The sequence below is a fragment of the Streptomyces sp. NPDC101166 genome, assembly GCF_044768125.1.
Lineage (GTDB): Bacteria > Actinomycetota > Actinomycetes > Streptomycetales > Streptomycetaceae > Streptomyces.
Genome location: NZ_JBIWPF010000021.1, coordinates 1 through 57,314 on the forward strand (window position 1 = coordinate 1; position 57,314 = coordinate 57,314).

Annotated in this window: 46 protein-coding genes; 11 read left to right on the forward strand and 35 right to left on the reverse strand. The window is 71.8% G+C overall.

Annotation, left to right across the window (positions count from 1 at the left end):
- Positions 1-225 precede the first annotated feature (225 nt).
- From ACIRS4_RS29780 to ACIRS4_RS29790, 3 genes are all read left to right on the forward strand, one after another.
- Positions 226-438 carry a MerR family transcriptional regulator gene (locus ACIRS4_RS29780; protein ID WP_404201877.1) on the forward strand — a complete coding sequence of 71 codons (213 nt, stop codon included), beginning with the start codon at positions 226-228 and terminating at the stop codon, positions 436-438.
- Positions 439-833: 395 nt separating this feature from the next.
- Positions 834-1,652 carry a hypothetical protein gene (locus ACIRS4_RS29785; RefSeq protein ID WP_404201879.1) on the forward strand — a complete coding sequence of 273 codons (819 nt, stop codon included), beginning with the start codon at positions 834-836 and terminating at the stop codon, positions 1,650-1,652.
- A gap of 395 nt (positions 1,653-2,047) precedes the next feature.
- Positions 2,048-2,248 carry a type II toxin-antitoxin system VapB family antitoxin gene (locus ACIRS4_RS29790; RefSeq protein WP_404201881.1) on the forward strand — a complete coding sequence of 67 codons (201 nt, stop codon included), beginning with the start codon at positions 2,048-2,050 and terminating at the stop codon, positions 2,246-2,248.
- 121 nt (positions 2,249-2,369) lie between these two features.
- On the opposite strand, the gene ACIRS4_RS29795 is transcribed toward ACIRS4_RS29790, so the two are convergent.
- A complete protein-coding gene (locus ACIRS4_RS29795) occupies positions 2,370-3,368 on the reverse strand; it encodes a helix-turn-helix domain-containing protein (protein WP_404201883.1) in 999 nt (332 codons plus the stop codon).
- Positions 3,369-3,470: 102 nt separating this feature from the next.
- Between ACIRS4_RS29795 and ACIRS4_RS29800 the strand changes: the two genes are divergently transcribed.
- The 3 genes from ACIRS4_RS29800 to ACIRS4_RS29810 all read left to right on the forward strand — a co-directional run bounded on the left by ACIRS4_RS29800 (position 3,471) and on the right by ACIRS4_RS29810 (position 11,908).
- Positions 3,471-4,502, forward strand: coding sequence for a saccharopine dehydrogenase family protein (locus ACIRS4_RS29800; RefSeq protein WP_404201885.1), 1,032 nt, complete (start codon positions 3,471-3,473; stop codon positions 4,500-4,502).
- A 108-nt stretch (positions 4,503-4,610) separates the two neighbouring features.
- Complete coding sequence (locus ACIRS4_RS29805; protein ID WP_404201887.1) at positions 4,611-10,466, forward strand: hypothetical protein; 5,856 nt, start codon at positions 4,611-4,613, stop codon at positions 10,464-10,466.
- Complete coding sequence (locus tag ACIRS4_RS29810) at positions 10,463-11,908, forward strand: hypothetical protein (RefSeq protein WP_404201889.1); 1,446 nt, start codon at positions 10,463-10,465, stop codon at positions 11,906-11,908. The genes ACIRS4_RS29805 and ACIRS4_RS29810 overlap by 4 nt, the downstream gene beginning before the upstream one ends.
- Positions 11,909-12,020: 112 nt before the next feature.
- Here the strand turns inward: ACIRS4_RS29810 and ACIRS4_RS29815 are convergent, their stop codons facing one another.
- The gene (locus ACIRS4_RS29815; RefSeq protein ID WP_404201891.1) at positions 12,021-12,452 is read right to left on the reverse strand and encodes a 4-oxalocrotonate tautomerase family protein; all 432 of its coding nucleotides are present in this window, start codon (positions 12,450-12,452) and stop codon (positions 12,021-12,023) included.
- A 137-nt stretch (positions 12,453-12,589) separates the two neighbouring features.
- Positions 12,590-13,222 (reverse strand): TetR/AcrR family transcriptional regulator, encoded by a 633-nt coding sequence (locus ACIRS4_RS29820; RefSeq protein WP_404201893.1) that lies wholly within the window; start codon positions 13,220-13,222, stop codon positions 12,590-12,592.
- A 91-nt stretch (positions 13,223-13,313) separates the two neighbouring features.
- On the opposite strand from ACIRS4_RS29820, the gene ACIRS4_RS29825 reads away from it, so the two are divergent.
- Both ACIRS4_RS29825 and gcvH read left to right on the forward strand, forming a co-directional pair.
- Positions 13,314-13,727 (forward strand): DUF4345 domain-containing protein, encoded by a 414-nt coding sequence (locus ACIRS4_RS29825; protein WP_404201895.1) that lies wholly within the window; start codon positions 13,314-13,316, stop codon positions 13,725-13,727.
- 458 nt (positions 13,728-14,185) lie between these two features.
- Positions 14,186-14,566, forward strand: a complete 381-nt coding sequence (gcvH, locus tag ACIRS4_RS29830; RefSeq protein ID WP_404201897.1) for a glycine cleavage system protein GcvH — start codon at positions 14,186-14,188, stop codon at positions 14,564-14,566.
- A gap of 74 nt (positions 14,567-14,640) precedes the next feature.
- Here the strand turns inward: gcvH and ACIRS4_RS29835 are convergent, their stop codons facing one another.
- The gene (locus ACIRS4_RS29835) at positions 14,641-15,036 is read right to left on the reverse strand and encodes an SMP-30/gluconolactonase/LRE family protein (protein WP_404201899.1); all 396 of its coding nucleotides are present in this window, start codon (positions 15,034-15,036) and stop codon (positions 14,641-14,643) included.
- Between the two features lie 10 nt (positions 15,037-15,046).
- Positions 15,047-15,187, reverse strand: a complete 141-nt coding sequence (locus ACIRS4_RS29840; RefSeq protein WP_404201901.1) for a hypothetical protein — start codon at positions 15,185-15,187, stop codon at positions 15,047-15,049.
- A 15-nt stretch (positions 15,188-15,202) separates the two neighbouring features.
- Here ACIRS4_RS29840 and ACIRS4_RS29845 point away from each other — a divergent pair, with 15 nt between their 5' ends.
- Entirely contained in the window at positions 15,203-16,006 is an 804-nt protein-coding gene (locus ACIRS4_RS29845) for a cellulase-like family protein (RefSeq protein WP_404201903.1), read from the forward strand.
- Between the two features lie 26 nt (positions 16,007-16,032).
- Here ACIRS4_RS29845 and ACIRS4_RS29850 read toward each other — a convergent pair whose 3' ends face one another.
- Positions 16,033-16,440 carry a MerR family transcriptional regulator gene (locus ACIRS4_RS29850; protein WP_404201905.1) on the reverse strand — a complete coding sequence of 136 codons (408 nt, stop codon included), beginning with the start codon at positions 16,438-16,440 and terminating at the stop codon, positions 16,033-16,035.
- Between the two features lie 49 nt (positions 16,441-16,489).
- On the opposite strand from ACIRS4_RS29850, the gene ACIRS4_RS29855 reads away from it, so the two are divergent.
- Positions 16,490-17,374, forward strand: coding sequence for an NAD(P)-dependent oxidoreductase (locus tag ACIRS4_RS29855; RefSeq protein ID WP_404201907.1), 885 nt, complete (start codon positions 16,490-16,492; stop codon positions 17,372-17,374).
- Positions 17,375-17,411: 37 nt separating this feature from the next.
- Here the strand turns inward: ACIRS4_RS29855 and ACIRS4_RS29860 are convergent, their stop codons facing one another.
- The 26 genes from ACIRS4_RS29860 to ACIRS4_RS29985 form a co-directional block, all read right to left on the reverse strand.
- A complete protein-coding gene (locus ACIRS4_RS29860; protein WP_404201909.1) occupies positions 17,412-18,926 on the reverse strand; it encodes a DUF6519 domain-containing protein in 1,515 nt (504 codons plus the stop codon).
- Positions 18,927-18,984: 58 nt separating this feature from the next.
- Positions 18,985-21,117, reverse strand: coding sequence for a hypothetical protein (locus ACIRS4_RS29865; RefSeq protein WP_404201911.1), 2,133 nt, complete (start codon positions 21,115-21,117; stop codon positions 18,985-18,987).
- A complete protein-coding gene (locus ACIRS4_RS29870; protein ID WP_404201913.1) occupies positions 21,114-24,344 on the reverse strand; it encodes a putative baseplate assembly protein in 3,231 nt (1,076 codons plus the stop codon). The genes ACIRS4_RS29865 and ACIRS4_RS29870 overlap by 4 nt, the downstream gene beginning before the upstream one ends.
- Positions 24,341-27,571 (reverse strand): putative baseplate assembly protein, encoded by a 3,231-nt coding sequence (locus ACIRS4_RS29875; RefSeq protein WP_404201915.1) that lies wholly within the window; start codon positions 27,569-27,571, stop codon positions 24,341-24,343. Before ACIRS4_RS29875 ends, ACIRS4_RS29870 begins: the two co-directional genes overlap by 4 nt.
- A complete protein-coding gene (locus tag ACIRS4_RS29880) occupies positions 27,568-27,939 on the reverse strand; it encodes a GPW/gp25 family protein (RefSeq protein ID WP_404201917.1) in 372 nt (123 codons plus the stop codon). The genes ACIRS4_RS29875 and ACIRS4_RS29880 overlap by 4 nt, the downstream gene beginning before the upstream one ends.
- Positions 27,936-28,280 carry a hypothetical protein gene (locus tag ACIRS4_RS29885; RefSeq protein WP_404201919.1) on the reverse strand — a complete coding sequence of 115 codons (345 nt, stop codon included), beginning with the start codon at positions 28,278-28,280 and terminating at the stop codon, positions 27,936-27,938. Before ACIRS4_RS29885 ends, ACIRS4_RS29880 begins: the two co-directional genes overlap by 4 nt.
- A 10-nt stretch (positions 28,281-28,290) precedes the next feature.
- Positions 28,291-28,827: a phage baseplate assembly protein V gene (locus ACIRS4_RS29890; protein WP_404201921.1), complete on the reverse strand. Its 537-nt coding sequence runs from the start codon at positions 28,825-28,827 to the stop codon at positions 28,291-28,293.
- The gene (locus ACIRS4_RS29895; protein ID WP_404201923.1) at positions 28,824-29,945 is read right to left on the reverse strand and encodes a hypothetical protein; all 1,122 of its coding nucleotides are present in this window, start codon (positions 29,943-29,945) and stop codon (positions 28,824-28,826) included. Before ACIRS4_RS29895 ends, ACIRS4_RS29890 begins: the two co-directional genes overlap by 4 nt.
- Positions 29,942-30,268: a LysM domain-containing protein gene (locus ACIRS4_RS29900; RefSeq protein ID WP_404201925.1), complete on the reverse strand. Its 327-nt coding sequence runs from the start codon at positions 30,266-30,268 to the stop codon at positions 29,942-29,944. Before ACIRS4_RS29900 ends, ACIRS4_RS29895 begins: the two co-directional genes overlap by 4 nt.
- Positions 30,269-30,313: 45 nt before the next feature.
- On the reverse strand, positions 30,314-30,967 hold the full coding sequence (locus tag ACIRS4_RS29905; RefSeq protein WP_404201927.1) for a hypothetical protein: 654 nt from the start codon (positions 30,965-30,967) through the stop codon (positions 30,314-30,316).
- 30 nt (positions 30,968-30,997) lie between these two features.
- The gene (locus tag ACIRS4_RS29910; RefSeq protein WP_404201929.1) at positions 30,998-32,689 is read right to left on the reverse strand and encodes a DUF4157 domain-containing protein; all 1,692 of its coding nucleotides are present in this window, start codon (positions 32,687-32,689) and stop codon (positions 30,998-31,000) included.
- A 164-nt stretch (positions 32,690-32,853) separates the two neighbouring features.
- A complete protein-coding gene (locus ACIRS4_RS29915; protein ID WP_404201931.1) occupies positions 32,854-33,105 on the reverse strand; it encodes a hypothetical protein in 252 nt (83 codons plus the stop codon).
- Positions 33,102-35,216: an ATP-binding protein gene (locus ACIRS4_RS29920; RefSeq protein WP_404201933.1), complete on the reverse strand. Its 2,115-nt coding sequence runs from the start codon at positions 35,214-35,216 to the stop codon at positions 33,102-33,104. Before ACIRS4_RS29920 ends, ACIRS4_RS29915 begins: the two co-directional genes overlap by 4 nt.
- Complete coding sequence (locus ACIRS4_RS29925; protein WP_404201935.1) at positions 35,213-36,409, reverse strand: DUF4255 domain-containing protein; 1,197 nt, start codon at positions 36,407-36,409, stop codon at positions 35,213-35,215. Before ACIRS4_RS29925 ends, ACIRS4_RS29920 begins: the two co-directional genes overlap by 4 nt.
- 1,150 nt (positions 36,410-37,559) lie before the next feature.
- The gene (locus tag ACIRS4_RS29930) at positions 37,560-38,360 is read right to left on the reverse strand and encodes a hypothetical protein (RefSeq protein WP_404201937.1); all 801 of its coding nucleotides are present in this window, start codon (positions 38,358-38,360) and stop codon (positions 37,560-37,562) included.
- A 4-nt stretch (positions 38,361-38,364) separates the two neighbouring features.
- Positions 38,365-38,889 (reverse strand): phage tail protein, encoded by a 525-nt coding sequence (locus tag ACIRS4_RS29935; protein ID WP_404201939.1) that lies wholly within the window; start codon positions 38,887-38,889, stop codon positions 38,365-38,367.
- Positions 38,890-38,905: 16 nt separating this feature from the next.
- Complete coding sequence (locus ACIRS4_RS29940) at positions 38,906-40,558, reverse strand: phage tail sheath family protein (RefSeq protein ID WP_404201941.1); 1,653 nt, start codon at positions 40,556-40,558, stop codon at positions 38,906-38,908.
- A gap of 197 nt (positions 40,559-40,755) precedes the next feature.
- Positions 40,756-41,538 (reverse strand): class I SAM-dependent methyltransferase, encoded by a 783-nt coding sequence (locus ACIRS4_RS29945; RefSeq protein WP_404201943.1) that lies wholly within the window; start codon positions 41,536-41,538, stop codon positions 40,756-40,758.
- Positions 41,539-41,755: 217 nt separating this feature from the next.
- Positions 41,756-42,448 carry a glycoside hydrolase family 11 protein gene (locus ACIRS4_RS29950; protein WP_404201945.1) on the reverse strand — a complete coding sequence of 231 codons (693 nt, stop codon included), beginning with the start codon at positions 42,446-42,448 and terminating at the stop codon, positions 41,756-41,758.
- A 173-nt stretch (positions 42,449-42,621) separates the two neighbouring features.
- A complete protein-coding gene (locus ACIRS4_RS29955; RefSeq protein WP_404201947.1) occupies positions 42,622-43,716 on the reverse strand; it encodes a GNAT family N-acetyltransferase in 1,095 nt (364 codons plus the stop codon).
- 186 nt (positions 43,717-43,902) lie between these two features.
- On the reverse strand, positions 43,903-44,541 hold the full coding sequence (locus ACIRS4_RS29960; RefSeq protein ID WP_404201949.1) for a hypothetical protein: 639 nt from the start codon (positions 44,539-44,541) through the stop codon (positions 43,903-43,905).
- A gap of 165 nt (positions 44,542-44,706) precedes the next feature.
- Positions 44,707-46,482 carry an amylo-alpha-1,6-glucosidase gene (locus ACIRS4_RS29965; protein ID WP_404201951.1) on the reverse strand — a complete coding sequence of 592 codons (1,776 nt, stop codon included), beginning with the start codon at positions 46,480-46,482 and terminating at the stop codon, positions 44,707-44,709.
- 49 nt (positions 46,483-46,531) lie between these two features.
- Positions 46,532-47,356, reverse strand: coding sequence for a carbohydrate ABC transporter permease (locus tag ACIRS4_RS29970; RefSeq protein ID WP_404201953.1), 825 nt, complete (start codon positions 47,354-47,356; stop codon positions 46,532-46,534).
- Positions 47,353-48,336, reverse strand: a complete 984-nt coding sequence (locus tag ACIRS4_RS29975; RefSeq protein ID WP_404201955.1) for a carbohydrate ABC transporter permease — start codon at positions 48,334-48,336, stop codon at positions 47,353-47,355. Before ACIRS4_RS29975 ends, ACIRS4_RS29970 begins: the two co-directional genes overlap by 4 nt.
- Positions 48,337-48,356: 20 nt before the next feature.
- Complete coding sequence (locus ACIRS4_RS29980) at positions 48,357-49,604, reverse strand: extracellular solute-binding protein (RefSeq protein ID WP_404201957.1); 1,248 nt, start codon at positions 49,602-49,604, stop codon at positions 48,357-48,359.
- A 421-nt stretch (positions 49,605-50,025) separates the two neighbouring features.
- On the reverse strand, positions 50,026-51,042 hold the full coding sequence (locus ACIRS4_RS29985) for a LacI family DNA-binding transcriptional regulator (RefSeq protein ID WP_404201959.1): 1,017 nt from the start codon (positions 51,040-51,042) through the stop codon (positions 50,026-50,028).
- A 328-nt stretch (positions 51,043-51,370) separates the two neighbouring features.
- On the opposite strand from ACIRS4_RS29985, the gene ACIRS4_RS29990 reads away from it, so the two are divergent.
- Positions 51,371-55,036 (forward strand): LamG-like jellyroll fold domain-containing protein, encoded by a 3,666-nt coding sequence (locus tag ACIRS4_RS29990; RefSeq protein ID WP_404201961.1) that lies wholly within the window; start codon positions 51,371-51,373, stop codon positions 55,034-55,036.
- Between the two features lie 27 nt (positions 55,037-55,063).
- Here ACIRS4_RS29990 and ACIRS4_RS29995 read toward each other — a convergent pair whose 3' ends face one another.
- The 3 genes from ACIRS4_RS29995 to ACIRS4_RS30005 form a co-directional block, all read right to left on the reverse strand.
- The gene (locus ACIRS4_RS29995; RefSeq protein WP_404201963.1) at positions 55,064-55,810 is read right to left on the reverse strand and encodes a DUF4344 domain-containing metallopeptidase; all 747 of its coding nucleotides are present in this window, start codon (positions 55,808-55,810) and stop codon (positions 55,064-55,066) included.
- 124 nt (positions 55,811-55,934) lie between these two features.
- On the reverse strand, positions 55,935-56,843 hold the full coding sequence (locus ACIRS4_RS30000; protein WP_404201965.1) for a trypsin-like serine peptidase: 909 nt from the start codon (positions 56,841-56,843) through the stop codon (positions 55,935-55,937).
- 94 nt (positions 56,844-56,937) lie between these two features.
- Positions 56,938-57,186, reverse strand: coding sequence for a hypothetical protein (locus tag ACIRS4_RS30005; RefSeq protein WP_404201967.1), 249 nt, complete (start codon positions 57,184-57,186; stop codon positions 56,938-56,940).
- Positions 57,187-57,314 lie beyond the last annotated feature (128 nt).

A 57,314-nucleotide genomic window follows, 5' to 3' on the forward strand; every position in this document is an offset into this window, starting at 1 on the left:
TCCAGTAGTCGCTCACCGACGCATTCAACCGCCATCGCAGCCCGTCTGCCAGCCACTATGCACGCCGCCAGTCGCCAATTGAGATGACTTCTAAGGAGGCGAACGGGTGAGGCTTCGGCGCACACCCCCGGCTCATTTCGGGGGGCCGGGCGTCATGCGTGAACCGTCCAATGGTCTCCAGCTCCCCGGGAAGTTCGTGAAACGCCCCGGACGTTGCTTCCAGGTATGAAGATCAGCGAAGCGTCCAGGGCCAGCGGCGTGAGTGCGGGGTCATTGCGGTACTACGAGGATGAGGGCTTGATCGTCCCGGGTCGCTTCAGCAATGGGTATCGCGACTACTGCAGGTCGACCCTCGACCGAGTCCTCGTCATCCGCTCGCTGCTGGAGTCCGGACTGCCAGTGCGCTTGATCAAGCCGCCTCCGGCGACACCAGCCTGAGCACACACGACTTGGTTTTCACCCGTCCCGTGCAGGTCAAGGGCCTGCACATCGGCGCGCTGGCAACTGCGGCCCCGTCTATCTAGGGCGAGCTGCTCGCCGAGATCGACGCGCTCATCGCCGCCGGCGTGTACTTGCCCGGCACATCCCAGGTCCACCCCCTGGCGGAGGGACCGTCCCTGCTGCAGGAGCTCGAAGCGGGCCGGACCCGTGGCAAGCACGCTCTCGATCCTTGGCGCTAGGAACCGGCTGTGACTCACCGAAACGCCACGTTGTCGTTCACCAGACCAGGATGAAAAAAGATGGTCGAGCGAAACAGCAAGTATCGGTCCTGAATAAGCGATGTGCTGCGAAACCCTCTTCAGCCACGAGCGAGTGGGGCACACTCGACCGCTGTGACGACACCCGACATCGAGGGTCTGGATCAGCTTGAGCGTGCCGTTCTGGACGAGGACGTCTCGTTGGCCACCGCCCTTCGCCGGTTTCTGCTCATAGCTGGCTATGCCCACCAGGAAGAACTCCGCGCCTGGGCGCTGAAGCAGTTGGATGGGTATGAGGTCGACGAGCAAGTGCCCGGGTTTCGAAAGGTCGCAGCAACGCTCGTGATAACTCTGGAGCCCAGTACCCCTGGCCGACCGCAACCAGAAGACACCCGGCAGATCAGCCCGAATCAGCTTCCTCAGTCGGTACGTGATCGCGACGTCGGGCAGCATGCCCCGATCCGATACGGGGTCAGGGAGATGGAAGCTCTGATCGCCATGGGGTGGAACCTGGAGCTCCGCCCGCCGGGTTCAGACGAGTACCTGGCGGAGGTGACGGATGAGCTGGGCCACGGCTCCGCCGTGCTGTCCCTGTATTGGAGAGTGCGGCTGACGGCGCTTCAGCAAGTCCTCGATCACATCAGGACACGCTTGACGCAGTTCGTCGCGGAGGTGAGAGCGACCATGCCGCCCGGCCAGCGAAACCCCAGCCTTGATCAGATCGGTTCAGCTGCGCAGCAGGCGTTCAACATCACGGGGGGCTACGGAACCACCATCACCATTGTCGCGCCGAGCGCGAAAGCCGCTGGTGGCAGCACAGCGACCGCCTCCGCCAACGAGCCCGTGCCGACACTCCCGCAACCCTGGTGGCATCGCAGTTCGGTGATTTGGAGCGCCATCGCGGCGACGGCGACCATTGCCGGTGTCATCGCTACCGTGGCCGTGGCGAAATGACATGTTGCGCGGGCGCGGACTTTGCGGTGGGAGGCATTGTTTCTCCCTGTGGTGCAGCCGACGGCGTCCTACGCCGGACAGTTCCGTTGTCGATGATGCGGTCGGCGGCCGACTTGACCACCCCGAACTGCGGGGCCTGTTGGCGTTAGGTCACATTTGTTCCGGCGGCAGAGTCCAGGGTCGGCCCTTGCGGACCAGGTCCGCACAGCGGTGGCCAGTTGGCGAACCGGCGCGGTCTCAGCCCGATGAACGGGGCTGTTCAGGACGGCTCCGTCTCCGTGAGCGAACCAGTCCCAGCGAGATCATTCCGCTCTGAACCGTCCCCTGAGATCGAATCTCGAGCGCACGCTGCGGAGCTGCGGCTAGAGTGCCGTGCGACGCAATGAGGGGGCACGATGGCCAAGGTCAATATCAGTCTCGACGCCGAACTCGTCGTGGAAGTGATGGTCCTGGCTGGGATCGGCTCGCCCCAGGACGCTGTCGAGGCGATCGTGCGTGACTACATCGCCCGCGGCCACCGCACGGAGGCCCGCACCGAGCTCAAGGACCAGAATCTGCGCGACCTCGACGTCAAGCCGCAGGAGCCGCAAGGCTGAGCCCTCATGCTCAGGGCGCGAGCCAAGTCATCGAGAATGCGGGCTACCGGCTTGACGCTGGATCAAGTGGATCGCTTACAGGCACTGTTGACCTCCAGGCGACCCCATACGACGAACTCGCTCACTCACCCTGTGTACGACCGATTGCTGCCTGACCGGTCGCCGATCCCGGGAAAGGGCGGGCCCGGGAGCGGAAGGTGCGGCGGTAGGCGTCCGGGGGCACGCCGAGGGTGCGGTTGAAGTTTCGGCGCAGCGTCGTGGCGGTGCCCATGCCGGTGGCCGCTGCGATGGCGTCGATGCTCTCGTCGGTTTTCTCCAGCAGTTCCTGGGCGTGACGGATGCGTTGGGTCAGCAGCCATTGCAAGGGCGTGGTGCCGGTCGCCGCTTGGAAGTGGCGGCCCAGGTGGCGTGAGCTCATCCGTGCGTGGCGGGCCAGGTCCTCCACGGTCAGCGGCTGGTCGAGCCGTTCGACGATCCAGGGGAGCAGGGCGGCGAGCGGGTGGTCGTCCTGGGTGGGCACCGGGGCGGTGACGAACTGAGCCTGGCCGCCGGCTCGGTGCGGTGGTACGACGAGGCGGCGGGCGACGACGTTGGCGATCGACGAGCCGTGGTCGAGGCGGACGAGATGCAGGCACAGGTCGAGCGCTGCGGCCTTGCCCGCGGAGGTGAGCACGCTGCCGTTGTCCACGTAGAGGACGCCCGGGTCGACCTCCACGTCGGGGTAGCGGGCGGCCAGGACGTCGGTGTGCGCCCAATGGGTCGTGGCTCGCCTGCCGTTCAGCAGACCCGCGGCGGCCAGCACGAACGCGCCCGTGCACAGGGAGACCACGCGGGCGCCCGCATCGTGGGCGGCGCGTACCACCTCGACCAGTTCGACGGGCGGGGCCACGTCGACGTCGGCCCAGCCCGGGACGATCACGGTGTCGGCGTCTGGGAGCCGGTCGAGGCCGTGGTCGGGCTCCAGCCGGAACCGGCCGAACCGCACCGTGCCCGGCCCGCAGACCGAGACGTCGTACCACGGGACGGTGACTGCGTCCGGGGCGGAGCCGAAGACCTCGTGGGCCACGGACAGTTCGAAGTGCAGCATCCCGTCGGTGACGGCCAGCGCGACAGTTCTCATGTCCGTAATTGTATGGGGGATGTCGTTCCAGACACTCACTGTTGCAGCTTCACTCCCGCCAGGATGGTCGCAGTCGATCGGTTCGAGCACAGGGGAGAAGTCATGGCGGCGGGGCAGACGGTGACGGTGTACGGCGCGTATGGGCACACCGGCCGGTTCGTGGTGGCACACCTGCGGGAGCGCGGGTTGGTCCCGGTTCTGTCCGGGCGCGACGCCGGCAAGTTGAAGGCGCTGGCGGACGAGTACCCCGGAGTCGAGGTGCGCCCCGCTTCGGTCGACGACCCGGCGGCCCTCGACCGCGCACTGGCAGGTGCGGCAGCCGTCATCAACTGCGCGGGTCCCTTCGCCACGACGGCCGCCCCGGTGATCGAGGCGGCCCTGCGTGCCGGGATCCCGTACGTCGACGTGGCGGCCGAGATCGAGGCCAACGCCGACACGTTCGCGCAGTTCGCGGATCGTGCCCGCGACGCGGGGACGGCGATCGTCCCCGCGATGGCCTTCTACGGCGGCCTCGGCGACCTGCTGGCCACCGCAGCGATGGGCGACTGGACCGAGGCGGACGAGGCCCACATCGCGTACGGGCTGAACGGCTGGGCCCCCACGGACGGGACGCGCGCCGCGGGCAAGGTCTCCGTGGAGCGGCGAAACGGGCGCCGTGTCCGTTTCACGAAGGGGCAGTTGGAGTACCACAACGACGACCTGCCCACCCTGCAGTGGCCTTTCCCGGACCCGCTGGGGACCAGGGCTGTCATCGGCGAGTTCACCATGGCCGACGTCGTCACCGTCCCCAGCCATCTGCCCATCCCCGAAGTACGTACCTATATGACGACCGAAGCGGCCAGGGGCGTGTCGGCCCCGGACACGCCGACGCCCACGGCGGTCGACGAGCACGGGCGGTCCGCGCAGACCTTCCTCGTCGACGTCGTCGTACGCCGTGGCGACACCGAACGGCGCGCCGTGGCCGACGGCCAGGACATCTACGCAGTCACCGCGCCACTCGCGGTCGAAGCGGTCCACCGCATCCTCACGGGCCGGACCAGGACCGTCGGCGTCGCCTCCGCCGGCAGGATGTTCGACGCGGCTGACTTCCTCGACGCGCTGTCCCCGCACATCTCCCTGGAACTGCGTCCTTAGTACCGCAACGGCGCTCGTTCCACTCCCCCACGGAGATCCGGTTCCGAGAGGCCGCCGAATTCGGACGAAATCGCGTGCGGATGCGTGCCGCTCTGGGAAGATCCGTCCATGCACACCAAGGGGGAGGGGCTCCGCACCTGGGTGATGGGGCTGGACGATCGCGCTGTCCGTGAACTGCTGATGATCCCCGGCATCTTGGCTCACATTCCCGGGATCGCCACCACCGTGAAAAACGGGCTGACGCCGCGTCTGAGGCGACGCGAGGTCATGGCGGCCCGTACCTGGCTGAGCCGGGCGGGCGCGGGCAGCCTCACGGCGATGGCGCACTACGCGTCGGGGTGGGCGATGTATCGCCTGGAGCGGTGTTACGGACATCCGGCGGAGGAGTTGTCGCGACCCGCCGCGGAGGATCTGCGGCAGATGCTCCGCGACCTCAGTCCCGTTCTGGCACAGATCACCCTCTACGGCATCTCCGGCAGTTCCGTCGCCGACGGTACGTCGGTCGGAGACCACTGGGACGACCTGTGGGGGGCCGCCACTGCCGCCGGTTCGCCTTGCGTGTGCGCGCGTGGCGACGGCAGGTGCCGTCTGGTCGGCCAGGGCGAGGACACATCGGGCGCGGACGAGGGAGGCGTCGAGGCAGATGCCGTACACGGAGAAGAGCACAAGCCGTTGACCATGGAAATCAGCGAGGATCAACTGCTTGTGTCTCGGCAGGAGTTGAGCGAGCGGTCTGCGGAACTGTGCCCGTTGCTGGAGGAGGTGCTCGCCCAAGTTCGAGCCGGACGGGCCGTTTCGGAACTGCCTGCCGTGCGGTTGGAGGAGTGGAGGCAGGCCCGCTCGGGCATCGTGGACGCACTCGCCGTCGACGGCCGGGAGTGGACAGAGGAGGACGGCTTCGCCGAACTCGACACGATCGTGCAGGAGCTGCGGGACGCCTCGGAGGAGCGCGCCGAGGAACTGCGCAGGCTGGACGAGGACCGCGAAGGGCTCCGCGTCGTGCTGGACAGGACCGCGTCCGACGCCCCGCACCGCATCCCGCTGCAGCAGTCCCTGGCCGCGCTGGAGGCCCGCATCGGTGAACTCCTGGCGGCAGGGGCACGCACCCCCGCACCGCCGGGCGGCGCTCCGCCCGACGCCGTGCCCGTCCCGGACCGGACCATCGGTTCGGGCGCGGGTCCTGTCCCGACGGTGGAATCCGGGCCTGAGTCGGCCGTCGAGGCCGAACCAGCCGATGCACCGGCCGAGCCCTCCGACTCGAATCCGCAGATCGAACGAGAAACGGTCCCGGACGCGGTGTCGGATGCGATGTCGGCCGCCGCGCCGTCCCTTGAGGCCGAGCCTGCCACCGCGCCGACGCCTGACTCGCCCGCGGTTTCGGCTGCGCAGCCCGTCGCCGCTCAGGAACTCGCCCCGGCACCCGAGACGGACAACCTTCACCAGGCGGCCCCTGCGACCGAAACCGCGCCGCACACGAAGGAGTCACAGGCCCCGCCACCGGAACCGACCGGTGAAGCAGCCCCGCCACCGGAACCGACCGGTGAAGCAGCCCCCAGCGCCCCTACTGCCCTCACGGACACGGCAGCCCCGAACACGGGTCCGGCGGACCCCCGGAAGTCCCACTTCACACCCTGGACCCCCTCGACGACGTCCAACGACGGCGAAGCCGTGGTGGCCCGCCTCATCGGTCAGGGCCGTTTCCAGGAGGCCTACTGGGCGACGGTCGGCTCGACGGAGCCCGTGCACCGCGCGGACTGTCTCGCCTTCGCCGAGGCCGCCTTCACGTGCGACGACGAGGAAGAAGCCGCGGCCGTGATGACCGGCTTCGCCCCTGAGATCCAGCCGCTCCAGGCCGACAGGCCCGCCCTGGTGCTCGCCACGGTCGCCTCGCTGCGGGCCGGCCTGCTGGCAGGCTGGCCCAACGACCTGCTGATCCAGGCGGATCTCTCCACCGCTGTGCCCGGCAACTGGGGAAAGCTCCTTGAGAGGGCCGTCGAGGCGTTGCGCCGCTACCACCGGCTCGACCTCAACGCGACTCGCCTGACCACCGACAGCGCGGGGCTCACCTCGGACCTGATCGCCGCCGAAGCCGCCACCCTGCATGACGCCCTGCGGCGCCAGCGCATCGGCTACACCCGCGCGACCCAGGTCAGAACCCGGCTCATCGACTCGGACCAGCCCTTGGGGAAGGCCCTGGAGGGGGTCAGTGCCTGGGCGGCCGGCACGGTCGGTGCGGCCGCCCTCGACCAGGTCTGGGAGCTGTTCCGCAAGCGCGGCTCGGCGGAACGCATGATCGAGGAGGCGGACGCCCAGATCCGCACTCCGAAGCAGGCGAAGGAACCGATCGAGGCCGCCGCCAAACGGGCTCTCCTGCGCAGCATCGAGCAGGTGTCCGACCTGCTGTCCCGTGCCCGGGCGCTGGCCGCCCCCGTCGTCGACGAACGAGCGGACAGCGCCACCGGCCTGCGCCACGCCCTGGAGCAAGTGCGCCATGAGACGCCCCCGCCGGGCGTCGAAGGGGCCGCGGTGCTGCGGCTGCGCACGTGGCTCCTCGAAGGCGACCGTTCCCGCGGGGCCGCCGCCCCGGCGCGCGACCCCGACGCCGTACGGGTGACGGACCCGCCCCGGACCGAGGCCCTGCTCGCAGCGCCGGGACTGCCGCGCTCGGCCGAAGGGGCGCCCCTGCCCGAGGAGGACGGGTTCGCGGAGGCGGTGCTCGCGCTGCTGGAGCCGGTCGACGCGCGCGCGGTGCTCCGGCGGTACCTCGACCTGGGCGACCTGCATCTCGCCGACGCCCTGGTCTCCGCACTGGAACAGGACCTCGTCCCCGCCCTTCCCGACGGTCTCGACGCCGTGCCCCGCGACTGGAGGCAGATGCGCGACCCCGAGTGGACGCGCTGGAGCACAGTTCATCGCAAGGCCCACACCGCGGCGAGCACCCTCCTCGCCGAACTGCGCACCCAACAGCTCGACATGCAGACGGAACGTGAATTCGTCGGCCGTCTCGAAGAGTTGCGGCGGCCCGTTCCCGAGGGCGCGTTCGGCCGGGCCTGCGCCGGCATCGCCGTCCTCGAGGCCGAGATCCGGGCGAAGGTACAGGAGTACGTGAAGCGCCTCCGTGAGGGCTTGACGGCGTTGAACCCCTCGGAGGAGGAACTGCGCCGCCTCGCCTCGCTGCTCGACGCGGGAGACACGGTCACCGCCGAGGAGTGTCTTGCCCTGCTGCGCGAGGGCAAGCCCCTCCCCGACTGGAGCGGTACGGACTCGGGAGCGGAACTGAAGCGGTTCACCGCCGGCATCGAGCTGCCCTCGGTGCGCAAGTCCTCCGGCGCCCAGGGTTACTCCGCCCGTCCGTGGGCCGAGTCGTACCTGGACGGCAAACCCCTCACCGAGGGGGCGCGGAGCGGGCTGGACTCGTGGGACGCACTGTGCCGCCCCGCCACCCGGGGCTCGGAATGGCAACGGCACATCCCGTCGGTCCTGCGCGTGCTGGGACTGGAATGCCCGCAGACGCCGGTCCGGAACCAGCAGCACGAGGTGCGTGGCGTCATGCGTCTCACCGCCCGGGCGCGGGCGAGCGAGTCGGCTCCCGGTTACGTCGCCGCTCTGGGGTCGGCCGCGTCGGCGTACACGATCCTCGTGGTCTCCGACGAGCAGCGCGGCCGCAGTCCGCTGGAACTGCTGGACAGCAGTGATTCCGGCGCCTGCCTGATCCTCTATCTGTATCCGCTCGGATTGAACGCGCGCCGGGAGATGGCGACACGGGCACGTACCGCTTCGTCCCAGCAGGCGCTGGTGGTGGACCCCGCCGTGTTCGGCTGGGTGGCGGCACGCTCCCCCCGGTCTTTCCGGGCCACTCAGCGGGTGACACTGCCCTGGACGGCGTACAACCCGTACACGCCCTTCGTTGCCGGGCTCGTGCCGCCGGAGGTCTTCTACGGCCGGCAGGAGGAGATCGCCGCCGTCACCGACCCGCTCGGCGCGCTGTTCCTCTACGGCGGCCGCCAGTTGGGTAAGTCCGCTCTGCTGCGCAAGGTGCAGGCGTCCTTTCCCGGCTCCCCGGGCCGCAAGGCCATCTACGTCGACCTCAAGGCGCGCGGAGTGGGCGAGGCCGAACCGGCCGAACGCATCTGGGCGGTGCTCGAGGACGAACTGAAGCGCGTGGGAGTGCTGAAGGATTCGGCGGATTCGGCCGGCGCCCCGGATGCCATGCTCGCCCAGGTGGAGAGGTGGCTGGACGAAAGCCACGACCGGCGGGTGCTGGTGCTCGCCGACGAAGCCGACGCCTTCCTCACCGCGGACTCGAAGGCCGTACGCGGTCGGGGCGGGGAGGCCACCTTCGCCAACGTGCTGCGGCTCAAGGGGTTGATGGACCGCACCGACCGCCGCTTCAAAATCGTATTCGCCGGTCTGCACCAGGTCCAGCGCTTCAGCCACCTGTCCAACGTCCCCCTTACGCACGGCGGTCCGGACGTGCTGATCAGCACGTTGAAGCCTGCGGAGGCGCAGCGCCTGGTCGTCGAGCCGATGGCGGCCTTCGGGTATCGCTTCGAGCGGCCCGAACTGGTCTGGCGGGTGCTCGCCGCCACGAACTACCAGGCGTGTCTGGTCCAGATGTTCTGCGAACGGCTCGTCGCGACCCTCCGCGCGAAGGCGCTCGCCTCGGCGAACTGGCCGATCATCGTCACGGACGAGGACGTCCGGTCCGTGACCGGGTCCGCCCAGGTCCACCGGCACATCGCCGAGCGACTGCGCATCACCATCAACCTGGAGGACCGCTACCGGGTCCTCGCGCTGGTGATCGCGTTGCGCAGCCAGGAGGACCGCTACCGGTACGGATACGACGCCGACGAGCTCCTGCGGGCGGCCAGGGAGCGCTGGCGGGAGGGGTTCCACTCACTCACCGCGAGCGATGTGCGGATCTACCTGGACGAGATGGTCGGCCTGGGGCTGCTCATCCAGCTGGCCGACGCCCGGCGTTACGCCGTCCGCAGCCCGAACGTCGTCAGCATGCTCGGAACTCGTGAAGACCTCGAACTCGAGTTGCGTCAGACCGAGTTCGACCTTCCCTACGACTACAACCCGCGTTTCTCACGGCGATTCGTCGGGGCGGACAGGGAAGGCATCGCACGCTACAGTCCGCTGACGGAGCATCAGCTGCACATGGTGACGGCCCCCGGTGTGGCGGCGGTGTGTCTGACCGAGGCCCATGGGCCGGCGCTCGTGAAGCACGCGGTGAGGTCGTACTCCACCGCGAGGGGACTGGACTTCCGGGAGGCGGCTGTCGCCGATCCGTCGCAAGCTCTGGCGGAGGACGCGGACGACCGGCCGTTCCTCATGCTGGCCGACGTCCGGGGGCTCGGGACGGACGCGGTCGCCGCCTGGGCGAAGACCTTGCACGCCCACACCTGTGCGCCGGAGGGGGGCGCGCCGCATCGGACGGCCGTCCTGCTGGTGGACCCGGTCTCTCTGGGCCGGAAGGACGAACTCATCACTTGCGTGGTGCGTCCCGAACGTTGGACGGCGGACAGTCTCCGCGCCTGGCCCGAGTGCCCGTTCGACACCCCTGACAAGCGGCGGCAGGTCATCGAGCTCACCGGTGGCTGGCCCCACCTCCTGGAGCGGACCGTGCACCGCATCACCCGGGAGGGGTCCACGCTCGAAGCCGCTCTGGAGGCCGCGCGCGGCGTTGTCGGCCAGTGCGACTTCGCCCGTGTGCATGTGGAGCGGGTCGGGCTGGACGCCGGTCTCACCGAGGTGCTGACTGAGTGGAGCCAGTACGTGGAACCGGGCGAGGGATGCACGTACACGGACATCGCGTCCGTCACCGGGATGCGGCTCGACGACGTCAGAACGCTCGTCGGTCGGCTGCTGGACCACGGCGTCCTGGACGACGGGCCGGAGGGTTGCTCGCTCGACCGGATCACCTTCCGGGCACTGCAGGTCCTGTCGGAACGGTCGTGAATCCCGTGTCGCACGCGTCCTTCGGCATCCCGGTGAGCACACTGCCGGGAGTGCGGTTGTGGACGCGGCGGTTGCTGGACGACCTGCGGTCGGGAAGGAGCTGTCTCTGCATCTTCCCGCAGGCCGGGGCGACCGGTGTTCCCGCCGTTGCCGAGGCCCTGCTGGACGAACTGCTCCACGAACTGGCGAACTTCGTCCTCGTTCCCGCACCTGGTGACGTCGTGGCGCGCGGAGACCTCGCCCGTCCCGCGCCGCCTCCACCGCCGCCCGTGCCGTCGCCGCAGTGGGACGGTATGGACCCGGTGCTGGACTACGACGACGGGTTGGCCACGTTCTCGGCCATGCGGACGGTGAGCACGGCGGTTGCGCCGCCTCGCGCGGCTTCGGCGCCTGAAGTCCAGCCGGACGAGCCCGGCGTCGACTCCCTGGCCGACCGGATCGTCAAGGAACTCGGCGATGCGGGCTCCGGCGAGAGCCGGGAGCGCACCGGGATCGAGGGGCTCCTCGACCGCCTCACCACAGCGGGCGGCTCAGCTGCGACCCGGGTGATCGTGGTGCGCGGCTGGGAGGAAGCGGCTCCGACCGCTGCGACCGACCTGCTGAGAAGGCTGTCCGCCACGGTCAAGGCGGCCGGCCTGCCCCCGGGGCGCCGCCCGCGGCTGCTGCTGCTGTCCGGCTCGACGGGGCTGCCCGTGGAACTGCCGGAGCAGATCGCACGCGAGGACACCGGGGTGCACTGGTGGTGGGGCGCCCTTGGCCGACTGGACACCGCGACCGTGGTCGCCATGTCCAGGCCCTGCCCGTCCGGTCCGGCCGCCCGCCATCAGCTTCTCGAGGCGGTGGCGCAGGCCACGATCGTGGAAGTGTGCGGGCCCTTCCTCGATCTGGCGGCGCGACTGGCCGTCGAGTGGGACGGACTCCCGGACAGCCTTCCCGCCCAGTTGCATCGGCTCACGGCGGGGCCAGTGGCTGACCGCTCCCCCGTGCCCGGCCCCCGGCGGACGGAGCCGACCGCGGCCACGCCGTATCCGAACGCGTCCCTGCGCACCGAATGGAACCTGGGCACGTGCGACAGATGGGAGGGTCGGCTGCGCCGCCGTCCGGGCGGCGCGGCCGAACAAGAGCACAACGTGCGCACCCGAATCTGGCTGGCTCAGAATCACGCCCTGCTGCCCCTGCTCGACGAGGCCCGTGAGCAGTTCACCGACGTGATCCGAGCTCGATCCCGCGTCCCCGCGACGGAATTGGCCGCTCTGTACGGCCGCCGCACCGAGATGGAGCTCGGTGCGATGTGGCGCGCGCACTTGCAGGGGCACGTACGACTCACCCGCGCCGAGGCCGACCGGCTCCGCACCCTGTGGATGTCCCGCAACAAACTCGCCCACCGCACGGCACTCGACAATGCGGCTCTGGAGGCGCTGATCCATGTGCTGTGCTCATGAGGCGGTGACGGGCGGAGGCCGAGGGGAGAGCCGCCGCAGACTCTCCGGTCACCAGCGGGAGAACACCTCGCCGGTGTACGTCGTGGGCCCACCGGGCGGCGGCCTCGGCACATCACGCCTCGCCGCGTTGTCCCTTGGCGATGGCCACGAGGTCGGAGTAGCGCACGAGTGATCCGCTCGCGCCCCAGGTGCCGTCGGGCTGCTCGTGCACCAGGACCCACACCCGCGACGCGTCGGCCTGGGTGAGTCCGGCGGCGGACAGCACGGTCTCCGTGGAGTGCTTGACCAGGTCGGCCTTCCCCTGCTCCGACAGCGCGCCCAGGGGAACCGTGACGTCGATGAGGAAGCGGGGGGCGTCGTCCTCGGCGGTGGTCTGCGCCCCTTCGGGCAGTTCGACGAGGTAGCTCCACAGCTGGGCGCGGAAGAACGGCGTGTCGGGCGCTCCTTCCGAACGCAGCAGGACGTCGGCCAGGTCGCGCTGGACGGTCTTGCGCCCCTCCTCCGTGAGGGAGCCGGACGGAACGGTGAGCCGGATCATCGACATGACGAAGTCTCCTTTGTCGACTGCGACGGGCGTTGCGGTCGGACAGGTTTCCTGGTGACCACATCCGGTGCGCCGTCGCGCAGGCAGAATCGTAGCCCTTTCAACTTTCCTGCCCGGCGGGAGCTACCCCGGTGGCACTAGGCGCCGGCGCCAAGCCCCCGCGGCGGCCAGTCGGGGGCGGGGTCCTCGGCGAGCAGAGGCCGCAGTGCGCCGAGAACCGCGCCCACGCAGACGTCGCGCAACTCGGTGCGGGTGCAGGTCTCCTGAGTGAGCCAGTCGACACAGAGGACCTGGACGAAGACCAGCCAGCTCTTCAGAACGCCGGAGACGGCCTCGCGGGCGCTCTCGTCCGCGAGGGGGAGCACGGCCAGCAGTCGAGCCCGGAGCGCGTCCAGCTCATTGGCCATGATCGTCTGGATCAGCGGGTCGCCCGCGAGGACCCGGTTCGCGGCGAGGACGGCGTTGCGGTTCGCCACGAAGTAGTCGAGGTGGACGTCCATGCCCTGGATGAGCTGCTCCACCAGGGAATCGGTGGGGTCGAGCCGCGTCTCGGCCAGCAGTCGGTCCGCCGCCTGCTGGTAGACGGCCGCGAAGAGAGCGTCCTTGCTGGGGAAGTGACGGTAGAGCAGGGCCCGGGAGACGCCGGCCTCACTGGCCACCTCCTCCATCAGCACGTCGGCGTAGGGATGTGCGGCGAAGAGCCGTGCGCCGACAGCGAGGAGCTGGGCGCGGCGGTCGGCGGGGGCGAGTCGTCGTCGGTGGGGAGGCACACGGAAAGCCTAGTTGACACCCGTCTACCGGAGCGGCCATGTTAGTAGACGCATGTCAACTAAGCTCCGACAGGGATGACTTGGAGGGAACATGGCCAGGGTTCTGCGCCTGCTCACGCAAGTGATGGGCTGGTCCTGCGTGATGATCGGTTTGTTCCATGTCGCGCTCGGCAACGCGGCGATTCCTGGAGCCGGTTCCGCCGGCTCGACGGTCGACAGCTGGGGCCGGTTCATGGGGGCAAGCTTCGTCGGTTACGGGCTGGCCTGGCTCTGGGCGGCGCGGCAGCGTCCGATCCCGGCCCGGGCGGTGCGGTGGCTGGCCGGAGTCTTCCTGCTGGGCGGTGTGGGCCGGCTGCTCTCACTCGCCGTCCACGGCCGGCCGCAGTGGTTCCAGATCGCGCTGGCGTTGATCGAACTCGCCCTGCCCCCGGTCTTCTTCTGGCTGGCCGATGCGGAGGAGCGGATCCTTCGCTGCGACGTGGAGGCCGCGGCCGCCGCTCGGTGAGCGTGCCCGACTCCGGCCGAGCGCCGCCGGATGGCACCGCCGCCGCAGCTTCAGCGCTGACCAGGCAGACCTGACGCCTGCCGGCAGAGAGCAGCAGGGGCGGCGAGCTCGATCTCATGGTCGGCCGGCCTCGCCGTCGGTTGACGCACCCCGTGGCGCCGCGCCGCTCCAGACCGGGATCAGACGGAGATCTCATCCGCCTGGTATCTGCACGCCACCTCGCCGAGTGCCTTGAGGCCGCTTCGAGTCGAGGGTTCGGGTTGCGGTTCCGGGGGCGTTCCCATGGCGCTCATGACTCGGACTATGCCGGCACCGCTTCTCCAGGAGGCTCACCCGGACGGTGGAACCTGGCGCTCGAAATACACGCCTTTGCGGAGCGGTGACGCGAGGCTGTCCCTGTCGGTCGTCGACAGGGCGGCCGCGTCGCACCTCGCACCCCCACGGCTGATGGAGCTGACATGTCCCACGTGCCCACCGATCTCAAGTACACCGAAGAACACGAGTGGATCCACACCGACGGCGGGACCGTCACCGTCGGCATCACCGATCACGCCCAGAAGACCCTCGGCGACATCGTCTTCTTCGATCTGCCCTCCGTCGGCAAGGTGGTCGAGGCGGGGGACTCCGTCGGCACGGTGGAGTCGGTCAAGGCGGCGTCCGACCTGTTCAGCCCGGTCGGCGGGGAGATCGTCGCGGTCAACGAGGATGCCGTGGACAGTCCCGAGGAGGTCAACAGCGACCCGTACGGGATGTGGCTCTACAAGATCAAGGCTGCCCGGGGCTCCTTCGAGAACCTGCTCGACGCCAAGGCGTACCAGAGGCTCGTCGACGGGGAATGACCCCCGCCCGAAGGCCGCGAACGTGCCGCGACATCCGCCGGCCTTCGGCGTCCGCATCCGGCGGCCGGCGCCCCTCAGCGCCGGCCGCCCCAGGCGCAGCCCGCCGTCCCCCTGACCGGTGCGGGAAATCCGAGCACCGCGCCGGAGGCCGCCGTAGGGGTCTTCACCCCGTGGCGGGCGGTGGTGACGATGACGCGGTCGCCGTCGGGGGGCAGGCGCACCGATGTCGGGTGCGGGGCGGGGACGGTCTGGGTGTGGAGCCTGTGGCCGTCGGGGTGGTACCGGCGGACCTCGCCGGCGCCCCACACCGCCACCCACAGGCAGCCCTCCGCGTCGACGGTCTTCCCGTCCGGGCCGCCTTCGCCGTCGCGCAGGCGGGCGATGGTCTCCGGGCCGCGCGAGAGATCGCCCGAGACGGGGTCGACGCGGCAGCGCAGGATCGTGCCGGCCGCCGTGTCGGCGAGGTACACGGCCGTGCCGTCACAGGTACTCGCGGGTGGGTTCACGGGTGCGCCAGCCGTCGAAGGCGGGGACGCGGTCGGACAGCCCGCGTTCGTCGAGGAAGTCCAGCAGTCCGGCGAGTGAACGGGCCACCGTCTCGGCGCGGTCCGGGCCGGGCACGTCGGCCAGCGCGCGGTGCCAGGCGTCGGTGTCGGCGAAGCCGGGGACTGCTGGTACTCCCAGGAGGACGACGAGGTCGGCAACTGCGACCTGGTGCCGGCGGACGGCGCCCCCGGCCACTACGCCCGGCTGCGCGGCCCCCTCGAACGCGCGCTGAAGCTGTTGAAGGCGCGGCACACCTCCATCCCCGCGACCTGCTCGGTGGGCGAGCCGTGGTCCGGCGAACTCGACGACCTGCCCGGGCAGGCGGAGATCGCCCACTTCTACGTCTACGGCGTGCTGGGCGCCCTGTACGAAGCGGTCGGCCTCGGCCACGGCACCGAGGCGGCGCCCGAGACCGCTGCCTGGCCCACCCCCGAACTGACCGCCATGCTGCGCCCCGACGCGCCCGACTTCGCCGACCACCACCCGGACGAGCCCTGGCGGCTGGCCGCCACGGGGATACCGCGCGAACTGTTCTACGCGCACGACTGGGTCGACCCCGACCGCTGGGACCTGTGGCTCTACGAGAACTATCCGACGCACCGGCAGGCCATGCGGGAGACGCTGGCCTCGTGGGTCGACTCCGTCGCGGACTTCGCCCGCCGCCGGGGCGTCCCCGCCGTCCTCGGTGAGGGTGTCGTGGGCTACACCCCGCTGCTGACGCGCTTCGAGGAGCACGCCGTCGGCAAGGACATCGCGGAGTTCGTCGTCGACCGCTGCCTCGCCGCGGGTTTCCAGGGCGTCGTCCTGACCTCCAACGCGGCCCCGCACCACCCCATGTGGCACACCGACCGGGAGTGGATGCGGCGGGTCAACTCCCGCGTCACGACAAGCTGAACCAATCTTTCACAGGCGGGACCCGCTCAGGCGGAGACGGGCTCCAGCCCGGCATCGCCGAAGGGTGGGCACTTCTCGCCTCCCATGCGCTCGGCCGCGTCGATGTAGCCGGCGAGAGCGTCACGGGATCGAGCGAGCGCGGTCATCCGATCGTCCAGTCGCCGCAGCCGTGACCGCATCGCGGCCAGCAGTTCCGGACACCCGAACAGTTCCGGAGCCTCTCCGGTCGCACAGGGCAACAGGTACGCGATGTCCTCCGAGGACAGGCCGGCGCCGAGCAGGTGCCGGATCTGCTTCACCCGCAGCACGGCGTTCTCCCGGTACTCGCGGTAGCCGTTCGCGCCGCGATCCGCTTCCAGCAGGCCCTGGGCCGCGTAGTAGCGCAACTGGTGGGCGTTGACGCCCGTACGACGACTCAGTTCCCCGATCAGCATCGAAACCTCGCTTGACCTTCACACCGGTATCAACGTCGACGATGCTGTCATGAACAACGAAACCACTGCACCCGTGGTCGTCATCGGACTCGGCCTGATGGGGCGGGCGGTCGCAGGCGCGTTCCTGAAGGCCGGTCACCCCACCACCGTGTGGAACCGTACGCCCTCCAAGGCCGACCAGTTGGTGGCCGCGGGCGCGCGGCTGGCGCCGACGGTGGGCGACGCTCTCGAGGCGGGTTCCCTGACGATCGTCTGCGTCACCGACTACCGAGCCGTGCACGGGCTGCTCGACGCGAGCGGTGTCGAGCTGGACGGCGCCGTGCTGATCAACCTGACCTCCGGCGACTCGGCCCAGGCACGGGAAACCGCTCAGTGGTCCGAGCGGCGCGGCGCCCGCTACCTGGACGGCGCGATCATGGCCGTGCCGCCCGTGATCGGGACGGCCGAGGCTCTGATTCTCCACAGCGGGCCGGAGTCGGACTTCGAGGCGCACAAGTCGACCCTCGGCGCGCTCGGCACGGTCACCTACCTCGGTGCGGACCATGGGCTGGCCGCTCTGTACGACGTGGCGGGCCTTGCCATGATGTGGAGCGTGCTGAACGCCTGGCTCCAGGGCACCGCCCTGCTGAGAACGGCTGGTGTCGACGCCGCGACCTATGCGCCGTTCGCGCAGCAGATCGCTGCCGAGGTGGCTCGATGGCTGCCCGGGTACGCCGAGCAGATCGACAGCGGTTCCTTCCCGGCCGAGGTGTCGGCCCTGGAGACCGACGCGCGGGCGATGGCTCATCTGATCGAGGAGAGCGAGGCGGTCGGCGTGAACGCCGAGCTGCCGAAGTTGTTCAAGGCGATGGCCGACCGCTCGATCGCCGCGGGGCACGGCGGGGAGCAGTACCCCGTGCTGATCGAGGAGTTCGCCAGACCGGCCGACGACTGACCGGTCACGACACCACCGAGCACCGAGCAGCGAGCGCTCACGGTGCCGTCCGCGGCGGGGTCGAGGGCCGGTCGGGCGCCTGCCAGGGCGGCCGGGCCAGCGGGCGGAACACCTTGCGCAGATCCTCCGCGGTCCGGGTGGTGTCCGTCCCCTCCTGCTCGACGTTGGCGAGCGGTGCGTAGTGGTAGTCGACGCCGTGCGGCTCCCTGCGCTGCGGGTCACCGTTCGCGTCGGCCGGCCACAGGACGTCCCCGGTGACGACCCGGGCGGGGATCAGCCAGTAGTCGCCCGCCCGATAGGACCGCTTCGAGGGGCCGGGGGCCGCAGGAGCAGCCGGGGCGGGCTGTGGCACCGGCTCGAACAGGACCTCGATCCCGTCCTCGATAGGCAGCCACCGGCCCTCCTCGATCAGCAGCGCACCGTCGCCGGGCACAGCCGTGGAAACGCTCCGGGCGCCCGCGTCGCTTGCCGCCGCCCCGGTGGCCGGCTCCGGCGGCCGGTGGTCCCAGCGGCGCAGCAGCGGGTGACGCTCGGGGTGGGAGCCGAGTTCCGGCTGGTGGGGATCGGCCGCAGGTTCGGCGTCCAGAACCACTCGGCGGCCGACGTGGTCCACCTCCGTGATGCGGTACAGCCGCGGCGCCTTCCCCGCCACGTCCCGGGCAGCCCTGCAGACGGAGGCGTCGTCGACGACCTCGACGGTGTCCCCGGTCTCCAGCCCGAGCTTGTCGTCCCTGCCCAGCGTGTCCAGTTCGAGCGTGGGCCCCGCGATCGCCCTGATCGGCAGGACCACCGACGCGTTCTCCCGCGACCATTTGAACGTGGCACGGCCGGCCTCGCCGCCGCGGTGCACCTCCACCCGGTACAGCTGGTTCTCCGGGCCCCGGTATCCGGAGTCCGGGGCCACGTCGCACAGGTCCGTGTCGCCCTCGGCGAGCCGGGTGCGGGCCGCGAGCCGCGCCCGAGGGCCGAAGCGGACCCTCAGCTCCTCCTTCAGCCAGGCCGGCGCGGTCTCGGGGGCAGGGATGGGGATGGGGCGCTCGGGGCTCAGCGGCAGCCAGTCGATCTGCCACACGACCCGGGTGCGCGCCGTCGTGTCGGGGCCGTGCAGACCGAGGGCCGGCTCCCGCAGCTCGGGCGCCTCATGGGCCGTCACCAGACGCTCCCACACGCGCAGGTACACCAGGACGGCGCCTTTGGGCAGTTGCCCCTCCGCGTCGTCCCGCTCCTGGTCGAGGTAGCCGTCGGGCTGGCTCCAGTACTCCGCACCGTCCTCGCACTCGCAGAGGATGCCGTCGACGTACATGCGTCCCCGGGCCACGGTCAGCACGCCTTCGTCGACGGCGACCCTGAACCCGCCGGGGTCTGTGTCCCGCGGGCCGGCCGCACAGGCCGCCGGGCCGAGGACGTCGGTGACCAGGGTGCGCAGATAGTGCTGGAGGATCGCGCTCTGCTCGTTGATCTCCGAGTCGAGCTGCACGCGTCCCTGTTGGGACAGGACCCCGGAGAAGTGCCGGTCCGGGTCGAACGTGACCCGGGAGAAGTCGCCTTGCATCGTGGTGCGCTCCCTGACGTGAGGAGGGGCTCGTCCGCGTGCGGCCCGTGGCCGCCGCTCAGGTGACGAAGAACAGGCCGCTGTCGCAGCCGGCGGGTGTGTACTCGTCGAGACGGGTCCGCAGGTTGTCCTCCCGCAGCGGCTGGAACAGGTCGTGCAGTGCGCCCGGTTCCGAGCCGTCGTCCGCGCCCCGGCGGATCTCCTCGGCGCACCCGTCGGCGAGTTGAACGTACCCCGGAGTGCCGTACCGGGTGCTGGTGAAACGCAGTGCGACACGTCGCGGGTCGCCGGACTGCTCCGGTTCGCAGTGGAACCGGGAGGGGGTGCGGGAGTCCGGCGGCAGCCAGCAGAACCGCACGCAGCCGGCGCCCCGGTGGGAGACCCTGACCTCCCCGTCGAACAGTGAGTTCTCCAGCAGCTCCACGGCCCGCACCCGCACCGTCCCGATCACCGTGGTGCGACGTGCTGTGAGCACCGCGTGGGCGGCCCGGCCCTCCGGGCCGGTCAGCGCCGCCGTCCGACGGTCGGTGGCGTCCAGTACGGAGTCGGCGAGAGTGACGTGATTGGGTTCGGCCGCCGTCTCGTTGCGTCTGACGACGACGGTGCCGAGTACGGAGTGTTCGACCCGCAGCCGAGCCGGGGTGTCGACCAGCTCCAGTCCCGGCTCCTCGGGGTGCCGCGGGCAGGCCCCCTCGTCCAGGTCCCAGCCGGGCACCAGGGTGCAGTGCCGGACGACCACCTCGCCCACGGCCCCGTGCACCTGCACGCTGCGCCCGGCGACCAGCAGGCCGTCCAGCACGATCGTCGGCAGCGGCCCTTCGCCCCTGCCCGTGCCGGTGATCCGCAGGGCGTCGGGACGGTTGCCGGACCAGTCCAGCAGACGGAGCACCGGCCGCACCCCGTCGGCGGCCCGCAGCGTGAGCCGGTCGCCCTGGTCGAGGGCGACCGTGAGGATCTCCTGGTAGGCGTCGTTCCCCGTGATCTCGAAGACGGTCTCCGGCCGCCGCCCGCCCTGCCGCCGCTCACCGCGCCAGTGCTCCAGCGCCTGGGTGATCCGCCGGTACCGCTCGCCGGGCCCGATCCGGTAGACACGGGCGGCCGCGTCGGTGTCCAGCGCGCCGGGGCGCGGATACTCGCCGCCTCCCAGGTCGGCTGCGGCGCCGTGATGGTACGTGACCAGGACGCCGGTCTCCGGCGCCTCGCGAGCCGGGAAGGCGATCCGGCCGAGGACCGGATCGACGGCGACCTGACCGGACCTGGGCCGGTACGTCCACCCCGACAGGTCCGCGGCCACGATCCTGTCGAGCGGCACCGGGTCCGCCTCGGCGCCGGGCCACACGCACAGGCTCTTTCCGGGTCCGTAGTAGTCCGCGAGCCGCTCGGCGAGGGCTCGCCGTCTGATCGGCGCCGGGACGTTCATCTCGTCCGCGGTGTGACACGGGGATGGTTCGGCCACCGGCCTGGTGAACAGCGGGGTGTCGTTGCCGAGGATGCTGAAGGTGAATCGGTGGGGCGCGCGGTCGTCGCAGTAGGCCGGGGCGCGGGTGACCGCGTGGGCGAGCAGCCGCCACACGTGCAGTCCCACGCCGGGGATGCCGTATCGGCCGGCCCGGCGTGCGGATCCGGGTCGGGCCGCCTCCACGGTGCGGGCCAGTTCGTCGAACGGGCCGGAGACACGGTCGAGGACGTCCACCCTGCGCAGGTCCGGCAGCCGGCCGTGGCGCAGCCTGCGCCGGGCCCCGCGGTCGTCGGCCGGATAGCGGCGGACGGGCTGGGTGACGGCGAGCAGCCGGCGGTACTCGACGGCGCGGGCGGGCCACCCGGCCACGTCGGCGGCCAGGTCCTCCAGAAGGGCGAGGGTGCCTTTGCGGCGGCGGTTGGCGACGGTGACGGCCACCTCCCGGCGGGGGGCCGCGGCTGCCAGCCAGCGCTGCGCCTCGGCCGTACCGGCGCCGAGGGCGGCGGCCGCCCCCGGAAGCAAGCGATGGCCCACGAGGTCCCCGAGGTAGGGGACGGCCCAGTCGGCACAGGTCTCGATGAACCAGTCGGCGTAGAGCCGTTCGATGTCGGCCTCGACCAGGTCGGCCTGTTCGGCGACGACGGCGAGGAGCGCGCGCAGCCGCCCCCCGGTCTCCTCGTCTCGTCGCCGGTGGACCGCGGGCAGCAGGCCGAACAGATCGTCCGGGGTCATGGGATCCTCCGCAGGACGAGGGTCTCGGGTGTGGCGGGGTCGAGCACGGCGAGCTGCGCGGGCCGCAGCCCGCGCCGTACGACCAGCTGGGGGAAGGAATCCTTCAGCCTGCCCGCGAGCGCGCGCTGGTCGATGCCGGGGTTGAGCCGCAGGAGCCGGTCGACCGTGAGTCCGTACTGCCGGGCCACGGAGGTGAGGGTGTCCCGGTCGGCCGTGTCGTGCCGGGTGGCCCGGTTCCCCGCCGGCCGCGCCGGAACGCAGGGACGGGCGGCGGTGAGGGTGCCGGCGAGCCGGGTCAGGGCCGCGGTGTCGATGTCGTCGGGGACGCCCGTGAACAGGTCCACGTCCACATGGTCGACGCCGGGCACGGACTGGGCGACGCGGTAGGCCGTGCTGAGGTGGGCGGGGGCGGCGAGTTCGGCGCTCGCGAACCCGAGGGCGTCGTACAGTGCGGCGCGGACGGCGGGAGCGACCGACTCCCAGGTGCGGTCGGGCTGTACCCGCACCCCGGCCGCCACCATGAGCAGCACCCGCTCTCGCACGGCGACGCGCACCGGCAGGTGGGGGTCGCCGTGCTCGGCGAGCGCGGTCTGCAGGGCGGTGACCAGGGGCGAGCTCGAGCTCAGTGGGACGTCGTCGACGGCGGCGACGGTGACCAGGACGATCCGGCGGCGGCCGTCGACGACGTGCTGCGCGCTCGCCTTGCCGATGCCGGCGAAGGCACGGGCGAAGTCCTCGTGGTCGCGCAGCGAGACCAGCCGGTCGAGGGCCCGCAGGCGCAGCGGGACGCGGCTTCGGGTGTCGTCGGCGCCGTCCGCGTCGGTGCCGCCGGTCGCGGGCAGCGGGTTGGTGACGGCACTGACTCCCGGGGGCCTGCTGACCACTTGGTTGACCTGTCCGGCGGGCACGTTGCCCGCGCTGCCGGAGCCGATCCGGTAGCGGGCGACCACGTTCTCCGTGCCGGTGGGCAGCCGACTGCCGTGCCGGCCGTCGCCGAACTCCACGGCGGCGGCGCCGTCCGCGCCGGTGCGCAGTCGGTATCCGGCGTCGGTGGGGCCCAGTTCGGTGAGGTCGTCGGCCCGCTGCCACATCAGGTCGGCGACCCGGACGGTCAGGGCGTCGGCCGCGCCGTCGGGCGTGGCCGCGGGCAGGCAGGTGAGCGGGCCCTGGCGCAGCGGGAAGGTCTGCCGGGCCTGGCCCGCGTCGCCGCTGCCGAGGACCTCGGTGCGGGTCTCGCCCACGGTGGCGGGGGTGACGTTGCCGTGCACGACGACGGTGTCGCGGCGGTAGTGGTAGGCGAGCCGGGTCGTCAGGAGGAGCGTGGTGCGGGCCCGCTCGCCGGGGCGCCGAGGGTGGGCCTGGCTTACACCGCCCAGCATGACCAGCTCGGTTCCGCGTACGCCGTCGACGAACGGCACGTCGGTGCGCTCACCCGTGATCACCAGCCACTGGCCGGGTCTCAGCCCCTCGTACGCGGCGTCCAGTTCGATCTCCCCGCCGGCTACGTCGTCCCGGAGCGGGGCGTCGGTCACCGGGAGGGCTTCGCCGGCCGCCCACACTGTGGTGTCGCGCCGGCCGTCGTCGGTGAAGTACTTCGGCGGCAGGGGCGTCTCCAGTCGCAGCTGGGTCGACTTGACGGCCAGGTTGCGGCCCATGGCGGCGGGCTGGCGAACCTCTTGGACCTGGCGGACGAGCGGGTCCTTGCCGCCGCGTTCCACGACGATCCAGCTGTGCGCGACGATGGTGTCGTAGACGCCGTCGAGGGTGAGCTGGCGGCCTTGGGGGGCGAGCCCGTTGTTGCGCTCAGGGCGGTCGACGTCGATCAGCCGCGCTCCCCTGGTGCCCCGCTCGCGGAAGACGGCGCCGGCGGGAGCGGCGCGGACGCGCAGCCACTGCACCTCCAGGAAGGCTTCGGGTGCCGCGACAGAGACGGAGTTCAGCGCGCGGTAGAGCCCTCCCGCGAGCCGGGGGCGGGCGGCGGCGAGCAGTCGGGGCAGGGCGTCCGAGTCGGGGGCGAACAGGTCGGCGACGCCGGGCGGCCTCACCCGGGGGCGGGCAGGCGGGCGGGACGCGGCGCCGGCCAGCGCGTCCACGGCGGGTGCGAGCCCGACGAGCGCCGGGGGGTGTTCGGCCGGCGCGGCGGACCGTGTCGTGGGGGCGCTGACCACCATGCCCGGATCGGCGAGCCGCGGCACGCCCGTCGCGGCGGCGACCGCGTCCGACACGGCCCGGCCGCGCCGGACGACTGTTCTGAGCCAGTCGGCGACGGCGGTGTCGCCTGTGGCGCGGGCGACGGCCAGGTGTTCGCCGAGCCGCCTGAGCGGGTCGGCGATCCGTGTGACGTACTCGCCGATCCGCGGCTGCATACCGGTGGCGGCGAGCGGCTCCAGCACCCGGGTCCTGATGTCGTCGGCGGTCACGCCGGGCGGAGTCTGGAGCACGGCGGCTCGGACACCGCTGCTCAGCCGAGCCATGGCATCCGCATACCGCTGTTCCCCGTTGGGGGAGGCGAAGTACACCACGGTGCGTCCCCGTGCGGGGTCGGGGCGGGCCTCCCAGACGGTGCGCACCCTGGCGTCCTCGGGCGTCGAGAAGCGGAACAGCAGGCGATCGCCCGGCCGGATCGAGGGGTGCATGCCCGTCAGTTCGAGTTCGCGCAGGCCCAGGACACGGTCCGGGGTGAGGGCGAGCGGTGCCGTGCGGCGGACCGGGAGCTCGTTCCACTCGGCGCGCGCGGTGAGGTCCTCGGAGGTCTCGAAGGTCTGCGGCAACCCTCCCTGCGGCGGGGCGCTCTTGACCTGCGAACCGGCCGGGATCGTCGCGCCGGTGCCCGGGTCCAGGGTGTAGGCGAGGTAGGTGGCGGCCGCGAGTGCGGGCCGGGGGCGGTGCCCGACGAGCCTGCCCAGCCGGGTCAGCGAGTCCTGTTCCGTCGCGGTGCGCAGATACCCCTCGTCGGCGATGCGCTCCTGGTAGAAGGTCAGGACGTCGGCGATGACGGCCCAGCCGTCGAGCAGGGCGATCGAGAAGTCGTCCGGCTCGCGGGTGGTCAGCGGGGCCAGTTCGCGGCGGTCGTGGTCCGAGAGCCTGGCCAGCATCGAGTCCAGGAACTGGCGGTGGGTGCCGATGCGGCGGTCCAGTGCGGGCAGACCGGGGCGGTTCCAGACCGCGACCGGGGTGGTGGACCGGGTGCCGGCACAGCAGCCGCGACGGCGGGGCGAGCCGCTCATCTTCCTCCTGTCACAGTGACGGTCAGCCGTCCGTTCTCGGGGCGCGCCGGGTCGTCGTCGAGCCGGGCGATCTCCAGCGGCCGCAGCCGCAGGACCCCGGAGGGCGGCACCGCCTCCACGGTGACCGGGGTGGCCGCTGTGGGAGCGGGGGTGGACGACCCGTGCAGCCGGCGCAGGCAGGTCACCTCGACGTGCCGGACGCCGGGGACGGCCGCCGCGGCGGCGACCAACCGGCTCACCCGCACCGGGGTTCCGAAGGTCAGCTCGTCAGGGTCGAAGAAGCCCCGTCGGCCCCCCGGGAGGGGGCCGGGCCGCAGTTCGCGCTGCACGTCCCGCCGTACGTGTCCGCCGATGTGGTGGGGTTCGGCGGTGACGGCGAGGGCGACTTCGAGGGGCACGTGCACGGCCGGGCCGGTGACCACGTCGTGCCCGATGCGGCGGAAGCGGTGCAGCTCCTGCCGGACCTCCGTCAGCAGCCGGTGCGGGACGTCGGCGCCGGCCAGGGCGTCCACCGCGACGTCCGCCTCGTACCAGCTGCCGGTCCAGCGCAGGGCGGCGGCGGCCCGCTGCACTCCGGGGTGCAGGCCCGCGAGCGTGGCGTAGTCCGCGGCCGTGACGGCGCGGCGCAGGCGGCGGAAGGGCTCGCGGGGGGCGGCGAGCCGTACCGCGGAGACCGGTTCGGGGTCGGCGCCGCCGGTGGCGGGCAGTGGATTGCGCACCAGGGTGATGGCCGACAGGTCTGCCGCCGGGCCGGGCGAGTCGGCGGAGACGAGGCAGATCGTACCGGCGCCGACGTTGCCGGCCTCGCCGTTGCCGATCCGGTACTCGGCCACCAGTGCGCTGCCGGTGGGCGGTTCGGCTCCGGCGCCACCCGAGCCGAACCGGAGGGTGAGCATGCCGTCGTCGTCGCTCTCGCCGACCAGGTGGCGGTCGCGCGGGCCGCTGGCCAGGAGGTCCCGGCGGGGGACCCACGGCTCCTCGGACCGGTCCGGGCGGCCGGCGTGACCGTCTTCGTGAGTGCGGTGCGTGTGGCGCGTGTGGTGGGCGCGGGCAGCGTCGGCCGAGGTGTTGCGGTGCGGTCGGTCGATCTGCTCTCTCCGCGCTGTGTGAGATGTGCGCGTCTCCCGGGCCTGCCGGGCTCGCAGGTCTTGCCGGGCCTTCCGGCCATGGTCCCCCGACTGTTCCTCGACCGACGGCCCGCCCCCCTCTTCCGGCACGTCCACCGCCACGGACGCGTCCACCCCGGCGGGCGCGACGGGCTTTTCCGGCGCGACGGATTCGTCCGGTGGGACGGTTTCGTCCTCGGCGGTCCCGCGCGGCCAGACCCGCAGGGCGGGCAGCGCCTCGCGGGGGTCGGGGAGCAGTGCCTCGCGTGCCGGACCGTGCAGGGCGTGGTTGTCGGGGGCGATCAGGCGCCAAGCTCCCTCGCCCCAGGTGTGGTCGAGCTCCCAGCCGGTGTCCGCCTCCTGGAGCACGTACCCCGAACGGGCCTGCCGCGCCAGGGCGTCGATGCGCCGGAGCTTGCCTTCGAGGAGGTGGTCGAAGCGGGAGAGCAGAGTGTCCAGCGCCGCGCCCGGGTGATCGTCGAGACGGACCCGGTCCAGGACGTGGGGCCCGAACAGCGTCCGCAGGAAGGCGCGGTCGGTTTCCCCCGGCCCGGTCCCCTGCCCGCGGAGTTCTCGCAGCCGGTCCCGGGCCGCTTCGGGCAGGCGTTCCACCCGCCGGGCCTGCGCGGCGGCGATGTCGGCGGGACGGGGGTAGGCCGCGGTCCGGGTGATGTGGCTGCCCCGCAGGGTGTGGGACCGGCGTCCCACGGGCGGCGGCAGCTCTTCGCGGCTGCGGCCGGCCCATGTGCTGGAGAGGCCGTGCTCGACGAGCACGGTGTTGCCTCGGACGACTCCGACTTCGAGGTCCTTGCCCGCCGGGCCGCGGACGCTCACGCAGAAGGGGAAGGTCAGCGCGTCCTCGGCGGCCCAGGCGATGTCGAGGACGGGGGTGCCGGAGAGCGTGTCGACCGTCGGGCTGACCTCGGTCAACCGGACCGCCTGCCGGTGCGAGGGGAGGGCGTCAGCCGGTGATCCGGTGCCCGCGCCCAGCACTTCCTCGAAGACGAGGACGTCGCCGGGGAGGAGCCGCAGCACGCGCTGCGGGGGCCCCTTCTCCGTTCCCGTGTCGCGCAGGGTGGCCGTGGTCGTGCCCGCGGGCAGGCAGCATTCGGAATCCTCCCACGTCCACAGGGAGATCCTGTTGTGGGCAGGGCGCAAGGTGATGTCCCGGTGGTGCACGGGTTGGAAGACGGGCCACCGCATGGCGTCGACCTCCGCCGCTGGCAGGACCGGTTCGAGCGGGCAGGCGGACGGGCCGGAGGGCAGCACGGTGAAGGCCAGGCGCCCGCCCGGCAGGGTGACCTCCTCGTTCGTCTCCAGGCAGACGAACGTGCGGGAGGCGCAGCCGTCGTGCATGGGGTAGTCGACCAGCCGGGCGTGGCGGCGGACGGAGGTGCGCAGCCGGGCGGTGTCGAGGTATGCCTCGGTCGCGACGGCGTCCTGCTGGTAGCTCAGCCGGTCGCCGACGTGCGCGAGCAGCTCGACCAGGGTGATGCCCAGGTCGGCGGCGTGCCGTTCGGTCCATCCGGGCAGGGTCAGGGAGAGCCGTTCGAGCAGCAGGCGCCTAAAGCTCGGGAAGTCCTTGGCCAGGTAGTCGATGACGGGCGCCGGCCCGGGCGGCTCCGGGAAGGGTTCGCCCTCGGGCGCGCAGTCCAGACCCGCCGGGGCGGGCCGGAAGCTGAACTCCCGGGTGTCATGGCGTGAGTCGAATCCCGGGGCCAGGGCGTGCAGTCGGTAGACGGATGTGTCGCCGCACCGGTCCAGGGTCAGCCGGAGGCAACAGCGGTCGCCGTCCGGGTCGTCGTGCTCGGCGACGGCCACGACCCGGATGCCTGTGACGCGCCGACCGCCCTCGACGGCGAAGTCGTGCCGGTCGAGACCGGTGGGCGGCGTGCCGAAGAACGTGACGGTCAGTGTGCGCCGATCGGCCTCGACCGAGACGTCCTCGATGCCGGCCAGGCCGTGTTCGCGGACCGCTTCGCGTCTCCGCTCGCTCTCGCATCCCAGCGTCGAGGCCCCGGGCCCGCCCCTGGACGGCGGGCCGTACGAGGCGCTGTAGGCGGTGGCGTACGAGGTGCCCTGTGCGGTCTCCTTCGCCGGCCGGTCTGCAGCTCCGGTCATCGCGCGGTCCCTCCGTCGATCCGGACGCTTCGTCGCTCGCCGGTGGCGAGGAGCCGGTAGGCGACGAACACGTTCAACGCGGACTCCTCCACGGTCACTTCGAGGGCCTCGACGGCCAGCAGGTCGCCGAGCCAGCGCTGCAGGGCGGCCTGGGCAGTCATCTCGACGGTGGCGGCCACCTCCCGCCCGGCCGGCCCGAAGACCAGGTCGAGCAGCCCGCAGCCGAAGTCGGGCCGGCGCACGCGTTCGCCCGGAGTGGTGAACAGCACCTGTTCCACCAGGTTCCGCACGTGCTCGGGGTGTCCGGTGACGGCGGTCCTGCCGCGCGCGTCGATGCGGTAGGGGAAGTCGACGTTCACGGCGCTCACATCCCCCACACCCGGATCTGGGCGGCCTGCACGATGGGGGGCGCGGGCGGGGCGGACGTACTGAGCCCGGCGCCGGGGGACGGCGGCGGAGTGGGCTGCAGCAGCGCCGGCAGCCCGTTCACGAGCACCCGTGCGGACACGCTCAGCCACTTGATCGCCGTGCAGGGCGGGGGGCCGGTCCCGGTCAGCGCGCATCCGGTGACCAGGAAGGTGTCCGCGGTCGTGGCGACCGGTTGGGCCATGACCAGCACCCGCTGCTGGACGGGCGTCGGGATGTTCACCAGCCCGGGTGGATGGGCGCAGGTCATCGTGGCTCCGAAGTGGAACAGCAGCCCGGTCATCGCGTACTCCTCACTGCACCATCAGGGCGCCGTCGTTGACGATGACCTGCTTGCCCATGAGCCTGATGCTGGCCAGCCCGGGGCCGCAGGACAGCTCGATGCCCTTTTCGTCGATCTTGATGAACGGCCCGGCGGGGCCGTGGAGCTGGAGGGTGATGCCGCCCAGCGGCGCGCTCTGGTCGCTGATCACCAGGGCGTTCTGGCCCGGAGTCGCCAGCACGATCTGCGGGATCCCGGGGGCGGTGGTCCTGGCGGCCGGAGGGACCTCGGCCGGACCGCCGCGCCAGAAGCCCAGCCACACGGGCCGCCCGAGATCTCCCCCCAGGAACTTCACCCACACCCCGGAGTTGACCGTCGGCACGACGTACATCCCGTAGCCCGCGCCGGCGAGCGGCGAGAGGGACTCCGCCCAGAACCCGGGAGCGTCGCCGAGCACTTCGGGCACGCGCAACAACAGCCGACCGCTCTGGGTCGGGTCCACGTTGGAGACGACGACGCCCTGGTAGAGGCCATCCCACCGCTTCGTGGCGGGTGCGGGCACGGTCATGGGATCACCACCGGTGTGTTGGAGACGAGTCCGTCCCGGCTGAGCGTGAAGCTCTGCTTGTACTCCCCGCGCCGGATGTCGTGGGTGACACTGCGCACGTAATACACGCCGTCGTACGCGAGCCCGGCGCCGCGGACGCCGACCAGGTTCCGGGCGCTGAGCACGTGGCCGTAGCGCAGCACATCGAGCTTGCCGCTGCCGGTGACCGCGTCCGCGGAGGCGGAGGTGCGGCTGAGTCCGAGCAGCAGCGCCTCGGGGATCGTGCGGCCGGTCAGGTCGGGCACGGGCTCCTCGCGCATGGCGAGGGCCGGCCGTAGGGCGAGGGGCGGGCGCAGCAGGCTGACGTCCGGCACCGGCACGTTGAACGTGATCTTACTGTTGGGTTCGGTGAGCGGGATCGTGTACTGGGTCCGGCTGAGCCCGTCGTAACCGAGGGTGAGCGACTCGACGTTGGTCGCGGCCCCCGAGTCGACGGTGAGCGCGGGCTGAAGGATTCCGGCCCGCACCTCGGGGCCCCAGTAGGCGATGCTCACGCCGGGGGCGGGCCCCGGTTCGAGGAAGAAGACGTAGCCGACGTCGGTCGCCATGTCCCGGAGGTACCTGAGGTCGGTGGACGACTGGGCGGGGATGTCGATCGTGGGGTCCGGGATGTTGCTGATCACCGTGGGCACGGCGACCGGGACGACGCCGTACTGCGCGTAGGGGGCGCACACGGCCAGCGCCCGCAGATGGCACGGCATGCCGGGGTAACTGCGCTGGACGTGCCGCAGGTCCATCAGGAGGGTGAGGTCCTCGCCGGTCAGCGTGAGCTCCGAAGTGCCGGGCGAGGTACCAGGGTTGATCTCCTGCCGGGTGACCACGCCGTCCATCAGCACGTGAGGGACGCCGGCGACGACCGCGACCACGATCACCCTGGTCTTCGGGTCGAGGGCCCCCGAGGGCAGCAGCACCTGCGTCACCGGGGAGCGCTTGGCGACGGCGAAGGTCAGCTGGAAGCCGCCGGCCGCGCCGCTGGAACTGGTGACCTGGACGGACTGGAGCGCGTCCAGCAGCACTGCCGGGGCGGGCACGGCGATCACCTTGCCCATGAGCAGCATCAGTCGCAGGTTCGCGCTCATGACGGGGCGGCTCCGGCGGCCGTGATGCCGGGCAGCCCGGCGGGGAGGGTGATGCGCAGGCGGCGGCCCGGGGTCGCGGTGAGGTCGTCGGGCCGTACCACCCGGTGGGCGTCGGCGATCCGCCAGTCCTGGTCGGGGTCGCCGAAGTGCCGGGCGGCGATCATGTCCAGCCGGTCGCCGCCCACCACGACATGCACGCCCAGCGGCGCGAGCTCGTCCGGCTGCGGCAGGAAGCGACGCCGGACGTAGCTGACGGTTCGTCCGTCGGGCGCCGTCCAGGTCGCGGTGGCGATGCCGTGGTAGCGGCTGGTGGGTTCGAACATCCGCTGCCTTCCTCGGGTTTGTCCAGGTCGTGTCCGGGGCGAAAGTCACAGGGCGGTCAGACCCAGCACCTCCGGCCCTCCGTTGCCGGCGAGGGCGGCGAGCCGTTCCTTGGTCTGCTGGTAGCGCAGGTAGAGGACGCCCGCCTTGTGCTCGAAGCCGACGTCGTCGACGGTGAGGGTGCGCATGGTGAGCCCGACCTTGGCCCGGATCGGGTTGAGTTCGCCGTCGTACGCCTCTTCGGTGACGGTGAAGTCGGTGACGCGCACGGGAACCACCCGCCGGGTGCCGAGCACGAGCACGGTCAGCGGCGCCTCCATCGGAGCGATCTCGATCATCCCGGACGAGGCGAGGCTCTCTTCTTCGAGCAACTGCGCGCTGGACGGGTACACGGCGCTCTCCAGCGCCGCCAGCGCTCCGAGCAGCCCGGTCCGCCCCGCCTCCGTGGACCGGCACCCCGTCGGCTCGAGCTGGTCGGCCGCGTCGAACTCGGCGTCGAGCTTGAACGTCTCCTTCGGCGGCCCCTTGAGCCGCAACGCCTCCAGTCGCGCCCCCGCCTCGTCACCCACGCCCTGTGCGGTGAGCGTCCTGGTCACCGAGTCCGGGTTGTACTGGAACGGCACGACGCGCAGCACCCGCCCCTGTTCGGGGTCGAGGAACACGATGCCGCCGCGCAGCGCGGCGGGTCCGGAAGGGGGCATCAGGCAGTCTCCGCTCGGATGGAGGGTGCATCATGGCGGGGTCGGCGCAGCACGGGCCGGCGCGTTCTGGGCGTCGAAGTGGAAGTACCACTCCTTGAGAAGCCGAGCCCACGCCATGAGGTAGTTGTCGTCGTCGGCGAGGCGGTCGCGCAGATCGGTCGCCTCCTTGATGGCGTTGTCCGACAGGTTGATGAGGTGCTGGAGATCCACACCCAGTTGCCACAGGTGGGCCTGCTTCGCCTCGGCGCCCTCGTCCACGACGCGAACGGCATGGGCGATGTCCAGCAACTTATTCGCGGCGCTCCGACGCTGCTCGGCACGTTTCTTGTAGGTCTCGATCCTGCGGATGTCGGTGTTCGTGTCATTGAGCCGGGAGTCCACGGTGGACGAGGCTGACGCGAGCGCCCAGGTCGTCTTGCGGATCGCGTCCAGGTCTCCCGAGGCGCCGATGGCCACCAGCGAGGAGGCCAAATTCCTCAGCTGCTCGCTGTACGCGTCCTGTTCGGCCCGGGCGTCGACGAGCAGGGTGCACATGTCCTGGAGCTTCGCCGCCTCGTCGCGGAGGATGGTCGGTTCCCCCTTTCCTGCCTGCTCCGCCTGCCACTGGACGGCGACCATCTGGTCGTACGCGGCGAAGGGGACCTGAACGAACTCCACCGCCTTGTACACCTTGGCGAGGGCCGAAACGGCAGCCAGGACCTTGAGACTGGTGGGCAGTTTCCCTGCCAGGCTGCCGGCGAGTTTGACGCGGGCGAGCGCCACGCCCCGAGCCGAGGGAGGCGGATCCACGACGACGATCCTGAGCGGGATCCGGCCGAAACGGGCTCCGCTGCGGGCCCCTTCGGCGGTCTCCCTGAGGATTGCCTGCTCCGCGGGGCTCTTGTCCGAGAGACCGGGCACCTCGATGTGAATCAGCAGGGCGTGGGGCTTTTCGTACACCGTCCTGTTCCACGTGCCCTGCGCGCTCTTGCCTTCACGTTTCGCGCCCTCCATGGGCCAGTTCTTGGCTGCCTCGGGGCGGTCGATTGCAGCGCGGAACCCCGTGACGGCGTCCTTCACGTCGTCTGTGATGCGTTTCTGCAGGGCCGCCGTGCTCATGTCGTTCTGAATCGTGAGGCGCTTGATCTGGATCCAGGTGCCGCCCGTAGCCCGTTCCGTGACCTCGACCCGCCCCCCTGCCTTCGGGTTCGTCGTCTGTGTGTACTCCACGGCGCTGCCCCCCATGACCAGATCGATCCCGAGCTGGTCCGTCTGTGGCCGACGGGCGGGGGGGTAGTAGAAGGCGTGCGTGTCGCCCTCCAGGAGCTTGTGGTCCTCGGAACGGTGCACCCCGACCCGGGCCCCCACCCGCACCTTCCGGCCCGGTACCGGATCGTTGGCGATGCGGTCCGCCTCGAACTCCGCCGCCGCGCCGTCCGCGTGGCCGGCGGCACCGAGCTCCTGCTGGACGACGTGTGCCAGTTCGTGAGTCAGCAATCGGGTGCCCGCCACAGTCCCGGGAGCAAAACGGCCGGCGGCGAAGGCGATGTGGTGACCGACGGTGAAGGCGTCGGCCCGCAGGGCCCGGGCGGCCCGCGCCGTTTCGGGGCCGGTGTGGACACGGACGTGACTGAAGTCGTGTTGGAAACGGTGCTCGGCGTCTGCCCGTACCGCCACGGGCAGCGGCGCGCCCGGGCGGCGTACCACCTCCCGGGCCGGTTGCGGCAGTCCGGCCTCGGGCACGGACTGATCGGCCGACCGTGTCCGCAGCCTGCTGAAGTCCTTCGCCCATGTGCCGGGCCGCCGGATTTCGTCCGGCCCCGGCCCGGCGGCCCGTCGCGGCGGGCTCGCGGGGACGTGGGCCGGCGCGGTCGGCGTCGTGGCAGTGCCCCGCGGGGCCTTCGCGCTCAACGCCCGCTCCCCGGCAGGCAGGTCAGGCCGGTGTGGATGGTCAGTGCGAGCGTGTGGCCGAAGGCCGTGGGATCGGAGGGCGCGGGCATGGTCAGGGAGGCAAGGCGGTGAATGTGGTGGGGGGTCATGGGTGGGCTCTGGGTGAGAAGGTCGGTGAGGCGGGCGGTGAGCGCGGCGCGGACGGCCGGGGCGTCCGTGGGGGCGATGCCTTCCAGCACGATGCGGCCGATGTGGAGTTCGATCCTCACAGGGTCGCTCCCTTCCGGGCAGGAGCGGGCCAGGTCAGGTCGCCCTCCGGCACCGGGGTCTCCGTCTTGCGCAGTTCCGCCCGTACGGCGGCCAGGACGGTCGGCATGGTGATCGCGGTGCCCGCGGCGGCTGCCGCGAAGGCGGCGTTGAGGGCGATGTTGCGGATCATGCCGCCGCTGAGCGGCAGGCCGGCCAGCCGGTCCAGGTCCAGCGGCTCGACCGGGGCGCCCGCGGGGAAGGCGCGCGCCCACATCTCGCGGCGCTCCCCCGCCCCGGGGAAGGCGAAGGTCACGATGAAGCGCAGCCGCCGCAGGAACGCCGTGTCCAGCGCCCGACGCTGGTTGGTGGCGAGGATCGCCAGCCCTCGGTAGGCCTCCATCTGCTGGAGCAGGTAGCTCACCTCGATGTTGGCGTACCGGTCGTGGGAGTCCTTGACCTCGCTGCGTTTACCGAACAGGGCGTCGGCCTCGTCGAAGAAGAGGACCGCCCCGCCCGGCTCGACCGCGTCGAAGAGCCGCCGCAGATTCTTCTCCGTCTCGCCGATGTACTTGCTCACCGCGGCCGACAGGTCCACGCGGTACAGGTCGAGCCCCAGGTGCCCGGCGAGGACTTCCGCGGCCATGGTCTTGCCGGTACCGCTGGGCCCGGTGAACAGGGCACTGATGCCGAGGCCCCGGCTGCCCCGCTCACCGAAGCCCCACCGCTCGTGCACCGTGGCCCGCTGCGCGACCTGGTCGGCGATCTGCCGGAGCAGGGCCGTTTCCTCGTCGGGCAGCACGATGTCCTCCCAGCCGACCCTGGAGTCCAGCCGCTGCGCCAGGGGGCCGAGGCGGGGGCGGGTGCGTACCAGACAGCCCCGCCAGGCCTGTTCAGGGTCGCCGCCGGCCGCGGTGGCCACCTCGTGGATGGCCGACAGGTCCAGGGTGAACTGGCCGGCCAGCCGGTCCGCGTCCGCGGGCCGCAGCACGGCGCTCCATGCGGTGGCGCGCTCCAGGGCCGATGGCGGCACCACCTCCACGGCCGCCGTCGGCGCAGGTACGTCGGCCCGGGCTTCTCGGGTCGTCACGAAGCAGGGGCCGCCACTGCGTTCGAGGAACCGGGCGAGATGTCCGGACCGTCCGTGAGCCTCGTCGGCGTCCGGTGGCGTGTCGTCCGCGTCGAGACAGAGCGCGAGCGGCGCCAGCAGCGTCTCGCGCTGCCACAGGCGGGCGAGGACGTCGAGTTCCTCGGCCGAGTCGGGGAGCAGCCGGGCCGGCATCCCGTACAGCAGCAGGCCGGAGTCGGCGGCCGCTTCCTCGGCCACCGACCGCTTGCTCTCCCGGTCCGTGCCGAGCAGCTGGATCACCGGCAGCCCGTCGGCCGCGCCGGGCCCCGGAGCCAACCAGTGGCCGAGGACCTCCTCCACCGCCGCGTGCCGGGCGGCCGACGGCCGACGGCCCGTGTCCGCCGGGGCGGACCGCAGGGGAGTCAGGAGGGCGTACAGGCGTGCGTCGAGGTGGTCGAGGCCCTTGATGTGGTTGACGATCCGCTCGTCGGCCCGCAGAGGGCTGGTCACCAGCGGCTGTCCGGACGCCCGGTCGACGTCCACGAGCCGCCAGTACCGCAGCCCCCGGTACGGGGAGAGCACGTCCCAGGCCGGGTCGGGGAAAAGGGACAACGCGAGGGCGAAGGTGGGGTGGAGGGCGAGCGGGCTGCTCTGGGCCTGGGCGTACAGGTCGACGATCCGGGGGTCGAACTCCGGTGCCGCGCACAGCAGCAGGGTGTCCCGTTCGAACGGGGAGAGGCCGAGCCGGTCGCCCAACGCGACGAGGGCCGGGGTGTGCGCGGTCGACGCGGGGGGCGCTTTTGACGACGAGGGCTGGTCTCCGGCGGCTTCGGTGGATGCCGCGCTCCCTTCCGGGGCCCCGGCTCGGCTCGCGGCGTCGTCCGGATCCGTAGTCGGGTCGGACTGCACGACGGGGTCCGGCTCCGCGGCCCCCTCGGAGGGTGAGCCGGTGACCGCTGCGATGCGGTCGCGCAGGAGGGTGCGCAGGCCGGCCAGCGACTCGGCCAGGTGGCGGTTGTTGTGCTCCTCCCACTCGTCCCGCACTGTCGAGGAGTCGGCTCTCATGCCACCACCACCGCCGCATCGGTCGGAAACTCCGGCCGCCCCGCCGCGTCGACGGCGAGTGGGCTTTCCACGTCGTCGACCCGCAGTCGCAGAGCGTGCCGTCCGGGCCGGGCGTCCGGCCAGCGGAACCGCAGCCGGTCCGTCGTGTTCACAAAGGCATCCTGCGGATCCAACGGATGGTCCCCGACGATCAGTTGGACCCGCTGGCCGGGCTGCACCGGCGGGGTGCAGCGCACTTCCAGCCGTGCCGATCCGTCGCCGCCGAGCTCCGCTGTCAGCGGCAGCGGCCCGGTGAGGCGCGGCGCGACGCCCACCTGCAGTGCCCGGGTGGCCTGCCGGGTGCCGTCCGGCGCGGTGAGCACCACGGCTGCGGACCAGATGCCGGCGGCCAGGTCCTCGGGGAGCCCGAAGCGGGCCTCGGTGACGCCGGCCACTTGCGCGGGGAGGTCCACCGGTCCGCCCAACAGGGGGTGGGTGAGGCGCAGCAGGGCGTCCCCGCCGTCGAACCCGGTTCCGGTGACGGTCAGTTCGCCGCCGGGCCGCACGTTCCCGGGGAGCACGGCCGTCAGCGTCGGCAGCGGGCCGGCGATGTTCGGGGCCGCCTCGGAGCCCCGGTCCTGGTCCCCGCGGGCCAGCACGGGAAGGGGCGCCCGGCCGGGCAGCGAACTGTCGATCAGCACGATGCGCGCCTCGTAGGCCACCGAGGTGCGGTACTGGCTCTGGAAGGCGGTCCACAGTTTGGAGATGTCGTCGGTCGACACGGTGACCGGGGTGAGCCGCACGGGTTCCGGCTGAAGGTGGAGATCGCTGAAGGGCGCCGCCCGTCTGATCTCCTCCGGTCCCAGCTCGGCGTGGTCGTGCAGCGCGACCATGGCGGCGCCGAGGATCCGGTGGGCCGTGGACTCCTCGCCGTCGCCACTGGCGTACGGGGTGAGGAGGTAATGCAGGACCAGTGGCACCGCCGGTCGCCCGGTCTCGCCGGGGCGGGTGCCCGCGGGGTCGAGGTTGCGCCAGCTCCCGTCGACGGAGGTCCGGTACAGGAAGACGTTGAGGGCGGCGGTCGGCCGGTCGGCGGTGACCTCGTCGGGTGGGCGCGCGGTGACCACGGCGCCGGGCACCTGGCGGCCGACGGCCCCTTGGAGGATCGCCCGCAAGGTGTCCGTCACGGCGGCCACGGCGAAGCTGTCGCTCACGACCGCCCCTTGAGGTATTCGTCGAGGCCGAGTCGCGGCTGTCGGCGCGGGGGACGCGTGGTGGCTGCGGGTTGCGGAGCGGCCCGGACCTCGAGCCGGTCGATGGTGATGCGCACGACCGGCTCCGCGGCCTCGGTCGGCGTCCCGTACGGCCCCGCCGTCGGGCGGGGCGGCCGACCACCGGGCGGGGCTGCGCGCACGGGACGTACGGGGTGTTCCCGGCGCCCGGGGGATGCCGTCGCGCGCGGGGGATGCGTGGGAGCCGGGTGGTCGAGATCGAGGCCCGCTTCGACGGGCACGCCTGCCGGCGGGGCGGCCGGCGGGAGGAGCCCGGGGACATCGCCGGGCAGCGCCGCCGATGTCCCGCGCGAAGTGGGCCGGGTCTCGGACACTGCCGGCGGTTTCCCGGGAACCAGGCCGGGCCGGGGCGCGGCGGACGGTGGAACGGCCTCCGGGACGTCGCCCGGCGTCTCCGACGACGCCTCCCCGGGCGGGAGTCGGGTACCGGACGCGGCCGCCGGCGTCCCGGGAGTCAGACCGGCCCGGGGCGTTGTGGACGATGAAGCAGGCTCCGAGGCCTCGCCGGTCCGCACCGACGGCCCTTCCACGGGCGGGGGTTGGGCTCTGTCTCCATCCGCCGGCATCCCGGCCGGACCGGTACGGGGCGAGAAACTCCCCTCACCCGGCGCCCGGACGTCGGAGACCTCGCCGGCGGCGGGCTCGGGGCGGGTCGCCGGGAAGGCGGGCCGCTCGGCGGCGATCGCTACCGGGCGCTGCGCGCCGGTCGCCGTGTGCCGTGCCGCGGGGCTCTCGGCGCCGGTCGCCGTGTGCCGTGCCTCGCATGTATGTCCGATGGACGGCACGGTCCCACGAGAGGTTGCCGCGAGGTGGCGGTCCGGGGGCCCCGCCGGGTCTTGTGTGCCTTCGGGCGGGACGAGGTGGCCGGGCTTCGGGGGCGGGCCACCCGGGTACCGCACGCGGGACGAGGGGTGCGCGGCCCGGTACGGCGGGGACGGCGGCATCTCCTCCTCCGTCACCTGACGGGGGTCGTCCGGGATCCGGAGCCGGGTCGCCCCCGGGTCGAACAGGGTCGGCAGCTGGGGGCGCAGCCGGGGGCTCGGTGCGCCGAGAAGCCGGCTCACGAAGTCACTCATGCGGTCGCCGCCTCCAGGTAGTACTGCCGTCGGACGGGGCTCACTCCGAGGACCTCGGCCTCCGTCCACCCGTAGGCGCGGGCGAGCACATGCACCTCATGGAGCAGTCGGCGGGCGTAGGCCTCGACCTCGGCCCACACGTACCCGGCGAGGTCGAAAGCCGCCGTCCAGCGGTGACGGCAGTACGGGCAGGTGAGCGCCACCGCGGTGTCGGCCCCCGGGTCGAGCGCGCCCAGCCGCTCGGCCACCGCTTCCAGGACCGTGTCGCTCGGCCCCTCGGGCGCCGGTGGTTCGGCGAACAGCACGCACCGGCCCAGCAAGGTCTGTCGGGCCCCGGGCGCGTCGGGGTCGACGGCCAGCAGGTCCGCGCCGGTCAGGGCGCGGTAGGTCACCTGATGCCCGTCGACGCGGACCCGACCGGTGGCGGGCGTTCCGCCGGGACGGGCGGTGCGGTCGCCGGGCGGGCGCAGCTCGGCGGTGGTGAGGGTGACGTCGAGTTGCTCGGCGCAGTGCGGGCAGTCCGCGGCGCACGGCAGTGCCGTACCGAAGCAGCGTTCGCGCAGGTCGAGCAGCAGGGCGTTGAGGGCGGCCAGGGTGCGTTCGGCCACTGGCCGCGTGCCCGCCCGCGGGCCCGGCTGCCCGCTTCCGTCCGGTCCCGGCTCGGGGCGGGCCGGCCCGTCCGGTTCCAACAGCGCCGCCGCGGCAGCGGCGAGCAGCAGGGCGCGGGCCGGCGGTCGCCGTCCGCTGCCCGTCTCCCAGATGTCGAGGAGCCGGGCTTCGGTCAGTTCGGCCGTCACCGGGTCAGCCCGAGGCCGTGTCGCTGAACTGCGGCAGCTGCGGCGGCTCGGTCCGCTCCCGCACCCAGCCGTGGTGTTCGAGTTTGATGTGCTCGAACGCGACCGCGTTGGCGTTGGCGTCGAGGTCAGGCAGCGCCTGGTACTCCGAGACCCAGCAGTCGTGGATCGAGTAGGAGAGCACTTTCTGACCGCCCTCGTCGAACACGTCGACGATGAGGTCCCTGCGGAAGTCCTTCAGCGAGGTCTCCAGCGATCCGGAGGCGTTGCGGAAACTCCAGACCCGGTTGGCCCACTCCTCGAAGACGGTGTCGGTGGTGCAGCCCCGCTCCAGGGTGACGGGTTCGTACTCCGTGCGGCCCGGGAGCTTGCGGCTGGTGCCGGGGCTGCCACCGTCGCGGTGTTTGATCACCTCGGTGGTGCGCTTGAGACCGCTGACTTTGCTGACCCCGGCGATGTACTCGGTGGACCCGCTGAACTTGACCCGGAACCGGAAGTTCTTGAAGGGGTCCCTGCGCGTGATGTCGGGCATCGGACGTCCTCCTGCTTCAGGCCTGGATCTGGCCGGCGAGCTGCTCGATGTGAATGATCACGAACTCTGCGGGCTTCAACGGCGCGAAGCCGACCTGGATGTTGACGATCCCCCGGTCGATGTCGTTCTGGGGGTTGTTCTCCCGGTCGCACTTGACGAGGTACGCCTCGTCGGGCGTGCGCCCCTGGAAGGCGCCCTCACGGAAGAGGGAGTTCATGAACGCCCCGACGTTCAACCGGATCGACGACCACAGCGGTTCGTCGTTCGGCTCGAACACCACCCACTGGGTGCCGCGGAACAGGCTCTCCTCCACGAAGAGCGCGAGGCGGCGGACGGGAAGGTACTTCCACTCGTCGGCGAACCGGTCCGCACCGCGCAGAGTGCGTGCGCCCCAGGCGACCGGCCCCACCAGCGGGAGTTGACGCAGGCAGTTCACGCCGAGCGGGTTCAGCAGTCCGTTCTCGCGGTCGGTGAGCACGGTGGCGAGCCCTGTGACCCCGGCGAGCGAGGCGTCCGTGCCCGCCGGCGCCTTCCACACTCCGCGCTGGACGTCGGTGCGGGCCAGCACACCGGCCATGACGCCGCAGGGCGGGAAGGCCTCGGTCTCGCCGTCCAGGGGGTCGACGGCCAGGACTTCGGGAAAGTAGAGGGCGGCGTTCTTGGCGGAGTCGCCAGGGAGCACGGGCTTCGCGAGAGCCGCCTCCGCGACCTGGGAGGCATCTTTGCCCTTCCACTCGCCAGGCGGATCGACGAGGAGGATCGCGCGCCGCTCGACGCACAGTTGCAGGGCTTCGGGCAGGACCGATTCCGGAGCCCCCGGCAGGCACAGCAGGTTGAAGATGTCCGTCTTGAGGAGGGCGTGGATGCCGGTCTGGCGGTCGGAGCTGCCGCGGTAGTCGGCAGCAGTGGGTTTCGCATCGGGGGTTCCTCCCCCTCCGTCAGGCACCTCGAAGAGGACCGCCTTGTCGCCATGCACTTCGCCCTCGCCCGGTTCGTCATCCGCGTCGTCGTGCGCCTCCCCGGGTTGCCCTGCCACCGCCGGCACTTCACGCGGGCCCGCCAGGAGATCGCCGGAAGCATGCGCCGGGGTGTCGTGCGCCGACGGTCGCTCCGGTCCGCCGTCGTCTGCGATCACGACCAGCCGCGAGCCGCTGAGCGCCTTCGTCAGGCCGCGTGGGCCCTTCGACCCGGCCTCGATGTTGGTGTATCTCTCCTGCACACCGGTCCCGGCGTCCCGGACGGTCAGGTTGTAGAAGCCCGTGTCCTCATCTCGGATGCCGTCGTAGTCGACGCGGACTCGTAGGCTCTTGCCCCAGACCCCCGGGCTCGCGGCTTTGAGCGTGGGGCGGCCGTTGTCACCGCCTGGGGCCTTCTTGCCCACCCGCACCGTCGCCGTGCCGCTGTTCCCGAGCACCCGGACGATCTGGGCGTCGGTGCCGCCGTTCAGGAAGAACTGGTAGACCGCGTGGCCCATACCGCGATTCTCGTCGAGCCCGCCGAACTGGGCTTCGTAGCCGGCCCAGCCGGTGATGTGCACGGGGGTGTCGACCGGGCCGCGCGGAGCCGGGCCGACGAACGCGGCCACAGACGTCGGAACGCCGGTGACGGTGCGCACCCGGCTCTTCACTTCGTGGATGTAGACGCCGGGGAACGAGACGTTCACAGGCATGGGCGGGCCCTCTCTCCAGCTGTCGACGCGGGTTCCAAGGCAGGAACGACGGGCGGCCAGCACCGTAGGCACAGAAGGCGGCCCGCGTGCGGCCGCCGCTCCGCCGACCCCCGTTTGCCTGCCCCGTCCGGCCTATGACGTGAGGGAGAAGCCCCCCGGTTCGTCCGGGTCGTCCCGACGGGCGCCCGGTGTGGGCGTCAGTCGTCGCTCCTCGTGGCGACGACGGCCCAGGTGCGGTGCGGGACTTCGATCAGCTCGCCGGGGAAGCGGTCGTGCAGCACCCGGCCGAGGGCGTCGTCGAATCGTTGCACCTCGTCGGGCGGCAGGCCGGCGCCGACTCCGGCGCTGGCCCGGATCCGGCCCCGCCACGCCTCGGGCGGGTAGGGCACGGCCTGGTCGAAGGAGAAGGTCTCGATGCCGGTGAGGCCCGCGGTGGCCAGGTCGGTCAGCCAGCGGGGGTACAGGCCCGTGCCGCCGCCCATGGTCCAGGCCGGGTTGAAGGAGAGGATCAGTTCCTCGGTCGCCTCGACCACGTTGCCCGGCAGCGGCAGCCAGTCGAAGTGGGCGATGACCGCCCGGCCGCCCGGGCGCAACAGCCGCCGTATCTCGGCGGTGGCCTTCGGGGCGTCGAACCAGTGCCAGCACTGGCCGGCCGTCACCACGTCGTAGGAGCCGTCCGGCAGGCCCGTCGACTCCGCCGTGCCCACGCGGTAGTCGGTCTCCACGCCGGCTTCCCCGTCGAGCGCCCGGGCCCGCTCGAGCAGCGGCGCCGCCGGGTCCACGCCGGTCACCCGTGCCCCTGCCCGCGCGAACAGCCGGGCGAGGGTTCCGGTGCCGGTCCCGAGGTCGAGCACGTACTTGCCGGGGAAGGCGATGCCGTGCCGGTACAGGTGGGTGACGATCTGTGGGGGGAAGCCGGCGCGGTGGCGGCCGTAGTCCTGCGCGGTGAGCCCGAAATCCGGACGGAACGTGCTCGTCATGGCGGGCTCCTTGCAGGGGAACGGGGCAGGGGCCCGGCCGCGGTCCGGCCACGAACGGACCCGCGCGGCCGACACGGCCCACCCTGCCATCCGTGGATGATCAACAAGGCTGCAGGTCGGGACCGGGACGCGCAGGGCGGTCGCGGCCAGGGACCGCCCCCGCTCTGCGCTCGGTCGCGCCGTACGATCACTTGCCGCCCACGCCGTCTCGCACGTTTCAACCGGTCACCGTGAGCGTGGAGTTGCCGCTGCTCCGGTAGCCCTCGGTCGCGAGGATCATGTAGTAGCGGAAGCTGCCGAGACCCATGCCGGCCCTGGCCCACGCGTCGAAGTGGTTGCCGGTGGTGATGCTGCCGCCCGTCCTCCTCGACTGGCGGACGCTCCAGTACTGGTCGAACGTGCGGACCCCCTCCACCGAGGGGGCGTTGTACCGCGTCGTGCGGTAGATGTCGTACGTGCCGCCGTCGCTGGTGACGGTGCCTCGGTGGGTGCCGGTGGGCCGGTAGGAGCCCCAGTTGTCGACGATGTAGTACTCGACCAGCGGGTTCGACGTCCAGCCGTAGAGGGCGAGGTAGCCGTTGCCGGACGGGGAGAAGCCCCCCGAGTAGCGGACGGTCCTGCGCCCGCCGTTGCTCCAGCCCTTGCCGCAGACGAAGTTGCCGCAGTTGGTCCACGATGTCCGGTAGGCGCCCGCGGACGACAGCGTCATGGAGACCGCACCGCCGCCGTCGGTCCAGAACGAGTAGTAGAAGCCGTTGTTGACGCCCGTCTGGTTGGTCGTGATGGTCGTGTCCGCGCGGGCCGTGCCGGGCAGGATCAGTCCCGACGTGACGGCGAGTGCGGCGGCTCCCGCGCCGCCGATGAATTCCCTGCGGCCCAGCCCACGGGGCGGGATGTCACGGTTGTGCATGTCTGCTCCTCGTGAAAGCCGACGGAGGACACAGCCGACGGAGTTGCGCATGGATCCAGCCGCGGCTGCGCCGGTCCGGCGGTCGGTGGGGGGTCTGTCGCCGTCGTCAGTGTTGGACCGGCCTGATGGACTGTCAACACTTTCGGTGCGGGAACCGAATGTTTCGAACCGGCTCAGCGCCCCCGTACGGCGCCGACGGCCCTGAGCGTGCGCACCGCCGCCCGCTTCAACGACGGATGGTCCCGCACGAGCCGGTGTGCGGCCCTGGTCGGTTCGCTGCGGAGCCAGTGCAGGGTGCCGCCGGGTCCGGCGGTCCGCAGGGCTCCCTCGTGGACGAGGAGGTCGCCGGTCTTGAAGGAGTTCTTGTAGGCGGCGTCGCCTCGTCCGAAGTCGAACAGGCGGATGCCGGACGCGGCGGCGGCTTCGATCATGCGGAGGTAGAGGACGCGGCCGGGCGAGTAGGTGGCCAGGCTGCGGTCGTAGGAGGGGAACCAGCAGGAGAAGACGGTCTGCGAGCGCAGGCCGAAGTGGGCGGCGACCGGTCTGTCGGCCGCGTACAGCACGGAGAGGATGCCGGAGCAGTGCGGCGAGGTGGTGTGGGCGAGCCGGTCGACGAGCTCGGTGATCCAGGGCTGGGCGAAGGGGTCGCGGCGGCCCGTGCGCCGGTAGTGGGCGGACTTCCAGGACAGGAGTGTGCGCAGGGCCGCGGGGTCGCGTTCGTCGTGGACGAAGCGCAGGGGCCCGAGTTGGCGGCTCATCCGGCGCTCCTGAGCACGTGCCGTCTTGACGAAGCGGCGCGAGTGCGTGCGCAGATGCTCCTCGTACCGTGCGAAGCCGTGTGTGAGGTCGACGACCGGTGAGGCGAACTGGCCGGTCGCGTAAGGGAGGAAGAGGTCCTGACCGCTCTCGAGGTGGTTGAACTCCCAGGCGTTCAGGGAGCAGGCGCGCATGAGGTGCAGCGGGTCCAGCTGGGCGTCGGGGTGCAGCACGGCGCCCTGGCAGTCGGAGACGCCCAGACCGACCGCCCGACCGTGGCCCCATCTGCTGCGCTGGTAGGGGAAGTAGCCCAGCCGTTCTCGTCTGCGGTGCAGGACGGCCACCCGTGTGTCGGGCCGCACCTGGCCCATGGCCCGGGTGAACTGTGCGCTCATGAAGGGGTTCACCGCGTCCGCGGTGGCGGTGCGCAGTTCGCCCCACAGTTCGAGGTCCCCCGGTGTCAGATCGTCGGGGTGCACGACGTGGATGCGCGGGAGGCGGGGTGTGGACATGTCATCTCCTGGTTCGGCGGCGGAGCGAGTGGTGCGGCTTCGCCGGGTGAGGTGCGTGGGCGGCTGCCGCCCGGTGCGGCTGTGCGGGCGCGCGAGGGTGCCCCGCAGGAAGCACGGGGGAACGCCGAGGGGGTTCGCGAAAAGGCTCGGCGGTGTACGGAGTCGCTTGGGGCAGGACGTGCGCGGTCAGCGCTCGGTGACCTGCCCGGGCGGTGTGGACGCGCTGTGCTTCGGGGGCGGACCTCGACGTGCTGCCGCGCCGGTCGGCAGCGCCTCGGGAACGGGTGTGTCGTGCCGGTCGCCGTCGACGCCGGTGAGCGGGCCGTTCCCGGCGTCGGGTACCGGAGTCCGCGCGGACGCCAGGGCGCAGAGCCGGTGGGCGAAGGCTCTCAGCGCTTCCTGCATCATGACGGACAGCGGCGGCCCGGAGGGCGCGGCAGCGCGCAGGGCGCCGGTGGTCACCAGCGTCATCACCAGATAGAGGGCCGCTCCCATCTCCCCGTGCAGCGCGGCGGCCGCGGGGGTGGGGTCGCTGAGACACGCCAGCCAGCAGCAGGCGGACGCCTGCGCGAGAAGCATGGCTCCGAGATCCGCGGCGAGGGACCTTTCCCTGGGCGGGCGCAGCAGACGGCCCACGAAGAGCGCGAGCGCCACGGCGAGTTGTCCTGTGACGGGGGCCGTGCTCGCGAACGCCAGGTGGTGTCCGGCGACGGCCAGGGGTGTCGCCAGCGCCGCGAAGGAAGCGGCCCCCAGCACTCGCGTCCGGGCCGCTCCGCTGAACAGCGGGCGGCTCGGCCGGGTGAGGAGGCATGCGTGCGGGCTCATGACCTGACCATCGTCCGCGAGATGTCCGACCGGCGTTCCTGAACGGGGAAACTTCCCCACACGAACGTCCGCTCGAAGGCTCACCTGTACGGGTGAGCCTTCGAGCGGTCCGGAGCCGCTCGGGGCCGAGGGTGTGCAGGCGTCCGCCTCACCCCTCGGTGTTCGTCACTTCACCCCGGTCGCCGCCGCCGTCTGCTCCCCGGGCCGGGCCTCCCGGCGCCGGCAGTGGTCGCGGGCCAGCAGGAGGTAGCTGCTCGCGGTCCAGGTGTAGGCGCGGTCGCGGAGCCCCTGGCCGGTCAGGGCGTCGAAGTTCTCGGCGAAGCCGGAGGTCTCGCACAGGGCGCGGAAGCGGGCGCTGATCTCGTCGGCGAGGCGTTCGTGGCCGGCCCGGCGCAGGCCGTCCTCGACGAGGACGGTGGCCGGCGCCCAGATGGGCCCGCGCCAGTAGCCGTCGGACTCGTAGTGAGGGGAGCCCGGTTGTTCGGTCGCCAGGCCGAACTCGGTGAGGTGGGTTTCGATCCGCTCGGCCAGCCGGTCGCGAACCTGCGGGGGAAGGCGGTCGCCGAGCACGACGGGCATCAGGTCGAGCAGGCTGGCGCTGTAGGAGGGGGCTCCGCCGTGGGCGGGGCGGCTGGTGAACCGTTCGCCGTCCCACAACTGCTCCAGCAGGGCGGCCTGGAGGGCGTCGGCCGTCCCGGCGCGACGCCCGGCTTCGTCCTGGAATCCCAACTCCGCTGCCAGACGGGACAGTTCGTCGAGCTGGAGGATCAGCACGGCGGTGAGGTCGGCGGTGACGGTCACGCGTGCGGGGTCGAAGGTGGTGGCGTTGTCCCAGCCGCTGTCGTTGCCGTGCTGGTAGTGCGGGAGGACGGCGGCGGGTGCGCGCCGCGCGGTGAGCCAGAAGTCGGTCCAGCGCGCCAGTCTGCCGTACACCTCTGTCAGTTGCGCAGGGCCGAGGGGGTCGGGGAGCCGGTGGCGCAGGCCGCGCAGGGCCCAGCCGTGGATGGGCGGTTTGACGAAGTTGTACAGGACCTCGGAGTGGGTGACGGAGTCGGGCAGCGCCCCCGTCTCGTCCTGGTGGTCGAAGGGCAGGGCGAACTGGTCCCAGGCGAGTTCGGGGCGACCGGGGGCCAGGGCGAGGGCGTTGAAGCAGTGGTCCCAGCTCCAGACCTTGTCCATCCAGTGTTTGGACATCAGCACCGCGGGCCGGGTGACCAGGCCCGCCGGGGACACGGTGGCGGACCACACCACGTAGGCGGCGAGTTCGGCTGCCGGGGTGTCGGCCGAGCGCCAGGGGGCGACCGCGTCGGCGAACTCGGCGAACGACTGCCGGGCGCTCTGCGTGATCTCGGCGAACGTCGCCGACGGGCGGTGGGGCGGTCGCGCGCTGTCCATCTCCTCGATCGCGATCTCCCACGGGGCGCCGGTCCCGGCGGTGACCGTGATACCGCGGTCGCCGGCTCCGAGGGCCTGGGAGCCGGACACCTCGGCGACCGTGCCGGACAGCACGGTGATCCGGTAGCGGCGGCCGGTCTCGTAGGAGGTGAAGGTGTGGGCGCCGTCGACCGGGTCGCGGTAGAAGTAGGTCCCGCTGAAGGGGGTGAGGGTCTTCGCCGCCGCGGTGACGCGCAGGCCGAGCCCTTCACCGCGCACGCGCACGGTGTCGGGCGAGGCGTAGGCGAGGTCGATGCGGCCGTCCGCACCGGTCCAGGTGAGCTGGCTCGGGGTCGCCCGCACATCGGTGTGCGCCCGCCCGCCGTCGGCCGGGCCGAGGGGTACGAAGCGCAGGACGGCGTGCATGCCGTTCTGGTGCGAGACGAGGTGGAGGTCCTCGGCTCGGGTCTTCTCCGCCAGCACGGGCGAGATGCCGAACCAGGAGCCGTGGGTGCTGAACGGGATGTCGTGGACGCAGAAGGCCGGGCCGGACGGGGCGGCGGTCATGACGCTGACTCGTTTCTCGAGCTGGGGCGGGCGGGGCACGGTGGGGGGCTCAGTCCTTGACGGCGCCGGTGGTCACCCCGGCGGCCACGTAGCGCTGGGCGAGGACGAGGATCACCGCGGCGGGCAGTGAGGCGACGACGGCGGTGGCCATGATGGCGTTCCACTCCTGGTTGTTGTTGCCGATGTAGTGGTAGACGCCGAGCGTGATCGGCTCGTGGGCGCCGCCGTTGACGAGGGTGTTGGCGAAGACGAAGTCGGACCAGGACCACAGGAAGGCGAAGAGCGAGACGGTGACGACGGCGTTGCGGCTCATGGGCAGGACGACGGACCAGAAGACGCGCGGTGCTTTCGCTCCGTCCATCTGGGCGGCCTGGAGCAGTTCGCCGGGGATGCCGGACATGAACGCGGTGAAGATCAGGACCGCGAACGGGACGGCCAGGGTGGAGTCGGCGACGATGAGGCCGGGGACGGACTGGAGCAGGCCGAGCTGGAGGTAGATGGCGTAGAAGCCCATCGCCATGATGATGCCGGGGATCATCTGCGCTGCCAGCAGGAGGAAGCCGAGCAGACCGCCGCCGCGTGGGCGGAGTTTGGCCAGGGCGTAGCCGGCGGGTGCGGCGAGGACCACGGTCAGGGCGACGGTGCCGAGGGCGACGACGAGACTGGTGGCGAGGTACGGCAGTTGCTCGTCGAGGACGGTGCGATAGCCGGCCAGGGTGCCGTGCAGGGGCAGCAGGTCGGGCGGGCTCTTGCGCATGTCCTGGTCGCGGGTGAGGGACACGTTGATCATCCAGTAGACCGGGAAGAGCATGATCCCGGTCAGCAGCAGGCCGACGGCGGTCTTCCATCCCGTACGGCCGGAGCCTCGGTTCATGACAGCGCCTGCTTTCGCTGGATGCGGAGGTGGACCAGGCCGAAGACCAGGGCGGCGAGCACGAGCAGGTTCCCTACGGCCGCGCCCGGGCCGAAGGCGGGCAGGAGATTGCCGAAGCCGAGTCGGTAGGACCAGGTGGCGAAGGTGGTGGACGCGTCCGCGGGGCCGCCCTTGGTCATGATCCAGATGATGTCGAAGACCTTGAGCGTGTAGACGAGTCCGAGCAGCAGGGTGATCGCCGAGACCGGGCGCAGCAGGGGGAAGGTGATGCGCCAGAAGCGCTGCCACGCGTTCGCCCCGTCGAGGGCCGCGGCCTCGTACAGCGCCGCGGGGACGGACTGCAGGCCGCTGTGGAGCAGGACCAGGTTGAAGGGGACGCCGATCCAGATGTTCGCGATGATCACCGAGGTCAGCGACCAGGACGGCGAGGTGAGCCAGTTGACCGGGCCGACGCCCACGGCGTGCAGGGCGGCGTTGACGATGCCGGAGTCGCTGTTGAGCATCCATGACCAGGTGGAGGCCGACACGATCAGCGGCAGCAGCCAGGGTACGAGGAACAGGGCGCGCAGGGTGGCGGAGAGCCGGAAGTGCTGGTGGAAGAAGACGGCGAGGGCCAGCCCGATGACGTATTGGAAGACCAGGCAGACGGCGGTGAAGACGACGGTGTGCAGCAGGGCGGGCGCGAAGGTCGGGTCGGCGAAGACCTTGTGGTAGTTGTCCAGCCCGGTGAAGGGCGCGTCGCCCTGGACGAAGGAGCGGACGGTGTAGTCGCGCAGGCTGAGGTCGAGGTTGCGGTAGAGCGGATAGGCGTAGAAGCAGGCGAGGTAGAGGGTCACCGGGGTGAGGAAGGCCCAGGCGGTCCACTGCGGGGAGGCGGGGCGGCGCCGTGGTCGCGCGGGTGTGCGGGGCGGGGTGGGGCCGGCCGCCTCGGTGCGGTCGTGCGTGGGCCGCCGTTGCGGCAACTGTGTCGTGTGGGTCATCTGCGGGCCGCCATCCCGGGTCACTTGACGGCCGACTGGGCCTCTGCCAGCGCGTCCTTCGGCGATCGGGCGCCGCTGAGCGCGGACTGGACGGCCTTCCACATCTGCTCGGAGATCTTGGGGTAGCGGGTGCCGAGGTCGTCGCTGGTGCGGCCCTTGGCCCCCTTGACCGCCTGCACCCACGGCTTCAGTTCGGCGTTCGCCGCGACCTGCTTGTCCTGGACCTCGCCGGTGGGCGCCACGTACGAGAGGGTCGTGTCGGTGTCGTACAGGTTGTCGGTGCTGGTCAGGCAGGTCACCAGTTTGCGCGAGGTGGCGTAGCGGGCGGTGTCCCCCTGGGCCGGCAGGGTGACGAACTCGCCGCCGGTCGGGGCCGCCGCGGCGCCGCCGGTTTCGGCGGGGACGGGCAGGACGCCGTACTCGAAGCCGGCCTTCCCTGCGGCCGCGAGCTGCCATGTCCCGTTCTCCGCGAACGCGTAGTCGCCACTGGCGAACTCCTGCCAGCTGGTCGTCTGGGTGTTGTTGAGCACGGAGTTGGGGGCGTAGCCGCTCTTCACCCAGTCCTTCCACAGCGACAGGGCGGACACGGCCTGGGCGGAGTCGAGTTCGGTGAGCTTCGCGCCCGAGCCCCAGAACCAGGGCAGGAACTGGAAACTGCCCTCCTCCGTGCCGATCGCCGAGAAGGTGATGCCCTTCTTGCCCGCCTTATGGACCTTCTCCAGCGCGGCCGTCAGGGACTTCCAGTCCTTGACCGAGGCGATGTCCACTCCGGTCTCCTTGAGCACCTTCTTGTTGTAGTAGAGGGCGAGGGTGTTGGCGCCGATCGGCGTGCCGTACGTCTTGCCGCCCGCCTGGCCCGCGGCGAGCAGGTTGGGGTCCACTTTCGAGGTGTCCAGCTTGTTGTCGTCGGTGGTGGTGAGGACGCCCGCCTCGGCCAGGGTCGACACCACGGGGTTGTCGACGATGAGGACGTCGGGCGAGTTGCCCTGCTGGGCCGCGAGCAGGGTCTTGTTGGCCAGGTCGCCGGTGTCGAAGGCGGTCCGCTTGATCTTCACGCCGGCCTGGGCGCCGCACCGGTCCAGCAACCGCGTCCAGGCCGACCCCTTGGCGAACTGCGGGTAGGGGTCCCAGACGGTGTACGTGCCGCTGTCGGCGTTCTTCGAACCGGCGACGCCCGAGCCGGAGGAGCAGGCGGTGGCGCCGGCGGCCACGGTGAGGACGGTCAGGGCGGCGGCGGTCAGACGGCGCTGTCTGGAGGTGCTGGGCATGGCGGATCCTTCACTTCTGGGCACGAGGGTGCCGTGGGAGGGGTGACGGACGGGGGGGGGAGGCGGGCGCGGCGAACGGCGGCGGTGGGGGTTCGGATGCCCGGGGCTCGGTGCGGGGAGGGGGCGGGTGCCTGCGCCGGGTGGCAGGGCCGCCCGGCGGTGCGGTGGCCCCATGCGGAGGGCGCGGTAGGGCTGTGCGGTGGCCCCGGAACCGAGGCCGTAAGGCTGTGCGGTGGCCCCCGGGGTGGAGGCCGCGGGGTTGTGCGGTGGCCCCGGAATCGAGGCCGCAGAGCCAGCTGTGCGGTCGGACCCCGAAGCGGAGGCCATCGGGCTGTGCGGTCGGCCCCCGCGGCGGGGATGCGCGGCGCGGGTGGGGCCGCGGGACTCGGGTGGGAGGTAGGGCGTCAGATGGGCTTCGGTCTCAGGCGGCGCCGGGGGCGGGGCCGGTGCTGCCCCGTAGGGAGATGGGCGGGGTGAGGAGGTGGTGTCGGGGCGGTGCGTCGGGGTGGTCGAGCCGTTCGACGAGGAGGTCGACGGCGCGGCGGCCCAGCTCCTCCGCCGGTACGTCCGCCGCGGTGAGCTGCGGGGTGACCGTCTCCGCCCACCGGCCGGCGACGACTCCGGTGACGGAGAAGTCGTGTGGCACATGGCGGCCCGCCTGGGCGAGCCCCCGGTACAGGCCGCCGAGGGCGGCCTCGTTCAGTGTGACCAGGCCGGTCGTGGCCGGGTCGTCCCGCAGGATCCGCTCCAGGCACGCCTGGCCCGAAGCGGCGTCGTCCCCGCAGGTGTACGTCCGCACCGTCAGCCCGCGTTCGGCCGCGGCCTTGGTGAAGCCGTCCAGGCCGCGGTGCGCCGACTCGTATCCCGCCCGCAGGAGTTGCTCGGGCCGGTTGACGAAGGCGACGGTGCGGTGGCCGAGGTCGGCGAGGTGGTGGACGCAGGCCGCCGCCAGCGCGGTGTGGTCGAGGCTCACCCACCAGCCGCCCTCGGGGTGGGCGGTGCGGCCGATGGTGACGGAGGGGAAGTCCAGGGCGGTCAGGTGGTCGGCACGGTCGTCCTCCAGCCTGATCTCCATGAGGATGGCGCCGTCGACGCGCCGCTCCCCCAGCATCCGCTGGAACGACCGGTCGCTGTCGACGCCGCTCGGGGACAGCAGCACGTCGTAATCGTGGGCGGCGGCGGCTTCCACGACGCTGCCGATGAAATCCAGCTGCATTCCGGTGTAGTGGTTGCCCGCCGGTGGGAAGACCAGGCCGATCGTGCTGGTCCGGCCGTTGGCGAGGGCGCGGGCGCTCGCGTTGGGCCGGTAGCCCAGTTCGTCGATGACCCGCTGGATCTTCTGCCGGGTGTCGTCCGACACGGGGCGTTTGCCGCTCAGCGCGTAGGACACGGTGCTCCGCGAGACACCGGCCCGCCGGGCGATCTCACCGATGTTCACGGATGGCTCCTTCGTCGCATCGGTTCGTCCGCGACCGGTCGTCGAACCGGTTCGCGTGAAGTGAACGTAGGAACAAGCCCGGCGGCTGTCAACATCTGCGACGGCACTTTTCCCGTCGCTTTCCGAAACCGGCCCACCGGCCGTCTCCGCTTGTGCCGGAGGTATTGCTGAGAGATTTTCCCGGGTGTTAGCTTCCAGCGAACCGGTTCGATGAAGTGATCCTTCCGGCGGCCCCGGAACCCCCCTCGCCGACGGCGGCACGCCGACGCGCAGCCGGCCCGGCCGGGCCGACCGGAACCCGTTACTCAAAGGATTGAGGACGCACTCCATGTCATCCGCTGACAGTTCCGCCCGGCGCCGGAAGGCACCGGCCGCCGTGGCCCTGGCCCTCGGCGTGGGGGTGCTGGCCACGCCGGCCGTGCCCGCGCAGGCGGCCGGCGCGCCCCCGCCCACGGTCCGCTACACCTTCGACCAGGACGACCTCGCCTCGGGAAGGATCGTCGACAGTTCCGGCAACGGCCTGACGGCGAGCCTGGTGAACGGGGCCACCGCACGGTCCGTCGAGGGCGCGGACGGTGGCAGGGCGCTCGCGCTGCCAGGCGGCGCGCCCACCTCCGACGGGGCGTATGTCCGGCTGCCGCGCGCGGTGCTCGCCGACACGACCGACCTGACGGTGTCCGCCCGGGTGAAGTGGGGCGACGACCGGTCGCCCTGGCAGCGGATCTTCGATCTCGGCACCGGCACCGGCAAGTACCTGTTCACCACCCCGTCCCACAACGGCGGTGTCCTGCGCACGGCGGTGACCACCGGCGGAGGGGGCGGGGAGGCCCAGGTCTCCGGATACGCGGCGCTGCCGGCCGGCACCTGGCGGACGGTCACCGTCACCCTCGACGCCTCCGCGGGCCGGGTCACGACCTACCTCGACGGCGTGGCGGTGTCCTCCGCCGCCACGACCGTCAAGGCCCGTGAGCTGCTGGACGATTCGGCCACGGCCGCCGGTTACATCGGCAAGTCCTTCTACCCGGACCCGCTGCTCAAGGGCGCCATCGACGACTTCACGGTCTGGCACGCGGCGCTCACCCCGGAGCAGGTCGCCGGCACGGTCGCGGACCCGCCCGCGCTCCGGGAGCTCTCGCGGACGTCGTTCGCGGTCCGTACGACGGCCGGTACGGCTCCGGCGCTGCCGGCGTCGGTCCGTGCGTCCTTCTCCGACGGCTACGACCGTGACGCTCCCGTCGTCTGGGACGCCGTGCCGCCGGAGAAGTACGCGCGGCCCGGCACGTTCGGCGTGGCGGGGATGGCGGCCGGGCGGGCGGTGGAGGCGAGCGTCACGGTGGTCCGCGAGGGGCAGTTGACCGTCGACCTCGGCTCGGACACCGGCGCGTTCCACGGCGGCGCCTCCGGCACGCTGTACGGCGTGTACGGGCCGGACGTCCCGACCGGCAACCTCATCGAGGGGATGGGCCTGCGCACGGTCTCCACCAAGGCGCAGGACGGCCCCCAGCATCCCGGGGCGGACGCGCTGGAGGTGGTGAAGCCGCTGGCCGACTCCACCGACGGCGACGTGTACATCTACATGACCGACATCCACCGCGGCTTCCCCTACGAGTGGCCCGGCGGCAGCCCCGCGGAGAAGCTGCGGCTCTACCAGGAGAAGATCGCCAAGCAGGTCGACCAGGCCCTGAAGCTGCCGAAGGAGTACCAGGACAACATCGTCTTCGTGCCGTTCAACGAGCCCGAGGGCAACATGTTCGGCACCGGGCAGTGGAGTTACGACAAGGTCAGCTGGCTCGACGACCCGGACGAATACTTCGCCGCCTGGGACAGCTCCTACCGGCTCATCAAGGACAGGATGCCCGGCGCCCGTATCGCCGGGCCCAACACCAGCATCCTCTACGACCAGGTGAAGGGCTTCCTCACCCACGCCCTGGCCGCCGGCACCCTCCCGGACGTCATCACCTGGCACGAGCTGAGCCACCCGGAGGCGGTGCGCGACAGTGTCGCCAAGTACCGGGTCTGGGAACGGGAGTTGTTCGAGGGGACGGACAGGGAGGGCAGCCGGCTGCCCGTCAACATCAACGAGTACGCCTTCAACTACCACACCTCGGTGCCCGGTCAGATGATCCAGTGGGTGTCCGCGATCGAGGAGTCCAAGGTGGACGCCGACATCGCGTACTGGAACATCGACGGCAATCTCTCCGACTCCGCAGTGCAGTCGAACCGGGGCAACGGCCAGTGGTGGCTGCTGAATTCGTACGCCTCGATGAGCGGCCACACGGTGCGGGTGACCCCGCCGTTCCCCGGCGAGAACTACACCATGCAGGGGGTGGCCACGCTCGACTCGGCGAAGAAGCAGGCGCGGCTGATCTTCGGCGGCTCCACCGGCAAGGGGCACATCACCTTCGCGGGCGTTCCGCGCGAGCTCTTCGGTGAGCGCGTCCACGCCTGGGTCCGCGAGATCGAGTGGACCGGGCAGGTCGGCGACTCCGCCGGTCCGAAGCTGCTGACGGAAACCAACCTGCTGATCAATCAGGACGGCACGGTGGCCGTCGACTTCGGCGACGGGGCGCTGCCCTCACTCAAGGAGTCCTCCGCGTACGAGATCGTCCTCAGCCCGGCCGGTGCGGCGAAGGCGACGCAGACCGCGCCCGTGCGGTGGAAGGGGTCGTACGAGGCGGAGGACGCCGCCCACACCGGGTCCGGCTATTCGAAGAACGGGCCGGAGGGCTCCCCGCGCGACGTGTCGAAGTTCTACACCTCCGGCGGCCACGACGTGGGCGGCCTGCGCACCGGCTCCGACCTCACGCTCGACTTCGCCGTGGACGTCCCCGAGGACGGCGTGTACGACCTGAGCGTCTTCGCCAACTCCCTCAACACCTACGACAAGGTCGCCGAGCAGGGTCCCACCAACGTGTTCCTGCGGGTGGACGGGCAGGCGGACGGCGAACAGGAGCTGCATCTGCCGCTCGGCTACAAGTGGGTGGTGTGGGACCACACCGACACCCAGGTGCGGCTGTCCAAGGGCAGGCACACCCTGACCCTCGCCGCGAGGAGCGTCGACGGAACCCGCGCCACGAAGGGCGACGCCATCGTCGACCGCGTCACCCTCACTCTCCCCGAGGCGTCCGCTGACACGCAGGTGTACGAGGCCGAACTCTCCTGGCTAGACGGCGGAGCACAGCCCGTCTACGACCTGCCGAAGAAGGCCGACACGCCCGCCACCGGATCGGGCGGGGCCCTGATCGCGCAGAACCAGAGCGCCACGTTCTGGGTGTACTCCCCCGCCGACCGCGAGGCCACGCTCCGGGTCGACACCCTGGACGGCAAGGGCGCCCGGCTCTCCGTCAACGGGCATGACGTGCTGCGTCTGGCCAAGAGCAGGACCAGCGTGGCGGTCTCGCTGTCCGGCGGCGTCAACAAGGTCACGCTGACGGGAGGTTCGTCCGCCACGCTCGTCGACCGGCTGACGGTCACGCCCACCGACGGCGCGCTCGGCTCACGGACGTACGAGGCTCAGGACGCGCGACTCGCCGGCTCGGCCACGCTGACCCCGCTCTCGCTCGCCACCAAGGGCACCGCGATCACCGGCGTCGGCGGCGCACCGGGCAACGGCAACACGGCCACGTTCACCGTCACCGCGGACAAGGCCGGTCTGCACGCGCTGCGCATCCGCTACTCCAACCCCGAGCAGTCCCCGGCCACCCACTACAACCCCGACCCGCTGGCCCGCTACGCCGACATCGCCGTCAACGGCGGCGCGGCACGGCGCGTGGGCTTCCCGCACACCTTCCACCAGAACAACTTCTGGGAGCTGACCGTCCCCGTCCAGCTCGACAAGGGGCGGAACAGCGTCGTCTTCCGCGCCGAGGAACTGCCGAACTTCGACGGCACCACATACGCCTCGGACACCTTCCCCGGGGTCCTGCTCCGCTCCCGCTACGCCCCCCTGATCGACCGCATCACGGTCACGCCGTTCGCGCGGGAGGTGCGATGAGGTGATCCGCGCGCACGGCGGCCGTCCTCATCCCTCGCGCAGCGCGGGCCCGAGCGTCTCCAGCCAGGTGTCGCGGAGGGCGGCCCACTCCTCGGCGCAGCCCCGGGCACGGGCGAGGGGGAGGACATCCGGGCGTACCAGGTCCTGATGCCGGCCGGGAGCGGAGCCGTAGAGGTGGCAATACGCGCTGACGGCACGCTCCCGGTCCGGGGAATGCTCGTCCTCGGCGTCGCCGTCGGCGTTCTCGGCCGTCGCCGCCAGGAGGTTCCACGCCTCGGCGGCGGCGCGCAGGCGCCGCTCGCCGGCGGCGCCCTGCCTCAGCAGCATCAACGCGGCGAACTGATCGGCGAAGTCCTCCTCCCGGCTCGTCGTGCGCACTCCGAGGTCGTCGACGACGGCGTGGGCGGTCTCGTGGAACACCGTCTCCTGGATCACCGCCGCGACCGCGTCGTCCATGTCCCGGCGCCGCCCGGCCTGCGCGAACAGGTCCCGCGTCTCGGAGACTTCCTCGTAGCAGATGTCGATCCTGCGGGCCTCGGGATCGTAGGAGGAGCCGTCACCGTCGCAGGACCGGACGACGAGGGGGACCGGCCGGTCCAGCGTGAGGAGGTCGGTGACCGCCGCGGCGGCCTCCGTCACCGGATCGCGATCCCGCAGGAAGGCGGCGGCCGCCCGGTCGGAGCGCGCCGGTTCCTCGAACCGGACGACGAGGGCCGGTTCTTGAGCGTCGTGACCGGACTCACCGGCGTTCCGGCACGCGGCGCCTCCGGTCACGACGGCAAGCGCCACCAGCCCGAGCAACGACCGCGACCGGCCCGTCGGGACGGGCCGGCTCCTCTGTGCTCTCGCTCCCGTTCGCACGACTCCCCCGACTCCCGGTCCTGGACGGTGCGTTCGCTCAGGCGCGCTGTGCGGCGTCGTAGAGGGCCTGGGCGGTCTTGTCGAACGTCGGGCCGTACATCGGGGAGCCGCCGTCGCCCGCGCCGTGGCTGTTGACGGAGACCAGGGTGCCCTTGCCGGTGGCGGAGTCGAAGCCGGCGAGCCAGGGGCCGCCGCTCGCGCCGCCGCCGAGGTCGCAGGGGACGCGCTGCTCGTTCTCGGGCGCGACGGCGGACGTGCCGACGCAGTACAGGAGTTGCTCACCCCGCTGGGGGGTGGTCCCGGGGTAGCCGAAGGTGACGATCCGCTCGCCGGCCGCGCGGCCGAAGGCGATCTTCTGCTCCCCCACCGCGTCGGTGAGCCGCTTGCCGCCGGCCGGGGTGGCGACGACCATCGCCGCCACGTCACCGACCGTCTTCTCCACCCAGGAGCGCGGGGTCATGGCCGCCTTGACGGCGTAACGGCCGTACGGTGTCTTGCCCTTGGCGTAGCCGGGGGCGAAGACCATGTCGGTGAAGGTGTTGAAGGACGACGAGCCCACGCGTGCGCAGTGGGCGGCGGTCATGATCACCGATCGGTTGCCGCTGGTGACGGCGCTGGCCGTGCACCAGCTGTCCTGACCGCGCGAGTTGACGAAGAAGAGCCGGCCGATGCTGGGGATCGCCTTGCCGGTCCAGGTCTTGGTGAGCGGTCCGGTCGCGCCCAGGTCGACGGTGCGGCCGGCCTGCGCCATCCGCGCGGGCGTCCAGTACGACAGGGCGGCCGTCTGCTCGGCCGCGGTGTAGGCGACCGTGCTGACCTGCCCGGTTCCGGCGGCGGCCGCGGCCGGCACGGCCGGGACCGCCAGCGGTCCGGCCAGGGCCAGCAGGGCGGCGGTGGCGACGCCGGAGACGGCGCGGCGGACGCCTCGGGACGGGGTGTGCGGCATGGATGTCCTCTCAGGTGATCAAGATCGTGCGATCACCCGGGAGGACGTGATTCGGGCGGGCGGGGTGCATCCGCCGAGGCTACTTTCGTCGGGGTCACGTGGGGTCGGGGACGAAGAGGCACACACGGTAGAAGGCCGGCGTCGGCGCGCGTCCGCACGCCATGTCGATGCGGACCGTGGACAAGTCGACGGGGTCCGCCCCCGTGCTCAGCCGGCGCAGAAAGTCGCGCAACTCTGCCGCGTCCAGCGTCTCGAAGACCGCTTCCCAGCGTCCCGGTCCGTTGGTCGCAGATCGTCGCCCGGCGGCTTCCCGCTGTCGCTTCCTCTTCCGTTGTCCCGGCACAGGCCCACCCTGGCCGAACCGGGTCGCGGGGGCAAGCAGAAACACGGGCGTCCACGGCGGCCCGCCCGCTGGCGGGTCCGCTCCCGGGGCGGGACCATGAAGATCTCGTGGGTCTGGTGGTGAGAGGC

What these genes read in the sequence shown, in the direction of transcription:
- ACIRS4_RS29940 (WP_404201941.1), bottom strand. Translation starts at nt 40,558, where the DNA reads ATGCCTGTGAACGTCTCGTTCCCCGGCGTCTACATCCACGAAGTGAAG.
- ACIRS4_RS29895 (WP_404201923.1), bottom strand. Translation starts at nt 29,945, where the DNA reads ATGAGCGCGAACCTGCGACTGATGCTGCTCATGGGCAAGGTGATCGCC.
- ACIRS4_RS29825 (WP_404201895.1), top strand. Translation starts at nt 13,314, where the DNA reads ATGGCCAGGGTTCTGCGCCTGCTCACGCAAGTGATGGGCTGGTCCTGC.
- ACIRS4_RS29885 (WP_404201919.1), bottom strand. Translation starts at nt 28,280, where the DNA reads ATGACCGGGCTGCTGTTCCACTTCGGAGCCACGATGACCTGCGCCCAT.
- ACIRS4_RS30000 (WP_404201965.1), bottom strand. Translation starts at nt 56,843, where the DNA reads ATGCCGCACACCCCGTCCCGAGGCGTCCGCCGCGCCGTCTCCGGCGTC.
- ACIRS4_RS29865 (WP_404201911.1), bottom strand. Translation starts at nt 21,117, where the DNA reads ATGACCCCGGACGATCTGTTCGGCCTGCTGCCCGCGGTCCACCGGCGA.
- ACIRS4_RS29965 (WP_404201951.1), bottom strand. Translation starts at nt 46,482, where the DNA reads ATGACCGCCGCCCCGTCCGGCCCGGCCTTCTGCGTCCACGACATCCCG.
- gcvH (WP_404201897.1), top strand. Translation starts at nt 14,186, where the DNA reads ATGTCCCACGTGCCCACCGATCTCAAGTACACCGAAGAACACGAGTGG.
- ACIRS4_RS29855 (WP_404201907.1), top strand. Translation starts at nt 16,490, where the DNA reads ATGAACAACGAAACCACTGCACCCGTGGTCGTCATCGGACTCGGCCTG.
- ACIRS4_RS29945 (WP_404201943.1), bottom strand. Translation starts at nt 41,538, where the DNA reads ATGACGAGCACGTTCCGTCCGGATTTCGGGCTCACCGCGCAGGACTAC.
- ACIRS4_RS29900 (WP_404201925.1), bottom strand. Translation starts at nt 30,268, where the DNA reads ATGTTCGAACCCACCAGCCGCTACCACGGCATCGCCACCGCGACCTGG.
- ACIRS4_RS29795 (WP_404201883.1), bottom strand. Translation starts at nt 3,368, where the DNA reads ATGAGAACTGTCGCGCTGGCCGTCACCGACGGGATGCTGCACTTCGAA.
- ACIRS4_RS29875 (WP_404201915.1), bottom strand. Translation starts at nt 27,571, where the DNA reads ATGACCGGAGCTGCAGACCGGCCGGCGAAGGAGACCGCACAGGGCACC.
- ACIRS4_RS29970 (WP_404201953.1), bottom strand. Translation starts at nt 47,356, where the DNA reads ATGAACCGAGGCTCCGGCCGTACGGGATGGAAGACCGCCGTCGGCCTG.
- ACIRS4_RS29950 (WP_404201945.1), bottom strand. Translation starts at nt 42,448, where the DNA reads ATGCACAACCGTGACATCCCGCCCCGTGGGCTGGGCCGCAGGGAATTC.
- ACIRS4_RS29860 (WP_404201909.1), bottom strand. Translation starts at nt 18,926, where the DNA reads ATGCAAGGCGACTTCTCCCGGGTCACGTTCGACCCGGACCGGCACTTC.
- ACIRS4_RS29955 (WP_404201947.1), bottom strand. Translation starts at nt 43,716, where the DNA reads ATGTCCACACCCCGCCTCCCGCGCATCCACGTCGTGCACCCCGACGAT.
- ACIRS4_RS29790 (WP_404201881.1), top strand. Translation starts at nt 2,048, where the DNA reads ATGGCCAAGGTCAATATCAGTCTCGACGCCGAACTCGTCGTGGAAGTG.
- ACIRS4_RS29780 (WP_404201877.1), top strand. Translation starts at nt 226, where the DNA reads ATGAAGATCAGCGAAGCGTCCAGGGCCAGCGGCGTGAGTGCGGGGTCA.
- ACIRS4_RS29905 (WP_404201927.1), bottom strand. Translation starts at nt 30,967, where the DNA reads ATGCCCCCTTCCGGACCCGCCGCGCTGCGCGGCGGCATCGTGTTCCTC.
- ACIRS4_RS29815 (WP_404201891.1), bottom strand. Translation starts at nt 12,452, where the DNA reads ATGTCGATGATCCGGCTCACCGTTCCGTCCGGCTCCCTCACGGAGGAG.
- ACIRS4_RS29800 (WP_404201885.1), top strand. Translation starts at nt 3,471, where the DNA reads ATGGCGGCGGGGCAGACGGTGACGGTGTACGGCGCGTATGGGCACACC.
- ACIRS4_RS29805 (WP_404201887.1), top strand. Translation starts at nt 4,611, where the DNA reads ATGCACACCAAGGGGGAGGGGCTCCGCACCTGGGTGATGGGGCTGGAC.
- ACIRS4_RS29960 (WP_404201949.1), bottom strand. Translation starts at nt 44,541, where the DNA reads ATGAGCCCGCACGCATGCCTCCTCACCCGGCCGAGCCGCCCGCTGTTC.
- ACIRS4_RS29920 (WP_404201933.1), bottom strand. Translation starts at nt 35,216, where the DNA reads ATGAGAGCCGACTCCTCGACAGTGCGGGACGAGTGGGAGGAGCACAAC.
- ACIRS4_RS29890 (WP_404201921.1), bottom strand. Translation starts at nt 28,827, where the DNA reads ATGACCGTGCCCGCACCCGCCACGAAGCGGTGGGATGGCCTCTACCAG.
- ACIRS4_RS29850 (WP_404201905.1), bottom strand. Translation starts at nt 16,440, where the DNA reads ATGCTGATCGGGGAACTGAGTCGTCGTACGGGCGTCAACGCCCACCAG.
- ACIRS4_RS29870 (WP_404201913.1), bottom strand. Translation starts at nt 24,344, where the DNA reads ATGAGCGGCTCGCCCCGCCGTCGCGGCTGCTGTGCCGGCACCCGGTCC.
- ACIRS4_RS29980 (WP_404201957.1), bottom strand. Translation starts at nt 49,604, where the DNA reads ATGCCCAGCACCTCCAGACAGCGCCGTCTGACCGCCGCCGCCCTGACC.
- ACIRS4_RS29935 (WP_404201939.1), bottom strand. Translation starts at nt 38,889, where the DNA reads ATGCCCGACATCACGCGCAGGGACCCCTTCAAGAACTTCCGGTTCCGG.
- ACIRS4_RS29990 (WP_404201961.1), top strand. Translation starts at nt 51,371, where the DNA reads ATGTCATCCGCTGACAGTTCCGCCCGGCGCCGGAAGGCACCGGCCGCC.
- ACIRS4_RS29975 (WP_404201955.1), bottom strand. Translation starts at nt 48,336, where the DNA reads ATGACCCACACGACACAGTTGCCGCAACGGCGGCCCACGCACGACCGC.